Source organism: Cytobacillus sp. FSL R7-0680, assembly GCF_038009245.1.
GTDB classification, from domain to species: Bacteria; Bacillota; Bacilli; order Bacillales; family Cytobacillaceae; genus Cytobacillus; species Cytobacillus kochii.
Genome location: NZ_JBBPAO010000001.1, coordinates 632,129 through 689,799 on the forward strand (window position 1 = coordinate 632,129; position 57,671 = coordinate 689,799).

At 35.1% G+C, this 57,671-nt stretch carries 63 protein-coding genes and 1 pseudogene (1 of these 64 cut by a window edge); 40 read left to right on the top strand and 24 right to left on the bottom strand.

The window, feature by feature from the left end:
* Positions 1–141, bottom strand: partial view of an ATP-dependent Clp protease ATP-binding subunit gene (locus MKY26_RS03275; protein WP_341092105.1) — the start only. The gene continues 2,001 nt to the left of window position 1, outside the view; 141 of the gene's 2,142 nt are visible here — the first part of the coding sequence; its start codon is at positions 139–141; its stop codon lies beyond the left edge, outside the window.
* A 185-nt stretch (positions 142–326) separates the two neighbouring features.
* Here MKY26_RS03275 and MKY26_RS03280 point away from each other — a divergent pair, with 185 nt between their 5' ends.
* On the top strand, positions 327–1,370 hold the full coding sequence (locus tag MKY26_RS03280) for a YkvI family membrane protein (RefSeq protein WP_233435265.1): 1,044 nt from the start codon (positions 327–329) through the stop codon (positions 1,368–1,370).
* A 17-nt stretch (positions 1,371–1,387) separates the two neighbouring features.
* Here MKY26_RS03280 and MKY26_RS03285 read toward each other — a convergent pair whose 3' ends face one another.
* The 3 genes from MKY26_RS03285 to MKY26_RS03295 form a co-directional block, all read right to left on the bottom strand.
* The gene (locus MKY26_RS03285; protein ID WP_341092108.1) at positions 1,388–2,044 is read right to left on the bottom strand and encodes a hypothetical protein; all 657 of its coding nucleotides are present in this window, start codon (positions 2,042–2,044) and stop codon (positions 1,388–1,390) included.
* A gap of 149 nt (positions 2,045–2,193) precedes the next feature.
* The gene (locus MKY26_RS03290; RefSeq protein WP_307314702.1) at positions 2,194–2,805 is read right to left on the bottom strand and encodes a CPBP family intramembrane glutamic endopeptidase; all 612 of its coding nucleotides are present in this window, start codon (positions 2,803–2,805) and stop codon (positions 2,194–2,196) included.
* Between the two features lie 342 nt (positions 2,806–3,147).
* Positions 3,148–3,330 (bottom strand): YkvS family protein, encoded by a 183-nt coding sequence (locus MKY26_RS03295; RefSeq protein WP_095369711.1) that lies wholly within the window; start codon positions 3,328–3,330, stop codon positions 3,148–3,150.
* Positions 3,331–3,578: 248 nt separating this feature from the next.
* Between MKY26_RS03295 and MKY26_RS03300 the strand changes: the two genes are divergently transcribed.
* From MKY26_RS03300 to ptsP, 3 genes are all read left to right on the top strand, one after another.
* A complete protein-coding gene (locus MKY26_RS03300) occupies positions 3,579–3,773 on the top strand; it encodes a hypothetical protein (protein ID WP_307314814.1) in 195 nt (64 codons plus the stop codon).
* 111 nt (positions 3,774–3,884) lie between these two features.
* Complete coding sequence (locus MKY26_RS03305; protein WP_095369710.1) at positions 3,885–4,151, top strand: phosphocarrier protein HPr; 267 nt, start codon at positions 3,885–3,887, stop codon at positions 4,149–4,151.
* A complete protein-coding gene (gene ptsP / locus MKY26_RS03310; protein ID WP_370873303.1) occupies positions 4,151–5,869 on the top strand; it encodes a phosphoenolpyruvate--protein phosphotransferase in 1,719 nt (572 codons plus the stop codon). The genes MKY26_RS03305 and ptsP overlap by 1 nt, the downstream gene beginning before the upstream one ends.
* 271 nt (positions 5,870–6,140) lie before the next feature.
* Here the strand turns inward: ptsP and MKY26_RS03315 are convergent, their stop codons facing one another.
* Both MKY26_RS03315 and MKY26_RS03320 read right to left on the bottom strand, forming a co-directional pair.
* The gene (locus MKY26_RS03315) at positions 6,141–6,365 is read right to left on the bottom strand and encodes a sulfurtransferase TusA family protein (protein WP_341050661.1); all 225 of its coding nucleotides are present in this window, start codon (positions 6,363–6,365) and stop codon (positions 6,141–6,143) included.
* 12 nt (positions 6,366–6,377) lie between these two features.
* Positions 6,378–7,445 carry a YeeE/YedE family protein gene (locus tag MKY26_RS03320; RefSeq protein WP_341092111.1) on the bottom strand — a complete coding sequence of 356 codons (1,068 nt, stop codon included), beginning with the start codon at positions 7,443–7,445 and terminating at the stop codon, positions 6,378–6,380.
* A 171-nt stretch (positions 7,446–7,616) separates the two neighbouring features.
* Here MKY26_RS03320 and MKY26_RS03325 point away from each other — a divergent pair, with 171 nt between their 5' ends.
* Positions 7,617–8,066, top strand: coding sequence for a hypothetical protein (locus MKY26_RS03325; protein WP_341092113.1), 450 nt, complete (start codon positions 7,617–7,619; stop codon positions 8,064–8,066).
* 73 nt (positions 8,067–8,139) lie between these two features.
* Positions 8,140–9,015: an NAD(P)-dependent oxidoreductase gene (locus MKY26_RS03330; protein WP_307314695.1), complete on the top strand. Its 876-nt coding sequence runs from the start codon at positions 8,140–8,142 to the stop codon at positions 9,013–9,015.
* Positions 9,016–9,068: 53 nt separating this feature from the next.
* On the opposite strand, the gene MKY26_RS03335 is transcribed toward MKY26_RS03330, so the two are convergent.
* The gene (locus MKY26_RS03335; protein WP_322909196.1) at positions 9,069–10,217 is read right to left on the bottom strand and encodes an aminotransferase A; all 1,149 of its coding nucleotides are present in this window, start codon (positions 10,215–10,217) and stop codon (positions 9,069–9,071) included.
* Between the two features lie 330 nt (positions 10,218–10,547).
* Between MKY26_RS03335 and MKY26_RS03340 the strand changes: the two genes are divergently transcribed.
* The gene (locus tag MKY26_RS03340) at positions 10,548–11,864 is read left to right on the top strand and encodes an MFS transporter (RefSeq protein ID WP_095369703.1); all 1,317 of its coding nucleotides are present in this window, start codon (positions 10,548–10,550) and stop codon (positions 11,862–11,864) included.
* A gap of 84 nt (positions 11,865–11,948) precedes the next feature.
* Positions 11,949–12,842, top strand: a complete 894-nt coding sequence (locus MKY26_RS03345) for a chemotaxis protein CheV (protein ID WP_095369702.1) — start codon at positions 11,949–11,951, stop codon at positions 12,840–12,842.
* A gap of 285 nt (positions 12,843–13,127) precedes the next feature.
* On the opposite strand, the gene MKY26_RS03350 is transcribed toward MKY26_RS03345, so the two are convergent.
* The 3 genes from MKY26_RS03350 to MKY26_RS03360 form a co-directional block, all read right to left on the bottom strand.
* Entirely contained in the window at positions 13,128–13,619 is a 492-nt protein-coding gene (locus tag MKY26_RS03350; protein WP_180316977.1) for a YkyB family protein, read from the bottom strand.
* Between the two features lie 86 nt (positions 13,620–13,705).
* Positions 13,706–14,200 carry a L,D-transpeptidase family protein gene (locus MKY26_RS03355; RefSeq protein WP_307314687.1) on the bottom strand — a complete coding sequence of 165 codons (495 nt, stop codon included), beginning with the start codon at positions 14,198–14,200 and terminating at the stop codon, positions 13,706–13,708.
* A gap of 156 nt (positions 14,201–14,356) precedes the next feature.
* Positions 14,357–15,313, bottom strand: coding sequence for a metallophosphoesterase (locus tag MKY26_RS03360; RefSeq protein ID WP_341092116.1), 957 nt, complete (start codon positions 15,311–15,313; stop codon positions 14,357–14,359).
* Positions 15,314–15,438: 125 nt separating this feature from the next.
* Here MKY26_RS03360 and MKY26_RS03365 point away from each other — a divergent pair, with 125 nt between their 5' ends.
* A complete protein-coding gene (locus tag MKY26_RS03365; RefSeq protein ID WP_341092118.1) occupies positions 15,439–16,701 on the top strand; it encodes an EAL domain-containing protein in 1,263 nt (420 codons plus the stop codon).
* An 86-nt stretch (positions 16,702–16,787) separates the two neighbouring features.
* Complete coding sequence (locus tag MKY26_RS03370) at positions 16,788–17,018, top strand: hypothetical protein (RefSeq protein WP_095369698.1); 231 nt, start codon at positions 16,788–16,790, stop codon at positions 17,016–17,018.
* 53 nt (positions 17,019–17,071) lie between these two features.
* On the opposite strand, the gene MKY26_RS03375 is transcribed toward MKY26_RS03370, so the two are convergent.
* Positions 17,072–17,311: a glutaredoxin family protein gene (locus MKY26_RS03375; RefSeq protein ID WP_095369697.1), complete on the bottom strand. Its 240-nt coding sequence runs from the start codon at positions 17,309–17,311 to the stop codon at positions 17,072–17,074.
* A 208-nt stretch (positions 17,312–17,519) separates the two neighbouring features.
* On the opposite strand from MKY26_RS03375, the gene MKY26_RS03380 reads away from it, so the two are divergent.
* From MKY26_RS03380 to MKY26_RS03415, 8 genes are all read left to right on the top strand, one after another.
* Positions 17,520–17,756 (top strand): YkuJ family protein, encoded by a 237-nt coding sequence (locus MKY26_RS03380; protein ID WP_095369696.1) that lies wholly within the window; start codon positions 17,520–17,522, stop codon positions 17,754–17,756.
* 554 nt (positions 17,757–18,310) lie between these two features.
* Positions 18,311–18,760, top strand: coding sequence for a cyclic-di-AMP-binding protein CbpB (gene cbpB / locus MKY26_RS03385; protein ID WP_095369694.1), 450 nt, complete (start codon positions 18,311–18,313; stop codon positions 18,758–18,760).
* A 106-nt stretch (positions 18,761–18,866) separates the two neighbouring features.
* Positions 18,867–19,751: a LysR family transcriptional regulator gene (locus tag MKY26_RS03390; protein ID WP_095369693.1), complete on the top strand. Its 885-nt coding sequence runs from the start codon at positions 18,867–18,869 to the stop codon at positions 19,749–19,751.
* A gap of 85 nt (positions 19,752–19,836) precedes the next feature.
* Entirely contained in the window at positions 19,837–20,547 is a 711-nt protein-coding gene (gene dapD, locus MKY26_RS03395; protein ID WP_095369692.1) for a 2,3,4,5-tetrahydropyridine-2,6-dicarboxylate N-acetyltransferase, read from the top strand.
* Positions 20,548–20,621: 74 nt separating this feature from the next.
* Positions 20,622–21,752 (top strand): N-acetyldiaminopimelate deacetylase, encoded by a 1,131-nt coding sequence (locus MKY26_RS03400; protein ID WP_095369691.1) that lies wholly within the window; start codon positions 20,622–20,624, stop codon positions 21,750–21,752.
* Between the two features lie 236 nt (positions 21,753–21,988).
* Positions 21,989–22,531: a peroxiredoxin gene (locus MKY26_RS03405; protein ID WP_095369690.1), complete on the top strand. Its 543-nt coding sequence runs from the start codon at positions 21,989–21,991 to the stop codon at positions 22,529–22,531.
* A gap of 114 nt (positions 22,532–22,645) precedes the next feature.
* Positions 22,646–23,101: a TlpA disulfide reductase family protein gene (locus MKY26_RS03410; RefSeq protein ID WP_095369689.1), complete on the top strand. Its 456-nt coding sequence runs from the start codon at positions 22,646–22,648 to the stop codon at positions 23,099–23,101.
* A gap of 147 nt (positions 23,102–23,248) precedes the next feature.
* A complete protein-coding gene (locus tag MKY26_RS03415) occupies positions 23,249–23,908 on the top strand; it encodes a potassium channel family protein (protein WP_095369688.1) in 660 nt (219 codons plus the stop codon).
* A 35-nt stretch (positions 23,909–23,943) separates the two neighbouring features.
* Here the strand turns inward: MKY26_RS03415 and rnjA are convergent, their stop codons facing one another.
* Positions 23,944–25,611, bottom strand: a complete 1,668-nt coding sequence (gene rnjA / locus MKY26_RS03420) for a ribonuclease J1 (RefSeq protein ID WP_307314671.1) — start codon at positions 25,609–25,611, stop codon at positions 23,944–23,946.
* A gap of 3 nt (positions 25,612–25,614) precedes the next feature.
* A complete protein-coding gene (locus tag MKY26_RS03425) occupies positions 25,615–25,827 on the bottom strand; it encodes a DNA-dependent RNA polymerase subunit epsilon (RefSeq protein WP_328199500.1) in 213 nt (70 codons plus the stop codon).
* Positions 25,828–26,558: 731 nt separating this feature from the next.
* Here MKY26_RS03425 and MKY26_RS03430 point away from each other — a divergent pair.
* Positions 26,559–27,326 carry a Cof-type HAD-IIB family hydrolase gene (locus tag MKY26_RS03430; protein WP_341092122.1) on the top strand — a complete coding sequence of 256 codons (768 nt, stop codon included), beginning with the start codon at positions 26,559–26,561 and terminating at the stop codon, positions 27,324–27,326.
* A gap of 66 nt (positions 27,327–27,392) precedes the next feature.
* Here MKY26_RS03430 and def read toward each other — a convergent pair whose 3' ends face one another.
* Together def and MKY26_RS03440 are read right to left on the bottom strand one after the other, a co-directional pair.
* On the bottom strand, positions 27,393–27,950 hold the full coding sequence (gene def, locus MKY26_RS03435; protein WP_095369684.1) for a peptide deformylase: 558 nt from the start codon (positions 27,948–27,950) through the stop codon (positions 27,393–27,395).
* A 213-nt stretch (positions 27,951–28,163) separates the two neighbouring features.
* Entirely contained in the window at positions 28,164–28,283 is a 120-nt protein-coding gene (locus tag MKY26_RS03440; protein WP_095369683.1) for a YjcZ family sporulation protein, read from the bottom strand.
* A 262-nt stretch (positions 28,284–28,545) separates the two neighbouring features.
* On the opposite strand from MKY26_RS03440, the gene MKY26_RS03445 reads away from it, so the two are divergent.
* From MKY26_RS03445 to MKY26_RS03475, 7 genes are all read left to right on the top strand, one after another.
* The gene (locus MKY26_RS03445; protein ID WP_095369682.1) at positions 28,546–29,208 is read left to right on the top strand and encodes a YkyA family protein; all 663 of its coding nucleotides are present in this window, start codon (positions 28,546–28,548) and stop codon (positions 29,206–29,208) included.
* Positions 29,209–29,829: 621 nt separating this feature from the next.
* Entirely contained in the window at positions 29,830–30,945 is a 1,116-nt protein-coding gene (pdhA, locus tag MKY26_RS03450; protein ID WP_095369681.1) for a pyruvate dehydrogenase (acetyl-transferring) E1 component subunit alpha, read from the top strand.
* 3 nt (positions 30,946–30,948) lie between these two features.
* Positions 30,949–31,926: an alpha-ketoacid dehydrogenase subunit beta gene (locus MKY26_RS03455; protein ID WP_095369680.1), complete on the top strand. Its 978-nt coding sequence runs from the start codon at positions 30,949–30,951 to the stop codon at positions 31,924–31,926.
* Positions 31,927–31,991: 65 nt separating this feature from the next.
* Positions 31,992–33,347, top strand: coding sequence for a dihydrolipoamide acetyltransferase family protein (locus MKY26_RS03460; RefSeq protein WP_095369679.1), 1,356 nt, complete (start codon positions 31,992–31,994; stop codon positions 33,345–33,347).
* 3 nt (positions 33,348–33,350) lie between these two features.
* Positions 33,351–34,760, top strand: coding sequence for a dihydrolipoyl dehydrogenase (lpdA, locus tag MKY26_RS03465; protein ID WP_095369678.1), 1,410 nt, complete (start codon positions 33,351–33,353; stop codon positions 34,758–34,760).
* Positions 34,761–35,102: 342 nt separating this feature from the next.
* Positions 35,103–35,354, top strand: a complete 252-nt coding sequence (locus tag MKY26_RS03470; RefSeq protein ID WP_095373481.1) for a hypothetical protein — start codon at positions 35,103–35,105, stop codon at positions 35,352–35,354.
* Between the two features lie 37 nt (positions 35,355–35,391).
* The gene (locus MKY26_RS03475; protein WP_095369677.1) at positions 35,392–36,237 is read left to right on the top strand and encodes a polysaccharide deacetylase family protein; all 846 of its coding nucleotides are present in this window, start codon (positions 35,392–35,394) and stop codon (positions 36,235–36,237) included.
* Here MKY26_RS03475 and MKY26_RS03480 read toward each other — a convergent pair.
* Both MKY26_RS03480 and MKY26_RS03485 read right to left on the bottom strand, forming a co-directional pair.
* Complete coding sequence (locus MKY26_RS03480) at positions 36,234–36,584, bottom strand: hypothetical protein (protein ID WP_095369676.1); 351 nt, start codon at positions 36,582–36,584, stop codon at positions 36,234–36,236. The two genes, MKY26_RS03475 and MKY26_RS03480, sit on opposite strands and share 4 nt — an antisense overlap.
* A gap of 34 nt (positions 36,585–36,618) precedes the next feature.
* Positions 36,619–37,059: a DUF1885 family protein gene (locus tag MKY26_RS03485; protein WP_341092125.1), complete on the bottom strand. Its 441-nt coding sequence runs from the start codon at positions 37,057–37,059 to the stop codon at positions 36,619–36,621.
* A gap of 143 nt (positions 37,060–37,202) precedes the next feature.
* Here MKY26_RS03485 and MKY26_RS03490 point away from each other — a divergent pair, with 143 nt between their 5' ends.
* Positions 37,203–37,475 carry an SAV0927 family protein gene (locus MKY26_RS03490; RefSeq protein WP_095369675.1) on the top strand — a complete coding sequence of 91 codons (273 nt, stop codon included), beginning with the start codon at positions 37,203–37,205 and terminating at the stop codon, positions 37,473–37,475.
* A 195-nt stretch (positions 37,476–37,670) separates the two neighbouring features.
* Complete coding sequence (locus MKY26_RS03495; protein ID WP_095369674.1) at positions 37,671–37,796, top strand: GapA-binding peptide SR1P; 126 nt, start codon at positions 37,671–37,673, stop codon at positions 37,794–37,796.
* Between the two features lie 180 nt (positions 37,797–37,976).
* Here MKY26_RS03495 and MKY26_RS03500 read toward each other — a convergent pair whose 3' ends face one another.
* Entirely contained in the window at positions 37,977–39,446 is a 1,470-nt protein-coding gene (locus MKY26_RS03500; protein WP_095369673.1) for an aminotransferase class I/II-fold pyridoxal phosphate-dependent enzyme, read from the bottom strand.
* Between the two features lie 337 nt (positions 39,447–39,783).
* Here MKY26_RS03500 and MKY26_RS03505 point away from each other — a divergent pair, with 337 nt between their 5' ends.
* On the top strand, positions 39,784–40,053 hold the full coding sequence (locus MKY26_RS03505) for a UPF0223 family protein (RefSeq protein ID WP_095369672.1): 270 nt from the start codon (positions 39,784–39,786) through the stop codon (positions 40,051–40,053).
* Between the two features lie 84 nt (positions 40,054–40,137).
* On the opposite strand, the gene MKY26_RS03510 is transcribed toward MKY26_RS03505, so the two are convergent.
* Positions 40,138–40,755 (bottom strand): YktB family protein, encoded by a 618-nt coding sequence (locus tag MKY26_RS03510; protein ID WP_341055215.1) that lies wholly within the window; start codon positions 40,753–40,755, stop codon positions 40,138–40,140.
* Positions 40,756–40,985: 230 nt separating this feature from the next.
* Between MKY26_RS03510 and MKY26_RS03515 the strand changes: the two genes are divergently transcribed.
* Together MKY26_RS03515 and MKY26_RS03520 are read left to right on the top strand one after the other, a co-directional pair.
* The gene (locus MKY26_RS03515) at positions 40,986–41,180 is read left to right on the top strand and encodes a hypothetical protein (protein ID WP_095369670.1); all 195 of its coding nucleotides are present in this window, start codon (positions 40,986–40,988) and stop codon (positions 41,178–41,180) included.
* Between the two features lie 148 nt (positions 41,181–41,328).
* A complete protein-coding gene (locus MKY26_RS03520; RefSeq protein WP_341055216.1) occupies positions 41,329–42,129 on the top strand; it encodes an inositol monophosphatase family protein in 801 nt (266 codons plus the stop codon).
* A 76-nt stretch (positions 42,130–42,205) separates the two neighbouring features.
* On the opposite strand, the gene MKY26_RS03525 is transcribed toward MKY26_RS03520, so the two are convergent.
* Entirely contained in the window at positions 42,206–42,391 is a 186-nt protein-coding gene (locus tag MKY26_RS03525; protein ID WP_095369668.1) for a YlaF family protein, read from the bottom strand.
* Positions 42,392–42,608: 217 nt separating this feature from the next.
* On the opposite strand from MKY26_RS03525, the gene typA reads away from it, so the two are divergent.
* The 4 genes and pseudogenes from typA (at position 42,609) to MKY26_RS03545 (ending at position 46,240) form a co-directional block, all read left to right on the top strand.
* Complete coding sequence (gene typA / locus MKY26_RS03530) at positions 42,609–44,444, top strand: translational GTPase TypA (RefSeq protein ID WP_095369667.1); 1,836 nt, start codon at positions 42,609–42,611, stop codon at positions 44,442–44,444.
* A gap of 78 nt (positions 44,445–44,522) precedes the next feature.
* Positions 44,523–44,837, top strand: a complete 315-nt coding sequence (locus MKY26_RS03535) for a YlaH-like family protein (RefSeq protein WP_095369666.1) — start codon at positions 44,523–44,525, stop codon at positions 44,835–44,837.
* A gap of 28 nt (positions 44,838–44,865) precedes the next feature.
* The gene (locus MKY26_RS03540) at positions 44,866–45,147 is read left to right on the top strand and encodes a hypothetical protein (RefSeq protein WP_307314810.1); all 282 of its coding nucleotides are present in this window, start codon (positions 44,866–44,868) and stop codon (positions 45,145–45,147) included.
* 539 nt (positions 45,148–45,686) lie between these two features.
* A pseudogene (locus MKY26_RS03545) lies at positions 45,687–46,240 on the top strand (nucleotidyltransferase family protein).
* A gap of 42 nt (positions 46,241–46,282) precedes the next feature.
* On the opposite strand, the gene MKY26_RS03550 reads toward MKY26_RS03545, so the two are convergent.
* Together MKY26_RS03550 and MKY26_RS03555 are read right to left on the bottom strand one after the other, a co-directional pair.
* A complete protein-coding gene (locus MKY26_RS03550; protein ID WP_095369663.1) occupies positions 46,283–46,483 on the bottom strand; it encodes a YlaI family protein in 201 nt (66 codons plus the stop codon).
* Between the two features lie 82 nt (positions 46,484–46,565).
* On the bottom strand, positions 46,566–47,168 hold the full coding sequence (locus MKY26_RS03555; RefSeq protein WP_095369662.1) for a YhcN/YlaJ family sporulation lipoprotein: 603 nt from the start codon (positions 47,166–47,168) through the stop codon (positions 46,566–46,568).
* A gap of 181 nt (positions 47,169–47,349) precedes the next feature.
* Between MKY26_RS03555 and MKY26_RS03560 the strand changes: the two genes are divergently transcribed.
* A complete protein-coding gene (locus MKY26_RS03560) occupies positions 47,350–48,696 on the top strand; it encodes a PhoH family protein (RefSeq protein ID WP_380043141.1) in 1,347 nt (448 codons plus the stop codon).
* A gap of 70 nt (positions 48,697–48,766) precedes the next feature.
* Here MKY26_RS03560 and MKY26_RS03565 read toward each other — a convergent pair whose 3' ends face one another.
* Entirely contained in the window at positions 48,767–49,264 is a 498-nt protein-coding gene (locus MKY26_RS03565) for a hypothetical protein (RefSeq protein WP_095369660.1), read from the bottom strand.
* Between the two features lie 145 nt (positions 49,265–49,409).
* Here MKY26_RS03565 and glsA point away from each other — a divergent pair, with 145 nt between their 5' ends.
* The 4 genes from glsA (at position 49,410) to pyc (ending at position 55,779) form a co-directional block, all read left to right on the top strand.
* Entirely contained in the window at positions 49,410–50,348 is a 939-nt protein-coding gene (gene glsA / locus MKY26_RS03570) for a glutaminase A (protein ID WP_095369659.1), read from the top strand.
* A gap of 94 nt (positions 50,349–50,442) precedes the next feature.
* A complete protein-coding gene (locus tag MKY26_RS03575; protein WP_095369658.1) occupies positions 50,443–50,724 on the top strand; it encodes a YlaN family protein in 282 nt (93 codons plus the stop codon).
* A gap of 377 nt (positions 50,725–51,101) precedes the next feature.
* Positions 51,102–52,316 carry an FtsW/RodA/SpoVE family cell cycle protein gene (locus MKY26_RS03580; RefSeq protein WP_095369657.1) on the top strand — a complete coding sequence of 405 codons (1,215 nt, stop codon included), beginning with the start codon at positions 51,102–51,104 and terminating at the stop codon, positions 52,314–52,316.
* Positions 52,317–52,335: 19 nt separating this feature from the next.
* A complete protein-coding gene (gene pyc / locus MKY26_RS03585; protein ID WP_095369656.1) occupies positions 52,336–55,779 on the top strand; it encodes a pyruvate carboxylase in 3,444 nt (1,147 codons plus the stop codon).
* 63 nt (positions 55,780–55,842) lie between these two features.
* Here the strand turns inward: pyc and MKY26_RS03590 are convergent, their stop codons facing one another.
* A complete protein-coding gene (locus MKY26_RS03590) occupies positions 55,843–56,802 on the bottom strand; it encodes a COX15/CtaA family protein (protein WP_322909200.1) in 960 nt (319 codons plus the stop codon).
* Between the last annotated feature and the right edge of the window lie 869 nt (positions 56,803–57,671).

Below are 57,671 nucleotides of genomic sequence, written 5' to 3' on the forward strand. Positions count from 1 at the left end.
CATCGTCGGACCAAAGGCAGGAAGAGATTGTTTTTCATTCTCGTAACAGCTTTGACAAAGACGAATGGTTGTCTCCTTACCATTAATCGCATATCTCATATTGACATTCGCTTCATTTTGTTTGCATGCTTGACATTTCATTAAAGTTTCCTCCTTTTGACTTTGACTAACTTTGACCTTATGAATACAGTATACTTTGACCTTATTTGACTTTCAAGTATTTTGATTATCTTTTTTATTAAAATTAGAAAAAAGGTATTCCGTAAGAAAAAGCTCGTCTTTGTTTGTCCTTCTTTACATATATTGTGGAGAAGGAGGAGATCGACTTGACGAAAATTAATTGGGGAGCTTCCTTTCAAATCGCAGCAGTTTATGTAGGGACTGTTGTTGGCGCAGGGTTTGCAACTGGGAGGGAAATCGTCGAATTCTTTTCGAGATTTGGTTTTATTGGTTTAATTGGGATTTTAATGAGTGGATATATATTTGTGTTTTTAGGATCAAAACTAATGATCATTGCTGCAAAAATAAATGCAAGATCTTTTCAAGAGTTAAATACACATTTGTTTGGAAAGCATTTTGGTTTAATTATCAATGGATTAATGCTCATCATGTTATTAGGTGTCTGTGCTGTTATGCTTTCAGGTGCAGGTGCTGTGTTTGAAGAACAACTAGGGTTATCTAAATCAATTGGTGTGGTATTTACAATTGCTTTATCAATTATAACAATGCTTGTAGGTATAAAAGGATTATTTGCCGTAAACGTTGTTGTCGTTCCTATGATGATCAGTTTTAGTTTCATCTTATTGTTTTTCTCTATTCAACAGCCTTTCTTTTTAGAAAATATTTTATATATTCCTTTTGCTGAGGATGGTTGGAAATCAGTTGTATCTCCATTTACGTATGCCGCATTTAATTTAATGTTAGCGCAAGCTGTGTTAGTTCCAGTTGCTTCGGATATTAAAGATATACATACGATTAAATGGGGAGGATATTTTGGTGGGATTGCACTAACAATGATTTTAGTTTCTAGTCATTTGTCATTGGTGAATATTCCTAATTTAGAAAGTTATGAAATCCCTATGGCAGCTATTATGAAGTCACTTGCGTCTTCAATATATTGGATATTCGTATTTGTTATTTATGGTGAAATATTTACTTCAGTAATTGGAAACGTTTTTGGAGTGGAAAGGCAAATTCGGCAATATTTTAATATTCCTACGGTTGTAACAGTGATTGGGATTTTTACCATCTGCTATTTCGGTTCATTCATTGAATATGGAGAACTGCTTTCCTATTTATATCCTTTATTTGGTTATATTAGTTTAACATTTATCATCTTATTATGGATGAAAAAAGAGACTGACAGCTAGGACAGTCTCTTTTTTTATTAATTTGTATGAATCGTTTTTGCCATTTCTATAAAAGCATCTTTATAGTTAGTATCTTCATTCTTATTAAATAAAGTCAGCTTTACTTGGGCTGAATCATTGTGGATAATAAATGCCGTTACTGTATCGGTTTCAGATGAAGCTTCCATCATAACAGCATCTTTGAAAAAGTCATCTTGAGGAAGAGAAGGATGCTCTACTTCTTCGTTAACAGATTGAAGTTGGATCATTGTATTCTTCTCAAGTTGTTTCATGTCTACTTCTTCAGGAAGTACCTCAATTCGCATAAACACCTCAGATTGATCATTTAAATGAAGGATATCTTTATTTGGTTCCTCTGCAGTTAAGGTGAAATCAGGTAAAACATGTAAAGAAAACGCTTGATTGTCACTTTCTTTAAGAAAAGCAGTTTCTTCTTTTGTTTCACCGTCTATTTCATATGATAAATTTTCCTCCATCACGCGAATTTCATTTTCACTTTTTTGGCTATCTTCTTTGTTTTCATTTTGATTTTGATCTTCATCTTCATCTACTTCTTCATTTGGTGGATTACTATTATTATTTTCACCATTGCCATTGTCTGTTTCTGATGTTCCGCATGCTGCTAATAGAAAGATAGCTAAGGGAACAGTTAACAATTTTAAAAAGTTCTTCAAAACAAATTTCCTCCCTAAGTTACGTGATCAAAGCATTAGACGAGAAATGCTGCGTACTTGTTACAATTTTCCTCTAATAATTTTGGATGGAGCTAATAGCTAAGAAATAGTAAATATATGCTTACGACTATTTTACAAAATCTTTCTGGTTATACTAGAGGAAAGAATACAAAAAGGAGCAAGGAAAATATAATATGTGAAGTGATAAGTAAAACAATGCTTCTTTTCCAAAGGTAAATGGTTCCCCAATATAATCCTGCTATTAATGCTGCCAGTACCAGAGCCCATGAGCCTGAATAAAACTGTACAGAAGCAAAAAGAATAGAAGAGATGCCAACAGCAAGAAAACCATTGGTATAGTTCATTACCCTCTTTTGTACAAATCCACGCCAGAAAATTTCTTCACCTGGAGCGAAAAGAACTATTAATAACAAATACTGCCATATATTCTTAGCTCCATAATAACTATAGAGCTTTGCAACAGGTTCTGTGATCGAGAGGCCAATAAAACTTAATCCTGTATAACCTAACCAAAAAATGCCATATAGAAAAACCCCTGATAAAGTACCCCATAATAAGTTTTGGGTAAAGGTTTCTTGATGATCTAGTTCTATACTTATAATGGCAAAACTAATAAGAAATAACATGGTGGCACTAAAGATATACCAGAAGATTGATTTGTCCTCAAATGTGAAATACATTAGTACATGTGCAAGGACGATCCCGACAATTAAGCGAATGTCAGGTGAATTCTTACGCATTTCATATAACCCCTTTCATGCAAGCCAATCATTATTCTATCAAAAAAGCAGTAAAAAAAATATGATTATCTCATTTGAGGATTATATTTATGACGAATATATGTCAAAGAGAAAGAAAAGGTTGAGTATATAGGTAGAACTGGAGTAGAGAGATGGTATGGGTGATAACTATATATTCTGTCTGAAGGAACTAGATGTTAGCATCGCAACTTTCATTGATGTAGGAGTAGCAGAAACAAAAAAATCCAAACAAATCTGAATTCTTATGAAGGAATTCACTTTGTTCGGACTTTTCTTTTTAATGAAATGTCGATTATTTTATAGTTATTTCTCGGATTTATATTAATTTTCTTGGACAATTTTATAGTTTTTATGATTTACTACTGTCCTGTGTTCTAATTCTAAATCTCTGTAGTTTTCCATATAGCTCAAGTCAACGATGACGGAGTTCTCATTTACTTTTTCGACAATGCCTCTTAAGCCATCTCTAAATTCAATAATGTTTCCAACTTCAGCTTTTTTCACATAAATTGCCCCTTTTCTTTCCAAATTTTTTGTTAATAACCATTTTGCACTAAAACTGTTTATTCGTAAAGGAATTTACACTAATAATACGAAAAATACAAACCCTTTTGTGTGAAGCGTCTACATTTTCCACCTTTGCTGTCATCCATAGTTCTTACGTTGATTTATAGATATAACCTAAATCTATTTGATTCTCTTTAAAAGAGCGCATTTTTTTTATAAAATAGAAGGAAGCAGAGGTGAATAATATGGATGCATCATCAATAGATGAAATCATAAACAAATTAAAGAACAAAGAGATTGAAGAGTACTATGTGAAAAAAGAAGATTTTTTAACTTTTCGCTCCGTCATTGTAAAAAGGGAAGATTTTAAATACATTAGAGGAATTGCACAAAGAGGTGGGGATGTTATTTATCAATATTTAACTGAACCTAGAAGTTAAAAAAGGTTTGTTTTTTATACATGTGATATAGTAAAAGAATCCTAAAAAATATGTTATTCTAATGGATATCTATATTACATATAAGAGTGATGAAAAAGGAGATCGATGAAAATGATAGAGAAAAAATTTATTGTAACTTCACCAACAGGAATTCATGCTAGACCAGCCACACAATTGGTGCAAACAGCGAGCAGATTTACTTCAGATATTCAATTAGAGTATAAAGAGAGAAAAGTAAATCTAAAATCGATTATGGGTGTAATGGCATTAGCAGCTGGCAAAGGTGCGGAAATTACTATTATCGTTGATGGTAACGATGAAGAGGCAGCTATTGAACAACTTGCTACAATGCTTAAAGAAGAAGGTCTTGCGGAATAATGGCTTTCTTACAAGGGATACCTGCATCAGAAGGAATCGCTATTGCAAAAGCTTTTCGCTTTGAGCCAATTGATGTGAAGATCGAGTGTAAAAAGGTCGAAAACAGTACGATAGAAGTTAACCTTTTTTATGAAGCACTCGAAAAAACCGTTGATGAACTAAAGCAAATTAAAGAGCATGCGAGTACCGAGGCAGGAATTGAAAATGCTACAATTTTTGATGCACATCTTCTTGTTTTGAGGGATCCGGAATTAATTGAACCAGTGATAGATCGGATAATGAAGAAACAGTATAATGCAGAATTTGCTGTGAAAGAAATAACCGATCACTATATTCATTTATTATTACAAACTGAGAACGAGTATTTAAAAGAAAGAGCAGCAGACATTAAAGATGTTGCCAATCGATTGCAGGCACATCTTTTAGGGATACCTGTTTTTGACCCAGCCATGGTGACGGAAAATGTAATTATTGTATCCGAGGATTTAACACCATCAGACGCAGCACTTTTGAATCCTAGCAAAGTGAAAGGGGCAGTGACAAATGTGGGAGGTAAAACCTCTCACGCTGCCTTCATTGCCCAATCACTTAATATTCCCTCTGTTGTGGGTACAAAAACGGCCTTAGGTGATATCGAGAATGGTGATGTACTTGTCGTTGATGGGTATACTGGTATCGTTCATATTAACCCGACGCCTGAATTGATTGAAGAATATGAAAAGAAACAGGAACAGACTTTAAGAGATTTGTCCGAACTATCTTGGTTAGCAAAAGAAAGAACGATTTCACTCGATGAGCAATATTTCTCTATTGTTGGAAATATCGGTAGTATGGAGGAAGCAAAAGGGGTTATCGAGCATGGGGGAGAAGGAATCGGCTTATTTAGAACCGAGTTTCTTTTTATGGAAAAAAAGCAATTACCGACTGAGGAAGAACAATTTCACGTTTATAAATCGGTTCTAGAGTCTATGGATGGCAAACCGGTAGTTGTTCGTACTATTGATATCGGTGGCGATAAAGAACTGCCATATCTAAAATTATCAAAAGAAATGAACCCTTTTTTAGGCCTACGAGGAATACGCTTCTGTTTAGGTGAACAATCAATTCTACGGACACAGTTACGCGCATTAATAAGGGCAAGTGCGTTTGGAACATTAAAGATTATGTTTCCTATGGTTGCTGTAATTGAAGAGTTTAGACAAGGCAAGCTTATGTTCAAAGAAGAATGTGAGAAACTGATAGAAGAAGGGGTAGAGATTGGTCATATAGAACTTGGTATGATGGTCGAAATTCCAGCTACGGCACTAATGATTGAGGCATTTGCAAAAGAAGTTGACTTTATCAGTATTGGTACAAATGATCTCATTCAGTATACATTGGCTGCCGATCGATCTAATGAGCAGGTTTCGTATTTATATCAACCTTACCACCCTGCTATTTTACGACTCATCAAAAATGTCATTGATGCTGCCCATAAAGAAGGGAAATCCGTCAGTATTTGCGGTGATATGGCGGGCAATGAGGTCGCAATACCATTATTAGTGGGAATGGGCTTAGATGAGTTCTCTGTTCACTCAGCAGCCATTATTAAGACCAGAGCGCATATACGTAAGTTAAATAAGGCAGAGATTGAGAAAAAAATAGATATTCTCCTTAATTTGCCGAATGCTGTTGAAATTGAATCGGCACTAGAAAATTTTTTCTATAAAAAGTTATAAAAAATGGTTTAGGTTCTGACTGATGCGGGTAATTCTTAAATATGCACTTAAGAAAACCTTAAGTCAGCTAAATCATTCTCATTTTCCCCTTATTAGCTAGCCGATTGGCTAGCTTTTCTTTTGTTCTAAATATGGTGTATTAGGGTAATTATGTGAGGATATTTTTTATCTCGTTCAATAAGAGTATATGGTAGATAAAAAAACCGAACAAAGGTATTGTTCGGTTCAATAATTTTGCTAAAAACTTATTAGTTACAACGATTTTATTGATTTATTTCTTTTGAATTGTGATTGTCCAAGCTGCATCTCCAAGTTGTTCATAGTTGGTTACTTGGTGACCAGCTTCTGCAGCCCAGCGTGGAAGACTTTCAGTTGCTTGTGTACAATCAAATTGAATAATTAGTTCATCTCCTGATTGGATCAATTCAATTGCAGACTTTGCTTCCACTAATGGAAATGGACAAACTTGACCCATTACTTCTAATGTTTTTTGCATGTTTGTTTCCCCCTATACAGCTTGTTGTGATGTCGTACTTTGAGAAGCACGTCTTTTCTGTGGTCTAACATAGACAAAGTAGGCAGCGGTCCAAGTACCAAAAATAATAAATAAGAGACCGATCCATCCTTGCCATGTCATCATTGAAGTCATTACTAGTCCATTGCCTATTGAACAGCCACCGGCAAGGCTAGCTCCAAACCCCATCAATAATCCACCAATAAAACTATTTATACCTGTTTTTTTATCAGGCATTCTAAAACGAAATTCTTTGCTGCCTTTGGCTGCGATAAATGATCCTATGAAGATTCCTAATACAAGAAACACTCCCCAGTTAATAAATGCAGCATCACCAATCACTAAATATTGTAGAATGTTAGCAGATGGTGTTGTAATGCCTAAACCAAACATTCTACCTGTAGCAGCGCTTAGTGGCCATGCAAGGAGAGCGATTAGCCCAACAAGAATTGCAGTGACAAATGGATGCCATCTTTTTTCAAACAATAAATGGCTAAGTCCAGTACGTTTAGGTTTTAAAGATGGTATCGCAATTTTGGGCTTTCTAAGCTCTCGATAAACAAGACCGCCAGTTATAAGTAATAAAGCGATAATGAAAATCCAGTTGCTTATACCAAATGTAGCAGCAATTGAGTTTTCCGGTAAAGTAATTGAACTTATTTCTGTATTTAAAGGTGCGAGTACGCCTGTTTTCATAACCGCAGCCATTACCATATAAGCGAACAGAGCAATCCAGCTACCTAGTAAACCTTCTCCCGCTCGATACCATGTACCAGTCGCACAACCACCGGCTAATACGATGCCGATACCAAATACAAAAGAACCAAAGATAACTCCTAACCAAGCGAAATTACCAGCAGTGAAATCGATGATTCCTAATTGAATAAGAGTAAACACGCCAATACTTTGCACGCAAATAGCAATGAGTAAGGCATAAAACATTCGATTATCTTTTGCGATGAACATATCACGGAAGCCCCCTGTTAAACAGAAGCGCCCACGTTGCATAACAAAGCCTAATAACGCACCGCAAATCAATCCAGTTATTAACATTTGTATCATATTTATCCCCTCTAATTCCGAGTAAACTTATAAGCCTTTACGAATTATGATGATAAAGGATAGACAGAAATATTGTCAAGGGTTTTTTAAATAAATGAAAATAGATGTATGAATAATTGTTGTTAAGTTTGACAATAACTGGATTAATCGTATCTGGAAGGGGAGTAGAAAATGTTGAGTCGTCGAATATTTATCGTATGCTTTCTCTTTTTTCTTAGTGGATGTACGAGTAATGATCAGCAATCAATTATTAATCATCACGCAGATGCTTTATTGACGAAAACAAATGAATTACAATTTAGATTTCAGTTAAATGATAAAGTGTTATTAGAAGAAGAAGCTTATGTCATTAAAGTCAATATTCATAATAAAGAACTAGCCTTAGCTTTAGGGGCAGATGAAATCTTTTATGGTAATGAAAAAGGGCAAGCGGTAGAAGTGATTGAACCTGAAGGGAATAAAGATTTCTTCATCTATATGGAACCCATACCACTACAAAAAGATTTACATGTTTTTGACATTGAAAATATGATTGAGAATCAAGCAGTTTCTATCGAAATAATCAATAATGAGCATAGTGTGGCGAAGGGTTATTTAACTCATTTTTCTTCACAACTTTGATAAACCGTTATCTTTCAAATAGTAAATATAAATGATAGAATAATCAATATATTTATTTTGAAGGAGAGAGAGAATGAATAAAGAAGAGACGAAGATTGGTTTTATTGGTACAGGAGTGATGGGGAAGAGTATGGCTCTCCATTTGATTAAAGCAGGCTATACAGTCCTGGTCTATTCACGTACAAAAGAAAAAGCAGCTCAATTAATATCTCAAGGGGCTAGTTGGATTCATTCACCTAAAGAATTAGCCAAGCAAGCAAACATTGTTATTACTATGGTTGGCTATCCTGATGATGTGAAATCAATCTATCTAGGTGAAGAAGGATTAATTGAAAATGCAAATCCACATACTTATTTAATCGATATGACAACGTCAACGCCTACTCTTGCGAAAGAAATTGCTGAAAGGGCAAAACAAAAAGAGATTTATGCAATTGATGCGCCTGTTTCAGGTGGAGATATAGGTGCTAAAAGTGGAAAATTGTCTATTATGGTGGGTGGTGAAGCTACTGCCTATCAGGCAATTTTACCAATTCTAAAATATATGGGCGAAAACATTGTCTATCAAGGAGTTGCTGGAGCTGGACAACATACAAAAATGGCCAATCAAATAGCAATAGCCTCGAATATGATCGGTGTTTGTGAGGCGATTATTTATGCAGAAAAAGCAGGATTAAATAGTGAGAACGTATTAAAAAGTATCACTAGTGGGGCAGCTGGGAGCTGGTCACTTTCTAATCTTGTCCCACGAATGATTTCTGGTGATTTCTCTCCAGGTTTTTATATAAAACACTTTATTAAAGATATGACAATTGCCTTAGATGAAGCGGAAAAAATGGGAATGGAAACACCTGGCCTAAGGTTAGCGCGAGAAATGTATGAAAAATTAGCTGCTGAAGGAGAAGGGGATAGTGGAACACAGGCATTATATAAATATTGGGAAAGATAGTTTTTTATAAAAAGAAAAGCTTTGTCGGCAGGAAGTGGGCCGACAAAGCTTTTTTATTGTTTTTCAAGAAAAGAAGCTAATCGATTTAAACCCTCTTCCAATGTAGTCATTGAATAGGCAAAAGATAATCTAAAATAACCTTCCCCGTAAGAGGAGAAAGCACTGCCAGGCACGACAGCGACACCTGATTGCTTCACTAATTGTAAACAAAAATCGAATGAGGATATTTGTTTCGATGGAATTTTTACAAAAAAGTAAAACGCTCCGTTCGGTTTAACCACCTCAAGATTCATCGCTTTTAGGCGCTGAAAAACATAATCCCGTCTTTTCTTATATTCTTCCTTCATGGGGAGAGCATCATCTATCCCTTTTGTTAATGCTTGTAGCGCAGCCATTTGCGAGATAGATGAGGCGCAAGTCACATTATATTGATGAACTTTTAAGATATGCTTAGCTATTTTCTCTGGAGCAAATAATAACCCGATTCGCCATCCAGTCATGGCATGTGATTTTGATAAGCCGTTAATGACAATGGTTTGCTCTTTTAATATTGAGCCAATGGAGAAATGTTGCGAATCAAAGCTTAACTCACTATAAATTTCATCTGCAACAATAAAAATATCTTTTCCTCTTATTAGATGCGCAATCTCTTCGATTTCACCTTTAGATAAACTGACACCAGTTGGATTTGATGGGTAAGGTAAAATAATTGCTCTTGTGTTTTCATTGATAAGAGGAAGTATGACGCTTGCTGTCATTTTGAATTGATTTTTTGTTATATCTGCATAGACGGGTGTTGCCCCGCAGAGGCGAATAATAGGCTCATAGCCGGGATAAACCGGGCCAGGAAGAATAACCTCACAATTTTCATCTAATATTGTTCTTAAAGTAATATCTATTGCTTCACTAGCTCCTGAAGTAACAATCACTTCAGTTGATTCATCATAATCTAACTGATATTTTTCTTTAACAAAATTAGTTGCTGCTGCTCTTAATTTCAAATCGCCCGCATTATGTGTATACGATGTATAATCTTCATCAATCGCTAATTTAGCTGCTTCTTTTACATGTGTGGGTGTGGAAAAATCAGGTTGTCCGATAGTCAAAGAAATCATATCTTTTGTATCTGAGACCATATTAAAGAATTTTCTAATACCCGAAATTTCAATGGATTTAACTTTTGGATTAACTAAATGTTCCAATGGATTCACCTCAAATTAAAAATAATGAGAACGGTTCAAACATATTTATATGTAGTGTAGTTATACAAACCATTTGCGAAAAAAGATTTATTTTAATTGATTTTGTTGTCTTTCTACATTGATTCTTTTCCGAATACATGGTTTTATCTCTTTATTGTACAAAAGTTTTCCTATAGGATAAACCTTTTTCTTATGTAGCTTTATTTACAATTTCTTAACTGCTAATAAATAAGGTTTTAGAAAAAAGAGATAAAATAAATTCTAAAAAATGGTATGATGAAAGAAAAAATTACCTAATTTTAATTTGCAAATGTAGAGGGGAGAATGAGAGTGGAAATAGAAAGAGGATTAAAAAAGAAAAAAGGAAATCAATCGTGGAAGGCATATTTAACCTTACCCATTATTTCATGGGCATTATATGATTTTGCCAATACGATTTTTTCCTCCAATATTAATACCATTTTTTGGCCATTTTATATGCAGGAAATTATCGGGAATAATGAAGTACAAGAACAATTAGCGAATACTTTTATTGCTTACGCGAATTCAATAGCCAGTTTTTTATTGGTGATTTTTAGCCCATTGTTTGGTGTCCTCATTGACAGAACAGGGAGAAAGAAAAAATATATCGTTATCTTTACCTTGTTATCTGTAAGCTTTACCATTTTAATGGGCATATTTGCAGAGGTAAATTTGACAAGTACCATCATGGGTGTTCCTTTGTATTTAGCCCTCGTAATAGTCTCATTTATTATAGCGAAGTTTTTCTTTCATTCAAGTCTTGTTTTCTATGACACGATGATAGCTGATTTAGGGAAAAAAGAAGATGTTCCTCTTATATCTGGATTTGGTGTTGCTATAGGATATTTAGGTACATTACTAGGGTTAACTGTATATTTATATGTAGGAAACAGTGATTTCCATCATGCTTTTATTCCAACTGCCATTTTATTTTTATTATTTTCATTACCTTTATTCTTTTTTATAAAAGATAATCCGAAAAAAGTACAGGTCGAAAACAAAGCTTCTTTCTTGTCAGGATATAAGGAGATTTATAAAACTTTTAAAGAAATAAAATCACATCGGGTAATTTTTACATTTATGATTGCTTACTTTTTCTTAAATGATGCCTTAGCAACAACAATCGCAATGATGGCACCTTATGCGAGCACCATTGTTGGCTTTTCTGCAGGAGAATTTATCCTACTGTATTTAGTTTCAACTGTATCAAGTATTATTGGCTCTTTTATTTTCGGTTATATTACCAAATCAGTTGGTGCTTATCGGGCCATTAGATATGTGAGTCTGCTCCTATTAGTTGCTTTAATAATCGGTACTTTTGCCGTTAATGCCTGGATGTTCTGGATAGCTGGTAGTATGTTTGGAATCGCTCTAGGATCCATGTGGGTAACATCGAGAACTTATATTGTCGAACTTACACCAGAAGATAAGAGAGGCCAGTTTTTTGGATTATTCGCGTTTTCCGGCAAAGTCTCATCGATTATTGGCCCGTTTATTTTCGGAACGATTACGTATCTGCTTGCTTCTCACGGTAGTATAGCTAGTAGGTTTGGGATGGGCTCCTTAATCGTCTTAACGCTAGTGGGATTATTCTTCTTAAATAGGATTAAGCCTGAAGAGAACTAAAAATCTACTTCTTCTTATCTATACTTATTGTTTTTAGCCGATATAAGCTAAGGGTAAGAAAAAGATTGAGAGGAAGACGTTTATATGATTTCAGAGAGACAATCAGTTGTAGAAAGCGGCATGAATGAACTAGAAATAATTGAATTCAAAGTAAATAATCAACATTATGGAATGAATGTTTATAAGGTGAAAGAAATTGTTGCACCATTGGCGATTACGCCTATTCCACATGCCCATCCATTTATTTTAGGGATTACACAACTAAGAGGTGAAGTTTTGCCCGTTATTAGCTTAAGAAATGCATTGGTTTCCAATCAAGACTCGTATACACAAATTGTTAAAGATGACAGTAGTTTTCTCATTGTAGAGTTTAATAAGCAAAAGGTAATATTTCACGTAGATGAAGTAAGGCAGATTCATCGTCTGTCATGGGATCAAATTGAAAAACCTGATGATATTTATAATAATGATAATAGTTATACACTTGGCGTAGTAAAACAATCAGAAAATATGATTCTAATGCTTGATTTTGAAAAAATCCTGACTGATATCAATCCCAATATTGGTTTCTCCAAAGATGATTTACAAGCGGATATTGCTGGTGATAAAAAGAATGCGAGAATTGTTATTGCTGAAGATTCCCCAATGCTACGCAGTATATTAAAAGAAACATTAAATAAGGCTGGCTTTCAGCAGTTACTTTTCTTTGAAAATGGAGAAGAATGTTATAACCATTTAGCATCTGATAAAAATAAAGTCGATCTTGTTATTACTGATATTGAAATGCCATTAATGAATGGTCATTTTCTGACAAAATATATTAAGCAAGATAGTAAACGGCAATCCACACCTGTAGTTATTTTTTCATCGCTTATTACGGAAGATCTTCTACATCAGGGAAAGAAGGTTGGTGCAGATGCACAAGTAAGTAAGCCTGATATCCAAAACCTTGTAAACGTCATTTTAGAGTTATTGTAAATAAAGTGACAGGTGCACATTATTGCTTGGCATTTTCTCATTTACTTGTTTGTTTAAGCTTAGAATTTAATTAGATTCCATTTTTATCTCTAGTAGAATTGGATTTTCTCCAATATAAAAACCGAACCATTTGCTGTGACCTCACGTAAGTAGACAGGTTAAGATATCTGAATACTTACGGGAGAGTGCCAATTGGTTCGGGTTTTTTTGGTGTATAGCTTTGTTTAGGTAGAATAAACTAGACTTCAATCACTTCATTTTTATTTAAAAAGGTAAGGTACTATTTTAGAAGTAGGATTCCCCTAGTTTTTTAAATACAGGTTTTTCATATTTATTTGATTTACGATTATTTGGATGATGTTGGCCTTCTTTTAAACCGGTATAAGTCATGAGTAGCTTTTTGGCTTGGCTTAAAGAAATAGAGGAGCGTGGATTTCTTACTGACGAGTCCAGGTTTCCTAAATGGGGCAACGCTGTAAAATCCATTTTTGAAGGTGGTAAGTGAAAGGTGTAGGCACCACACTTAATTAATACGTCTGATTGTTGTTGGCTATTTTTTGGGTTTCGTGAATAATGTAGACCAATCTTTTTTGCTTTACCCTCCTTCAGAAGTTTTTGTAGCGAATCATGTTTCACTTTATATAAAAACTTCGGATTTGGAGCCGTTTTGGCGTGACGGTTAACGGTGAAGATTGCTTGTGAGAGGTTTTCTACCGTTGGTTTTAACTGAGGGTGGTGCTCATTGCTTGCAGAGTTCAATTGAAGTACTCCTTTCATATTTTAGAAAAAATTAAATTATTAGTATACATTATACCCCTTTTTAAGGAAATACAAAAGGGTAAGTTCAAATACGCTATAATTTATTAAGTAATAACGACTGAGGTTCCATTGGGAACTAAACTAGCTAATTCAAGCACATCACTATTATGCATTCTAATACATCCTTTCGAAACAGCTTTACCTATTGAACTCGGGTCGTTTGTGCCGTGAATGCCGTATCCCTTCTTAGAGAGTGATAGCCATAATGCCCCAAAAGGACCTCCAGGGTTTGGTTCACGGTTAACGATAACGAATTGACCTACAGGTGTAGTTGTTAACATCTTACCAACTGCAATCGGATATGTTTTCACTAATTGTCTGTTTTTGTATAAGGAAAGCGTTCTTTTTTCTTTGGATACAACAATAGAATAGGGAATATCTGATGAATTAGGGAGTCCAGGAATTATTATTTGTTGCCCGATATAAATAACTGATGGATTAACAATAGCAGGGTTTGCTAATAGTAATTGGTGATAGGGTATACGGTAATTTGCGGCAATCAGCTGCATCGATTCTCCAGGTTGAACAATATGATACATTTCCGATCCATCCTTTCTAGAGAAGGGTACCATATATATATGATAGGAGAAGTTGTAACATACATTTTTTTAAATGAATAGGAATGTGGTGGATTATTTTTAAGGTGAGCTTTCATTTTAATGAATAACTCACCCAATATAATAAAAAAAACGATGTTATTGACTTTTCAAAGTAAAGATTGTTAGTTCGGGCCGACAGAGAAAACGAAAAGGTAGTCTTGTTGTCCCAATTCCTCTATTAACGTATAATTTAAGTGGTTTTTCATCCCCTACATCATAAAAACCTTCATAATAAACTTCTCCAAAGGGTGGCTTTACCAGTGCACCAATGAAGGGGATTTGAATTTGTCCACCGTGACTATGGCCGCTAAATTGAAAGTCTACATGATATTGACTTGCTTCATCAGCTAAGTCAGGGGCATGTGATAGAAATATATGATACCCGTCATTAGGTATGTCCGCAAAAGTAGTTTGGAAATTTGGTTTACCGAGCATCGCATCATCAATGCCTGAAATATATATGCTCTCATTATTAATGGTTACTTTTTTACTCTCGTTAAGTAAAACCTCAAATCCCGACTCTTCCATTATCTCTCTGTAAATATCAGAACCATATCCACCGTGATCATGATTGCCATAGATAGCAAATTTACCAATCGATGCATGAAGTTTTGATAATATGGGACTAATTTGATTGATGTAAGGATACTCATTAGGTTTGTCCATTAAATCTCCAGTGAAGAGAATTAAATCAGGCTGGAATGAGTTAATTTTATTCATTAATTTTTTGAGTTCATTTAAGTCATAATGAAAGCCTAAATGTGTATCACTGAATTGTACAACTTTTAAATTATGAAAAGAGTGGGGTAATTGAGATTTGATGATGTTATGATGATTTACTTGTAAATATTTCGGCTCAATATCACGTGCATAAAAAAAGCCACCAGTACCGATAGCGGCTAGAGCTACGAAAGATCCCATACTTTTTTTTAAAAAACTTCTCCGAGTCATTTTATCTGCCATTACATTATACCAACCAATCTCTTTAATATACTCTCTCATACTATCAAATATATGAACGAAAAAACAGCAAAGACCAATATTTCCAATCATTGATAACAATTTGTAATAATTAACTAGAAAAAATTGTAAGGGTGTATAGGTTAATAGTTTTTACACACATATATATAATTTTAATTTTCGACCTATTGGCAATATGTAGGGGAGAATATGATATAATGGGATATCGTATTAAAAGTTCAGATAAATGGGAGTGCCACTTTATGGAACCATTAGAAATCTTACAAGACAGCAAACATATTATGCCGTATTTTTTTCCGATATTTAGTGCGGATGAGCATAGAATTATCGGTTATGAAGTGATTGGTAAGTTTATAACTGAAAATAATGAGATTGATTTTAAGTCATTTTTAGCTGACGATTCCATACCAGAAGAATATCGTAATAAAGTCGATGATATTTTGCTGGAAAAAGCGTTAGAGCATGCTATTCAAATGAAAGATGATGTAATGATATATATTAATCGAAATGTTGATTTGCTATTAAATCAAGATAGTGAGCATCTACTGAATATTTTAAAACAATATGAGGATCAAGGTATTGCGTTAGATCGAATTGTCATCAGTATGACGAAAAGAACACCTATCGATGATGATTTTGACTATTTGGATCATTTCATTAGTTATTATCGTACATATGGCATTAAAATTGCCATCGATAATTTAGGAGAAGCGAATAATAATTTAGAGCAGATTGGGAAGTTAGCACCAAATATTTTAAGAATTGATTTAAAAGCTTTACGTTCTTCATCAAATAATCATCATTATCAAGAAATTCTTTATTCTCTATCGATGTTAGCCAGAAAGATTGGTGCAACATTATTATTTGAAAATATTGATATGGATTTTCAGTTACAGTTTGCTTGGAGAAATGGTGGGAGATATTACCAAGGAGACTATTTACATAAAGCTGGAAGTGTATTTGTTGATCGAGATATCTTGAAGGAAAAATTAAAAGAAAAATGTCATCAATTTATCACCTATGAAAAGAAAAAATTGCACTCATTACACACGATAACTGAAAAGTTTAACGAAACGATGACAGAATACTTACAGAAAAACCATGTATATGAATCTTATGTGCCATTCCTGACAAAACTAGCAACGAAGTTAGATCATGTTGCCTTTAGGTTATATATTTGTAATGAAGATGGTTTTCAACAAACACCAAATATTTTTAAGAAAAATAAGAATTGGATACAACAAGATGAATACCTGCATAAAAATTGGAGCTGGAGACCATATTTTTTAGAGCATATAATGAGAATGAAAAGTAATAAAAAAGGTTTATTGTCAGATTTGTATACAGATATTGAGACGGGAGAAACAATTAGAACTTTTTCTTTTCCGTTAACAGCAACAGAGTATTTATTCGCAGATCTTTCCTATGATTTTTTATATGAGAGAGACGGGCTATTATAGGTAAAGGCAATATCAACCAGCATAATTCATACTTTAGCGCACATCCTATCTTTACTAGAACGTATTATGTAAAGGAGTGAAATAGGGTGAGCGGCTGGTTAATTGCTTTAATAGTTATTTGTTTAGTTCTCATCGTTTGGTCATTGATATCCACTTCATCTATATTAAAGGAAAAAGCATCAACGAATAAGGAACTGGATGCAGACATCCCCGATGAGGTGAAGAAAAGACCTTATTTATTCAATCCTATCCTTGTCGTCTATGTTGTTTTTTTTGTTGCCTTAGCAGCCATTACAATCTTTTACGTTTTTCGATAATTTCGTCTAAAAAGGCTTCCTCTTTTGACCTGGAAGCCTTTTTTATTCATTGATTATTCTTCTATATCTAATAATTCTTTTAGCTTTTCTAAATTAAATCCGCTAATCACTTCGTTTTCGATAACGACCGTTGGGGTTGAGTAGGAATGATATGTTTGTGTTAGTTCTTTCATTGCTTTAGGGTCTTTTTTAATATCTTTTTGTTCAAAAGAAAATCCGTAGTCTTTTAAAAACATTTTAGTAATTTCACACGGTGGGCATTCTGGTTGTGTATAAATAGTAATTGATTTCACGTACAATCATTCCTCCTGAAAAGTCGAACTTTGAAAAAATCTGGACTTTTTTTATTCTTTTACTTGTGTAATCATACCATATTAATTATCCTGTTAATATTGGCATGTGAAAAAAACGGTTTAGTAACCGCTTTTTTAGAAGTAGGATAAAAACATGCCTAGAGAGAAACCTTAAGTTATAGGGTTGTTTTGGAAAGGAGATAAACAATTGTCACAATTACAAGGCATATTGACTAGATTAAAGAATTTACAAGAGCAGGCAACTGGCTCAGAACCCACACAGAGATTTTTTGAGGTGAATGGTGAAAGAAAATGCCAAGTTACTTATCATCCGAAAAACGAAACATTCGAATTGGAAGTTTACAATGACAAAGAGAAGCCTAAACGTTATCAATTTGATAATGTTGATATGATAACAATTGAAGTGTTCGAGCTCATTCAGTAATCATACCCTTATAAGCGGAGAGACCAACTAAATGGTCTCTTTTTTTTTATTTGATATAAAAATTACGGGTAAGGAAGGCAAAACTTATCACCACACCACCTGCACTTGCTTACGTAGGGATACAAAAAAGCGAACATTCAAGATGATATTCAATCCTCCAAAATACAATGAGGGGCTAATAAATGAATGAAGCAACAGATAAATTATATTTAGAGAGTAAAACATGTTATCGAGTTAAATAAGGATTTGTCTTCTTCATTCCCATCGGCTAAATAATTTCATCGTTCTTCGGTCATTCTATAAAAGAGGTGATGTTGATATGGTACCAGAGGTTATTTGTCCAAACTGTGATAGAAGAGCGAAGATGGATAAAACACTTACTGCGCAATCAAACCAAAACTTGATTTTTCATTGTCCTTACTGTCAATATCGTAGTAGAAATATTCATACAAGTAAAGGATAGGTTTATGGGGTAAATATAAGGCAGATATGAGGAAACTATGATAAAATCATAATTGAATACAAATCATTAAAGTTTGAGGAGTTTTCAAATTATGATCAGTCTCCACAGTGAAGAGTTTTTAGAAATTGATATTAAAGACTTGCTCATTCCTTCAGAGCGAGTGGCACATGTTCAAATCGGCAATAATTTAGAGCACACCCTTTTAGTTTTGACGAAAAGTGGTTACACAGCTATTCCTGTCTTAGATCCTCACTATAAGCTCCATGGATTGATTAGCACTCCAATGATTATGGAATCTATTCTTGGGTTACAGAGAATTGAATTCGATCAATTGGAAGAAAAGCGTGTAGAAGAATTTATGAATCATGATGTACCACGCCTAAATATTAATACTTCTCTTAGAAATGCCACAGGACTATTAGTCGATCATCCATTTATTTGTGTTGAAGATGATGAAGGGTACTTTGAAGGTATTCTTACCCGTAGATCCTTATTAGTTCAACTGCAAAAAGCATTGCATAGCAAAAAGAAGAAGGACTAAAGAGCTCCCAAAAGATATTGGGAGCTTCCGTCTGTCAAGATTATTCCCCCACTTGCCCGAATGTGAAGGTGAGTGGTGTGAGTTTTAGAGGTGGTGAACGTCAAAAGTGGCTTCTCTATCGGAATTCCATATGTTAAGTGTACTTGCACAAGAAATGAATATGCGTAAAGCAGCTGAACGTTTGTTTGTATCACAACCAGCTCTTTCTCAAAGGTTACAAAATATCGAGAAAGAATGGGGAAGTAGATTATTCGTACGATCTCAAAAGGGATTGTCCTTAACACCAGCAGGTGAAATGGTCATCAAGTTTGTAAATGAGGTCGTGATAGCTGAGGAAAAGGTAAAAGAATCGATTCAGTCTTTAAATACTGAAGTATACGGGACATTGAAAATTGCTGTAGCTTCCATTGTCGGGCAAAATTGGTTACCTCAAGTATTAAAGAAATTTGTTAATACCTATCCTCAAGCGAAAATATCCTTGATTACAGGCTGGAGTAGTGAAATTTTAAGGTCACTTTATGATGACGATGTACATATTGGGATTATTCGCGGTACACCAGATTGGAAAGGTGTTAAGATACCTTTATTTAAAGATAGTCTGTATCTTGTTGATACAGAGATTAAGGATACAAATCAAATATTAGAAACCGATCGGCCCTTTATTCAATTCAAAAGTGATTCAAATTATTATCAAGAGATACAAGACTGGTGGCTAAGGAAATTTAAGACACCACCGAAAAGGACGATTGTAGTCGATCAAATTGAGACCTGTAAACAAATGACCTTAAACGGGATAGGTTATGCGATATTACCTGCCATTACATTAACGGGGATGGAGAAAAATATATTTATTAGTCCCCTAGAGGATGAAAACGAACAACCTATTAGTCGTGATACATGGTTACTTGGATATGAATCAGCTTTTGAGCTGAAGCAAGTACAAGCATTTGTCGAATTAATTAAGCAACATATAGCTGAAGAACAAAAATGATAATATCACTTGTTTTCAATGCGTTAGTTTGTTAAATTAATTCTAGTTAGTTTATACATATATGAACATCAAAGGAGGAATTACAATGAAAATGATGGATGCAAATGAAATCATTTCTTTTATTCAAAATAGTACAAAATCTACACCTGTAAAAGTCTATATTAAAGGTGATTTAGAGAATATCGATTTTGGTAGCTCAAGTCAATCTTTTCTGAATGGTCAAAGCGGTGTTGTTTTTGGTGAATGGGCTGAAATTGAACAAGCAATTAAAAATAATGAAGCGAAAATTGAAGATTATGTAATCGAAAATGATCGCCGTAATTCTGCTATTCCATTATTAGATATGAAAAACATTAAAGCACGTATTGAACCAGGTGCAATCATTCGTGATCAAGTTGAAATTGGCGACAATGTGGTCATTATGATGGGTGCTTCTATTAATATCGGTGCTGCTATCGGAGAAGGAACAATGATCGATATGAATGTTGTTCTTGGTGGACGAGCAACTGTCGGTAAAAACTGCCACATTGGTGCAGGTTCCGTATTAGCAGGTGTGATTGAACCCCCTTCTGCAAAACCAGTTATTGTTGAGGATGACGTAGTAATTGGGGCAAATGCAGTTATTTTAGAAGGCGTAACAGTTGGTAAAGGTGCTGTTGTTGCAGCGGGTGCAATTGTCATTGATGATGTAGCACCTAATACAGTTGTAGCTGGTACACCAGCAAAGGTCATCAAACAAATTGATGAAAAAACAAAATCAAAAACAGAAATTAAGCAAGAACTTCGTCAACTTTAATCATAAGGTAAAATGAATATAGAAAAAGCGTGGAAGTTTATTTCCACGCTTTTGTATATGGAGGAGAATGGTAGTTGATTGATAATCTATTTGTGAGAATACGCCGAGACTTGCATAAAATACCGGAACTAGGATTTCAAGAAGTGAAAACACAGAAATATTTATTAGAATATATTGCCTCATTGGATCAAACGCGAATGGAAGTAAAAACGTGGAGAACTGGTATTATCTTAAGGATTAAGGGCTTGAATCCGTCCAAAACGATTGGTTACAGGGCAGATATAGATGGTCTGCCAATTGATGAAGAAACAGACTATCCTTTCCAATCTACGCATAAAGGAAATATGCATGCCTGTGGTCACGACTTTCATATGGCAATCGCACTTGGTGTAATAACTAATATCGTCAATCATCCAATTAATGATGATATGGTATTTATTTTTCAACCTGCTGAAGAAGGACCAGGTGGAGCCAAGCCGTTATTAGAATCAGCAGAATTTCAACAATGGAAACCTGACATGATTTTCGCTTTGCATATTGCACCAGAATACCCTGTTGGTACAATCGCTGTGAAAGAAGGACTGTTGTTTGCTAATACGTCAGAATTGTTTATCGATTTAAAAGGCAAAGGTGGCCATGCAGCGTATCCTCATCAAACAATAGATATGGTCGTAGCAGCATGCTCTTTAGTTAATCAACTCCAGACCATTGTTTCAAGAAACATTGACCCTCTTGATAGTGCTGTTGTAACAGTAGGAAAAATCACTGGTGGTACAGTACAAAATATTATTGCTGAAAATGCAAGAATAGAGGGAACGATCAGAACGCTCTCACCAACATCGATGAACAGAGTAAAACAAAGAATTGAGGCGCTTGTACAAGGAGTAGAAGTGGGCTATGAATGTCAAACAACAATCGATTATGGAAGTAATTATTATCAAGTATACAATGATGAAGTGTTAACAGCCGATCTCATGCAATTCACAGAAGGCCATAATGAAGCAAACCTATTTATTTGTAAAGAAGCGATGACTGGTGAGGACTTTGGTTATATGCTACGTGAAATTCCCGGTTTTATGTTTTGGCTAGGAGTTAATTCTCCTTTTGGTTTACACCATGCACGTCTTAAGCCGGATGAGGGAGCAATTAATTTAGCGATTAACTATATCGTTGATTACTTGAATTATAAAGGGAATAGGGCGTAATCATTTCACATCAATCGAGCGCCCGCTCAATTATTTTCATCGCCTAGCTCTTTTTGATAATATAATAATATAGATAATAAATTGAATAATTTAGAATAAATCCTAATTTAAATTCATTTTAATTTACCTTGACTATTATCAATAAGAAATGTATAATTATTATCGATGAACAAGTTGCAAATGAGAATATACATATCAATTCTTGTTTAGTACATAATTACTGGAGGGAATTAATCATGGCAGAACGTATGGTAGGAAAACAAGCACCAAGATTTGAAATGGACGCTGTATTGGCTAATAAGGAATTTGGTAAAGTAAGTCTTGAAGAAAATATGAAGAATGATAAATGGACAGTTCTTTTCTTCTATCCAATGGATTTCACTTTTGTTTGCCCAACTGAAATTACTGCAATGTCAGATCGCTATGATGAATTCGAAGATCTTGATGCAGAAGTAATTGGTGTATCAACAGATACTATTCACACTCATTTAGCATGGATTAATACTGATCGTAAAGAAAATGGACTTGGTGATCTTAACTATCCATTAGCTGCGGATACAAACCATGTTGTATCACGTGACTATGGTGTCTTAATTGAAGAAGAAGGTGTAGCACTTCGTGGGCTATATATCATTAACCCTGAAGGAGAGTTAATGTATTCAGTAGTAAACCATAACAATATTGGCCGTGATGTTGATGAAACCCTACGTGTGCTTCAAGCACTTCAAACGGGTGGCCTTTGCCCAGCTAACTGGAAACCAGGTCAAAAAACTCTATAATTCATTTAGAGTCTTATAAACCCATTGTTGGGTTACATAAGAAAAGAGGCCTAACATTCGTTTGTTAGGTCTCTTTTCTTCAGAGTTATATATTCATGAAGGGAGATTGACTATATGAAATTACGTGCGCCAATGCCTGAATTAACGGGAGCAACAGAATGGTTAAATGGACAAGTGACAAAAGAGGAGCTTATTGGTGAAAAGCCAACACTTATTCATTTTTGGTCTATCAGTTGTCATCTATGTAAAGAAGCCATGCCTCAAGTGAATCAATTTAGAGATGAATATAATGGAAAGTTAAATGTGATTGCTGTTCATATGCCAAGGTCTGAAGATGATCTAGATTTAGAAGAAATTAAGAAAGTGGCTGCAGAACACGATATCACACAACCAATTTATGTTGATAGTGAACATAAATTGAATGATGCCTTTGAAAATCAATATGTCCCTGCTTATTATGTATTTGATAAAGAGGGTGTTCTTCGTCACTTCCAAGCGGGTGGTAGCGGAATGAAAATGTTAACAAAGCGCGTTAATCGTGTGTTGGATGAAATGGAGAAAGCTGAATAAAGGGTAGCTTAAAAGCTGAGATTCATGAATCTCAGCTTTTTTTATTGAAATCGAAAAGATAAAATGAATCACTACATTTATGGCTTTTCCATTCATAAATGTGGTAGAATAATGTTCGTTAATAGGTGATAATTCGGAGGTTTACTTATGAGAAAAAACTTTGTTGTCATTGGTCTAGGTAGATTTGGTGGTAGTATTTGTAAAGAGCTAACGGAACAAGGGATGGAAGTAATGGCCATTGATTCGAATGAGGCAAGAGTGAATGAGTTTTCAATTATTGCCTCTCACGCAGTAGTTGGTGATACAACAGATGATGCTGTTATTAAAAGTTTGGGTTTACGTAACTTTGATCACGTAATTGTAGCCATAGGAGACGATATTCAAGCAAGTATACTGACAACATTAATGTTAAAAGAAAATGGCGTTAAAAAAGTAACTGTTAAAGCTCAAAATGATTATCATGGCAAAGTATTAAGTAAAATAGGGGCAGACGTCATTGTGCACCCTGAAAGAGATATGGGGATTAGGATTGCTCATAAGTTAGCCTCCAATAGTATACTTGATTATTTAGAGTTATCTGATGAGCATAGCATCGTTGAAATTGAAGCAAATGAAAGAATTGGCGGCCATTCGATTATTGATTTGGATATAAGAGCGAAGTATGGTGTGAATATAGTAGCAATCAAACGCAGGTCAAGTATTATTGTCTCGCCACAAGCTACGGAAATTATACAATATAAAGATGTACTTATTGTTATTGGGGCAGATAATGATATTAATCGTTTAGAAAAAAAGATGTTAAGCTAAAAAAAAGCATTCGAGGTAAACTCGAATGCTTTTTATCATACTTCCATAATGATAGGTAGTATCATTGGACGGCGTTTTGTTTTTTCATATAAGAACGGAGCAAGTGTATCTGTAATTTCATTTTTAATCTCAGACCATTGTGTTGTTTTTCTTTCCATCACTTTATTTAAATGTTTAGCGATTAAGGATTGTGCATCATTGATAAGGTCTCCAGACTCTCTCATGTATACAAATCCTCTAGAAATTAAGTCTGGGCCAGCAGAAATCTTAAACTCTTTCATGTTAATACTAACAACAACCACAACTAGTCCTTCTTCTGATAGAATGCGGCGGTCACGTAGAACAATATTTCCTATATCGCCAATACCATTACCATCGATATACACATTACCTGATGGGATTTTCCCTGCAACTTGAGCAGTCTGATCACTGAGGGCTAGCACATCACCATTGTCCATGATGAAAATATCTTCTTCATTCACACCACAATCTATAGCTAGGCCAGCGTGCATTTTTTGCATGCGATATTCACCGTGTATCGGCATGAAGAACTTTGGTTTAATTAACCTTAACATAAGCTTTTGCTCTTCTTGTCCACCATGTCCTGATGTGTGAATATTATTTAATTTACCATAAATCACTTCGGCACCAGCGCGTGAGAGACGATCAATTGTTCTACTTACACTAATCGTATTACCAGGTATTGGTGAAGAAGAAAAGACAACAGTATCACCAGGGTGAATCTGTATTTGGCGATGTGTACCATTTGCGATTCTTGAAAGTGCTGCCATCGGTTCGCCTTGACTTCCCGTACAAAGGATAGTGACTTGGTTAGCAGGTAGACGATTAATTTGCTGTGCATCAATAAATGTATCTTTTGGTGCAGTAATATAACCAAGCTCTTGACCAATATTAATTGCAGCTTCCATACTTCTTCCGAACACTGCGACCTTTCTTCCGTTCCTTACAGCTGCTTCTGTTACTTGCTGAAGACGATGAATGTTCGAAGCAAAGGTAGCAAAGATAATTCTACCCTCTACTTTACGGAAAATATCTTGAATGCTATCTCCGACTTTTCTTTCAGACATCGTAAATTCAGGAATTTCACTATTTGTACTATCTGAAAGTAAGCAAAGGACACCTTCTTTACCAATCTCAGCGATTTTAGTTAAATTAGCAGGTTCGCCAACTGGCGTAAAATCAAATTTAAAGTCTCCAGTATGAACGACTTGACCTGGAGGAGTTTTTACAACAATCCCATAAGAATCAGGGATACTATGCGTTGTTCTAAAGAATGTCACAGAAGTTTTTCTAAATTTAATGATATCATCTTCCTGAATCTCATATAACTTCGTCTGTCTTAGTAAACCATGTTCTTCAAGCTTATTTTTTAATAAGCCTAGTGCTAGTTTTCCACCATAAATGGGGATATTTATCGTTTTTAATAAATACGGAATCCCGCCGATATGGTCTTCGTGTCCGTGCGTAATAAACAAACCTTTAATCTTATCTTCATTCTTTTGTAAATAAGTGTAATCAGGAATAACATAGTCAATCCCTAATAATTCATCTTCCGGAAATTTAATTCCCGCATCAATTAGGATAATCTCATCTTGGAATTGTACTGCATACGTATTTTTTCCGATCTCTCCAAGACCACCAAGAGCGAATACAGCAGTCTGGTCATTTTTAACAAATTTCATAAATTATTCAATCTCCAATACTTTAAAATCTTGATGGCCTTGCTCATAAGCTAAGTAGTCACCTTCAACTGCTGTAACAAACTCAATATTGATTGGACGCGTTTTTAGTTTAGTTCGGACGTCCCTTTCATTTTTACCTTCTACATACACGGTTTTTGTGTGCTCACGTACAGGCACTTCTTTCGCGGACTCTTGATAGTAAACTTTAAATAACATAGGGTATCTCTCCTTATTCCGTAGTCTTTATCTATATTTTTAAAAAGTAACATGAGATATAGGATAAGAGATCGTCACATGTAAGTATATTAAGGAAAAAAGACTGCTCATACATTGACTAATTATTTATTTTTAGTATGGTTACCTACCAAGGTAACAAAGACCTTTTTTAAGGAATCAATGTTTAGCATTACTTACTCGACTTTACATCGTATGTTTAAATAATTTATAGACTAAGCCAAATAGTTGTCTTATATACTTAACATCGTTGGATTTCTTAACACAATCTTATGTATTTACTTAGTTAAAGCGTTAATTGTATAATAAAATTAAATCAGTCTAGAGGCTTTCATCATCATGCCCATTCTTATTTATGTCTAAAACAGTGACTTTTTATTTTACGAATTGCTATTTCATTTCTGAAGTCATGTATGTAATTAAGTGTATTGATTATAAATTTACAATAATGAAGGAGCCCTTCGCAAGTTTGAAGGGCTCAAAATCCGTTTTCACTACTATTTGTCATACTTTAAACACTCTTCGATTCAATTCCCTTAATCCTATTGTATACGATATGTCTGTAAAGTAAAGCCTTCGGTTAGAGTTTTAGTAAAAAATGTTATTGACTGTAGTTGTTTGACATATTAAACAAGAAGGTTATAAGGTTTTAGTGGTGGAAATCGTAATAAACCGAAATCATTTATCATGTAGGTAGAAAAAGGAGTTATAAAATGAAAATTGTATTTTTTGATATAGACGGGACTTTGCTCAATAAAGAAAATGTTATACCTGATTCAACGAAAAAAGCGGTCAAGCAGTTACAGGAAAATGGCATTTATGTAGCGATTGCTACAGGAAGAGCTCCATTTATGTTTAAGCATATTAGAGAGCAATTAGATATTGAGTCTTTTGTTAGTTTTAACGGTCAATATGTTGTGTTTGAAGGAAACGTCATCTATAAAAACCCATTAAATAAGGTCCAGTTAAGACAATTAGAGAAACATACACATAAAAATGGTCATCCGATGGTTTATTTAAATGAAGAGACAATGAAGTCATCTGTTTCTCATCACCCATATATTCAAGAAAGTATGAATAGCCTAGATTTTCCACACCCTGAAGAAGATGCTATTTTCTATGAAAAGAAAGAGATTTATCAGGCACTTGTTTTCTGTAAACATGAGGATGAAAGCCTATATTTAGATGGTTATGACGAGTTTGGCTTTGTAAGATGGCATCGTGTATCTACTGACGTTGTCCCAACTGGAGGTACAAAAGCAGAAGGGATAAAAGAGATGATTAAGAGACTAAACATCAGTATGGAAGATGTATACGCTTTTGGTGATGGTTTAAATGATATTGAAATGCTTGAGGCCAGTGGTGTCGGTGTTGCTATGGGAAACGCTTTTCCAGAAGTTAAAAAAGTCGCAAATATGGTGACAGAACATGTAGATGAAGATGGGATATGGAAGGGTTTAAGAAGGCTGGAATTAATATAACGAAAGACCTGGGTAAAGATTAAAATGGAGGGGAGTAATCATACTCTCCTCCATAACTCAAGTACTTTACATTCTTTCTATCGCAATAGCATTTTCAATTGGTTTGAAAGGGTCTTCTTGATTTATATGGTCATAGAACATCACACCGTTTAAATGATCAATTTCATGTTGAAAACAAATAGCAGGTAAGCCTTTTAATCTTATTTTAACTTCCTCATTGTCAATGTTATACCCTTTAACTGTAACTCGTGCATACCTTGGAACAAACCCTTCAATCGCCTCATCCACTGAAAGACAGCCTTCACCAGCTGTTAAATATGCCTTCTCAACTGAATGGCTAATAATTTTGGGGTTGAAGAGTGCGTAACTGATTAAGTTGTTTTTTTCATCCGAACAATGAACGGCAATCATTCTTTTTGATACATTTATCTGTGGAGCTGCTAACCCTATTCCTGGCCTTAATCCATATTGCTCCGCAATGACAGGGTTTTGACTATTTTGTACATACATCATCAAATCGTTTAATAGTTTCTTGTCCTCTAAAGAAGCTGGTAAAATAACATCTTCGGCTACTTTCCTTAACACAGGATGACCATCCCGGACAATATCATTCATCGTTAACAAAATCTCAACACTCCTTGAAAAGGTAAATATCATGTTTTTGTATTTTTTAAGATTTATTGAAAAGTTTTAGTGAAATAAGGATGTCTTATGTTCCCTATCTTTTCAATTGAAAAGGTAATGAAATAAGTTTACCAAACAAAATTGAAAAAGTTAATCTAATCATTGACTTATTCTGTATGTAAAGGTGTAGATAGTATCTACACCCTCCTAATACTAGTTCCAAAGAGCTGCCCCTACGATAATCAATAAAATAAAGAGAACGATAATTAAAGCAAATCCGCTTCCACCACAACCGTTTCCACAACCAGCATTACCGTATCCATATCCATACATATGTTTATACCTCCAGCATTTTTCATTTTCATCCTTAGCGGACGATTAGTATAGGCTATGACCATGAGAAGCAAATTGTATGGGCCAGCGCCTAAAGCATAGTTCAAAATAACAAGAATATATATAGTACTAGTTAATAATTGTAAAATGTTTAAAGTATCGATATAGTAGAAGTGATAAACGACAAATATTTTTATAATTAGACAAGTTTATGCAAAGAGAGATACATAATGGTCTAGACAAATTTATGTGGAGGGATAGGATGTATAAGAAAGTAAAACTCATTGGACTAACAATGGTCGCAAGTATCATATTCCTAGGTGGTTGTAGTCAAAGTCCAAAAGAAGAGATGCTCAATACGTTAGAGGAAGTTGCGCAAGCTGAACAAGAATTCAAAAATCAACAGGAGCCCCTTGTAGAAATTGAGAAAAAAGAAAAAGAAATTTATGATCAAATCATTGCTTTAAGTATGAAAGAATTCGATCAAATTAAAGAACTATCAAATGAGGCGATTGAACTTGTTAATGAACGACAAGAATTAATGAAAAACGAAGAAGGTAGCATTAAAGCTTCGCAAAAAGAGTTCGAAAAAACGGAGAAGCAAATAAATAAAATAGAAGATGAAGATTTAAAAAAGTCAGCTGATGAATTATACGATGTTATGATGCAGCGTTATGATGTACACAGTGAATTATATAATCATTATATGAATTCAACTGAAATGGACATCGAATTGTATGAGCTATTTAAAAAAGAAGATGTTACATTAGAACAGCTTGAAACCCAAATTGAGAAAATTAATCAATCATATGAGAAGATTGTAGAAAATAATGAAACATTTAATGAGAAAACGAAAGAATATAATGATAAGAAGCTTGCGTTTTATAAAGATGCTGGTATAGAAATGGAAGAGAAAAAAGAATAGTATACGTTAAAAGAGTATATGTAACGAGCAAATTCAATAATATGGATTTGCTCGTTGTTTGTTTATATAATTATTTTCCTTGAAAAAGTGATCTTTTGATTAATAAAACTTTAAAAGTTACAATCTGTTTTTGTGAGGGAGATCAATATGTGCTCAAAGATTTTGGTAGAGTTTATTCAGACTAGTATACTGGAAAGTTTCGAAAAAGCGGATTATAAAATAATGAAAATAGTCTAATTATATCTCTTTTTATGAATATTACCTTTATTATAACAGATGGATAAAACCTCTCTTTTATATAGTACAGATTAAGACAGTTAAAGTTTTAAATTTTCATTTATTATTATTTGAAATGATTTAAAACCAAAAAAATAAAGGTTTTCACAATTGACGAATGAAAAACCTTATATTAAAATAAATGCAAACGAAGAAAAGTGTGTCATTCATTTTTGTGATACAACTAGTACAGTTTGAAGAAAAGAAGTTATAATAATAAAGACGTTTTTTTTGTTGGTATTTGTGGAAAACTATACTATGTGTTGTCATCAGACAAATATAAACGTGATATTCTCCATTTGATAATCAATTAAGCGTTTTTAAAATAAGAAAGGGTGACTTTTTATGGCTTCAAAAACGAAAAAGGCTAGTTTAGATGTAAAGAAGCAACTTGAAAAAGTAGAAGATCAATTTGAAACACTGCAAATTTTAGATGAAGAAGGTAAAGTTGTTAATGAATCAGCAATGCCAGATCTAAAAGATGAGCAATTACAAGAACTAATGAAACGGATGGTGTACACACGTATTCTTGACCAACGTTCCATTTCTTTAAATAGACAAGGTAGACTGGGCTTTTATGCACCAACTGCTGGACAAGAAGCATCTCAACTGGCTTCACAATTTGCTTTAGAGAAAGAAGATTTTATTTTACCTGGATATAGAGATGTCCCTCAAATCATTTGGCATGGCCTTCCGCTTGCTCAAGCATTCTTATGGTCTAGAGGTCATTTTGAAGGTGGAAACATCCCAGAGGACGTCCATGTGATTGCACCACAAATTATTATTGGTGCACAATACATTCAAACTGCAGGAGTAGCATTAGGAATTAAGAAACGTGGCGAAAAGAAAGTAGCGATTACTTATACTGGTGATGGTGGAGCTTCACAAGGTGATTTCTATGAAGGAATTAACTTTGCTGGTGCCTTCAAAGCACCTGCTATTTTCATTGTTCAAAACAATCGCTTTGCCATTTCAACACCTGTAGAGAAGCAATCTGCTGCTAAAACAATTGCACAAAAAGCGGTTGCTGCAGGAATTCCTGGTATTCAAGTTGATGGTATGGATGCTCTAGCTGTTTATGCTGCTGTTAGTGAAGCACGTGAGCGCGCTATTAATGGAGAAGGACCAACATTAATTGAGACATTAACTTATCGTTACGGTCCTCACACAATGGCTGGCGATGACCCGACGCGTTACAGAACAAGTGATCTTGATAATGAATGGGAAAAGAAAGATCCACTTGTTCGCTTCCGTAAATTCCTAGAAGGCAAGAAGTTATGGAATGAAGATATGGAAAACGAGGTCATTGAAAAAGCAAAAGAAGATATAAAAGTGGCTATTAAAGAAGCTGATAGCACACCAAAACAAAAAGTAACTGACTTAATTAATATTATGTATGAAGAAATGCCTTATCACCTTAAAGAACAATATGAAATTTATAAAGAGAAGGAGTCGAAGTAAGCCATGGCGCAAATGACAATGATCCAAGCAATCACTGATGCACTTCGTACAGAACTTAAGAATGACCCGAATGTATTAGTATTTGGAGAAGACGTAGGCGTAAACGGTGGAGTGTTCCGTGCTACTGAAGGTCTTCAAAAAGAATTCGGCGAAGAGCGTGTGTTTGATACACCATTAGCGGAATCTGGAATTGGCGGTCTTGCAGTCGGACTTGGTTTACAAGGCTATCGCCCAGTTCCTGAAATTCAATTCTTTGGATTTGTTTATGAAGTAATGGATAGTATTTCCGGACAGCTTGCTCGTATGCGCTATCGTTCTGGAGGAAGGTATAATGCCCCTGTTACTATTCGTTCACCATTTGGAGGCGGTGTACACACACCAGAAATGCATGCTGATAGTTTAGAAGGATTGATGGCTCAACAACCTGGTTTAAAGGTCGTTATTCCTTCTTCTCCATATGATGCAAAAGGTCTTTTAATTTCTGCGATTCGAGATAATGATCCTGTCATCTTCTTGGAGCATATGAAATTATATCGTTCATTCCGCCAAGAAGTACCTGAAGAAGAATATACAATTCCACTAGGTAAAGCTGAAGTGAAACGTGAAGGTAATGACATTTCAATTATTACTTATGGTGCAATGGTTCATGAAGCTTTAAAGGCGGCTGACGAATTAGAAAAAGAAGGACATTCAGCAGAAGTGATTGACCTTCGAACAGTTAGCCCAATTGATATTGAAACAATTATTTCTTCAGTTGAGAAAACAAACAGAGCAATTGTTGTGCAAGAAGCACAAAAACAAGCTGGTGTTGCAGCAAATGTTGTGGCTGAAATTAACGACCGTGCGATTCTTAGCTTAGAGGCACCTGTATTACGTGTAGCAGCACCTGATACTGTGTTTGCTTTTCCACAAGCGGAAACAGTATGGTTGCCGAACTATAAAGACATTATTCAAACTGCAAAAAAAGTAATTGAATTTTAAATAAAATAGGGAACGTGACCCCTAATTTCTTTAATAACTATGATACAATAGGATGGTGAATTTAATTGGCATTTCAATTTAGATTGCCTGATATCGGTGAAGGTATCCATGAAGGCGAAATCGTCAAATGGTTTGTAAAAGCTGGTGATGAAGTTCAAGAAGATGATGTTCTTTGTGAAGTTCAAAATGATAAAGCGGTAGTTGAAATACCTTCTCCTGTAAAAGGGAAAGTAGAAGAGATTCACGTAGAAGAAGGTAGCGTAGCCACTGTTGGACAAGTACTTATTAGCTTCGATGCACCTGGTTATGAAGACTTAAAGTTTAAAGGTGACCATGAAGAAGAAGAGTCTGAGGAAAAGAAAGAAACAGAATCTCAAGTTCAAGGAACTGCTGAAGAAGGAGAAAGTGTAGAAAAAGAGAAAACAGCTCCTAAAGATGAAGACAAAAAAGAAGGAAAAGTCATCTCTGAAACAAACACTGATTCTAATCAGCGTGTTATTGCTATGCCTTCAGTACGTAAATACGCAAGAGAAAAAGGTGTAGATATTCAACAAGTAAGCGGTAGCGGAAAAAATGGACGTGTGGTAAAAGAGGATATTAATCTATTCTTAGAAGGTGGAAATGAGCAACAAGCTGACACTGAGCCTCAACAACAAGACGCTTCGGTTGAAAGTAAGGAAGAGGAGAAATCCCAAACTCAGTCTATTCCTGAAGGAAGCTATCCTGAAACACGTGAAAAAATGAGTGGTATTCGAAAAGCGATTGCTAAAGCAATGGTTAAGACGAAGCAAACGGCTCCACATGTGACATTAATGGACGAAATCGATGTAACAAAATTAGTTGCTCATCGTAAGAAGTTCAAAGAAGTTGCCGCAGAAAAAGGAATTAAATTAACCTTCTTACCTTATGTAGTAAAAGCATTAACAAGTGCATTACGTGAATATCCAGTCCTTAACACTTCTCTAGATGAAGAAGCGGGAGAAATCGTTCACAAGCATTATTACAATATTGGTATCGCTGCTGATACTGATAGAGGGTTACTTGTACCAGTGGTTAAAGATGCTGACCGTAAATCCATATTCACTACGTCAAATGAGATAAATGAATTAGCTACAAAAGCAAGAGATGGAAAACTTTCAGGAAGCGAAATGAAAGGTGCTTCTTGTACGATAACAAATATCGGCTCTGCTGGTGGTCAATGGTTTACACCACTTATTAACCAACCAGAAGTAGCTATTTTAGGTATCGGTCGAATTGCTGAAAAAGCAATCGTCAAAGATGGAGAAATTATCGCAGCACCAGTTCTAGCATTATCATTGAGCTTTGATCACCGCATCATCGATGGCGCTACTGCTCAAAATGCACTAAATCACATCAAGCGTTTACTAAATGACCCAGAATTATTGCTAATGGAGGCGTAAGAAATGGTAGTAGGAGATTTCCCAATTGAAACAGATACTATAGTAATTGGTTCAGGTCCAGGAGGATATGTGGCAGCCATTCGTGCCGCACAAACAGGACAAAAAGTAACAATCGTAGAAAGAGGTGAAGTAGGGGGCGTATGCTTAAACGTTGGATGTATTCCATCTAAAGCATTGATCTCTGCTGGTCACCGTTATGAAACGGCTAAAGAATCAGAATCAATTGGTATTACAGCTGAAAACGTAAAAGTTGATTTCTCTAAAGTCCAAGAATTTAAAGCTGGCGTAGTTAAAAAGTTAGTAGGCGGTGTTCAAGGCTTACTTAAAGGGAACAAAATTGACATTGTTAAAGGTGAAGCGTATTTTGTCGATGCCAACACGTTACGTGTAATGGATGACAATTCCGCACAAACATACACTTTCAAAAATGCGATTATTGCAACTGGTTCAAGACCAATTGAACTACCAGCATTTAAATATTCTAAACGTGTATTAAATTCTACAGGGGCGCTAGCGCTTGAGGAAATTCCAGAAAAAATCGCTGTTATTGGCGGCGGTGTAATTGGTGTCGAGCTTGGTGGTGCATACGCAAGCTTTGGTTCTCAAGTAACTATTCTAGAAGGTGCAGATGATATTCTTCTAGGTTTTGAGAAACAAATGACAACACTTGTGAAAAAGAACTTAAAGAAAAAAGGTGCAGAAATTATTACTAAAGCATCTGCAAAGTCAGTTGAAGAAACTGAAAATGGTGTAAAAGTAACTTATGAAGTAAAAGGTAAAGAAGAAGTTTTAGAAGCTGATTACTTATTTGTTATGGTTGGTCGTCGTCCTAACACAGATGAACTTGGCCTTGAGCAAGTAGGTGTGAAAATGACTGATAAAGGCGTCATTGAAGTTGACAAACAATGTCGTACAAATGTAAATAGCATTTTTGCTATTGGTGATGTTGTGGCTGGACCTCAACTAGCACATAAAGCTTCGTATGAAGGTAAAATTGCTGCTGAGGCAATTGCTGGTGAACCGTCTGAAATTGACTATCTTGGCATTCCTGCTGTTGTATTCTCAGAACCTGAACTTGCAACTGTAGGCTATTCAGAAGCCCAAGCAAAAGAGGAAGGTCTTGAGTATACAGCTGCTAAGTTCCCATTTGCTGCAAATGGTCGTGCATTGGCTCTTGATAGCACAGATGGTTATGTGAAGTTAATTACGCGTAAAGAAGATGGATTAGTAATCGGTGCGCAAATCGCTGGTGCAAATGCATCTGATATGATTGCTGAGCTCGGTTTAGCAATTGAAGCGGGAATGACTGCAGAAGATCTTGCGATGACTATTCATGCTCATCCAACTTTAGGTGAGATTACAATGGAAGCAGCTGAGGTTGCTCTAGGTACACCTATTCATATTGTAAAATAATTATTTTACAAATAGCTGTTTATATGATGAACTGCACCACAAATGTTTGCTACATTTGCTGGTGCAGTTTTTTTGCATAAAAGTGGCTGTTTAAGATAAAATTCCCGGAATGCAAAAAAAATTCAGATTATTGATAAGAGTGACTTATGTTATTTTTCATAATGTAGGATAACCCAGATCTCACAACGACTAAAATTCTACATGAAATTAGCACTTTTTTCACTTAATTGGAAATAATACGGAAGTTTTTGGTATATGTTGTATGGTACAATGGAAATATCGTTCTGTTCGCATGCATACAATGATAGAAATAAAAGTGCAAATTTTCAGGACGGTGAGGGTATGAGGCTATATACGGTCGTTATTTTACAGTTAATCATATGGAGTGGTTATACATTTGTTGAATGGTTATCAAGATATGACAAATTAAGTATGAAGGTCATCATCCTGCTTATATTTGTTTATTTTGCTATGGTATTGGGTAATCATTTATTACATTCAAAAATGAGAACAGTATTAGCTACTTCTATCAGTATTAGCGTATATTTATTTTTCTATTTCATTATGTTCTACATAGATGATCTAATAAGATAACTTTTAACAAAAGAATTACTTGAGAGGAATGAATGTGATGAAGAACAGTTTTTTCGTTTTATTACTTAGTCTTGTTTTAGTTGTTACAGCATGTGGTAATGAAGAAAAAGAAACAACGAATGAGCCAAAAGGCGATGAAGCGATAGAAGAAACAGAGCATGAGGAAGAAACGGCACAAGAAGAAGAAAAGGATGAAGAAGTAACTGAAGAGAAAGAAGATTTGGCAGAAGTTGATGTCCAACCATCATATATCGTTAATGAAAAAACATGGAAGGTTGAGCCGATAAAAGATGCTAATGATAAAGTTGTATTGTTAACGATTGATGATGCACCGGACAAGTATGCATTGGAAATGGCAAAAACATTAAGGGAAAAAAATGTGCCTGCTATTTTTTTTGTCAATGGTCATTTCCTGCAAAGTGAAGAAGGTAAAAAGACATTGAAAGAAATAGCTGATTTAGGTTTCCCGATTGGTAACCATACATATCACCATGAGAACTTAACTGAGATTTCAGAAGATAAGCAAAGAGAGGAAATCATTTCTTTAAATGATTTAGTCGAGGAGATCATTGGAAGTAGACCACAGTTTTTCAGAGCTCCGTTTGGGGCGAATACAGACACTAGCTTGAGAATTGCTAAAGAAGAGAAAATGATACCAATGAATTGGACTTTTGGGTATGATTGGGAAGTAGATTACCAGTCAAAAGATGCATTAGAAAAGATCATGGTAGAGAACCCTTATTTGAGTAATGGAGCTATTCTATTAACACATGATCGTTCATGGACCAATGAAGCATTGGAAGGAATTATTAATGGCATACAAGAGAAGGGCTATGAGTTTCTAGATCCAAACAAAATACAAAAAGAAAAAGAGGCAGCTTAAGGCTGATCCTCTTTTTCTTTTCTTGTTGCCCGCCCATTAATAAATCGTGAAGTAATGGAGTAGATCGAGAAGAATAATAGAAAGTAGCTTAAAATATTTAAAAGAAATGGAACCCATTGGATACTCGTCTCAGCGTCAAGGGGTGAGGTGAATTCTATTACTTTCGGGTAGGATGATGTATCGTCTGAAACGGTTACGCTCTGTTTGGCATATGGAAATGGCCCCCCAAACAAAAATGATTGTTCTAATGGTTCTGGTACATCTTCGAGATATTTACTAAAAATAAAAGGCGAGATGAATGTGAAAATAAGTGCAATGATTAAAGTAATTATGACTGGTTTTCGCATGAAGATTATAACCCCTCTAGCTGAAGTATTTTTTTCATTGTAGTTTTCTTTTGTAGTAGTACATGACTCGTCCATTGAATAGATGAAGCTCGGCTTGTAGTTTTTTAGCGAGAAATTTGCAATATTCATTTGCTTTTCCTTTATCGCCGAACGTCGCTACTTCAGGCAATGTAAAGCAAATATTTGTTTGAATCCTCGGTGTATCATCTTTATCCATTATTTTTTCTTTTTGAATAGAAATAAGGATGGCACGATATCTTTCATTTTCAGAATAGAGAGTAATTTGTTCCTCTTGTTTCTCATTAGAATCAATGATCTCATATGGGAAAGCAGCTTGACTATAGGCCCAATCCACCTGATTTCCAGTTTTCGCAGTGATGTCTTTATAATATTGGAAATAACCTCTTAGTTCAGTTGTTGTAATTGTGTCAATCTTGGATGCAGGCACTAGCTTAATCGATGCATATGCATTCATTTAAAAAAGCCTCCATTCAAAAATCCTTAGGGTATACACTATATCTATTCTATCACCAGTGAAATATATGTGACAATGAAAATGTTGCATAGAGATCAAAGATAAATTATAATAATATTCAAATTATTTAAAGGAGGGTGGATATGAAGTTTTTAAATCAAATGTATGATGATTTAGAGGATGTACATGCCAGATTTGTTGGCTTTTCTTCTTCTATTACTCGCTACGATTTTGCCATTTTTGCGGTCCCTTTCTTTACAAAACCCCTTGTGGTTTGCTTGCAGACGAGTTGTTCTACTCTCCTCGATATAAAAGATCTTGATGATCGCCATTACCTCCAAAAAGCTTTTCAAATTGAAAGTAATGAACAAACAGCTGAACTTATTCAATTTTTTAAGCTTGAATTAAATAAGTAAGGTTATAGATAAATCAAGGTTAATAAGGTACAAGAAATCAGTTAATGTGCTGATTTCTTTTTCTTTTGTGAGATTTAGTATGTCTTATTTTATCGTTATTAGTTAAAAAAAGGGCTTGATAAGTTAAATAGTATGTATTATTATAATATATATGATGAAAACGATTACAATGAATGATGAAAGGATGGATGAAGAATGGGTACCATCGTTTGTCAAATATGTGACGAAACTATTGAAGTTTTTGAAGATGAAAAGGTGACAGTTTTATACGGTCAATGTGGATGTAAAAACGAGCATAGCAAGATGCACATTGAAGAATAGATGATATATTAAACTATTAATCTTTATAATAAACAGAGTGCAAATGCCATAGATTAAATCTATGGCATTTTTTATTGGGTTCTTATCATAATAATTTTCCATAAAAAATGCGAATCAAATATGTCATTTGATTCGCGATAGAAATGTGAAACTAAGCCAATTATCATTTTATCTCGAGTTTTATTTTATCGCTTTATGTTCTTTAATTACTCGAATATATTTAAAATCATAATCTTCTGGTCCCTGGACTGGCAGTCCGGCTTCCATATTTGTTTTGATATAGTTAAGGTTTTCCTTTGTAATAATCTCCCCAGGAGTAAAGATAGGAATACCTGGTGGGTATACCATAATGAATTCAGCAATAATTCTACCTTCTGATTCATCAAAAGGAACAAGTTCACTATCAGCATAAAATGCATCTCTAGGAGATAGTGCTAATAATGGAATATTGGGTAATAACACTTGCGGGTTTACTTTCGCTGCTTTCCCGTGTCTTTCTTTAGATAGCTCTTTCAAGGCATGAATAAGCTTATCTGCATCAGTTCTATCATCACCAGCTGTGATGATACAGAGAATATTATATAGGTCAGATAATTCAACTTCGATATTGTAATGCTCTCTTAACCATACTTCTACATCAAACCCACTTATACCTAAATCTTTCACAGATATGATTAATTTTGTAGGGTCGTAATTAAAGGTTGCATTTGTACCAAGAATTTCTCTTCCTACACAATAAATATGTTCAATTTCGTTTAATTCTTTCCTCATATATTGAGCAAGCTCAATAGTTTCCTCGATAATTGCTCTTCCTTCAGTGGCTAAACGTTTTCTAGCAACATCTAATGAGGCAAGAAGTAAATAAGAGGTAGAGGTAGTTGTTAGCATGCTAAGTATGGACTGTACCCTTTTTGCTGACACTCTCGTACCCTTTAAGTTAAGAATGGAGCTTTGTGTCATAGAACCACCTAGCTTATGGACGCTCGTAGCAGCTAAATCTGCACCAGCTTGCATGGCAGACAATGGAAGCTCATCATGAAAATGAATATGAACACCATGTGCTTCATCTACTAATACAGGAATATCGTACGAATGGGCCAAATCAACAACTTCCTTTAAGTCACAGGCAATACCAAAATAAGTAGGGTTAATAACAAGTAACCCTTTGGCATCTGGATGTTGTTCTAACGCTTTCTCAACAGCATCAGTTGTAATACCGTGTGAGATACCTAACTCTTTATCAACGACAGGGTGGATAAAGATAGGGGTTGCGCCAGCAAAGATAATGGCAGACATGACAGATTTGTGCACATTTCTTGGTACGATAATTTTTTCTCCAGGACCACAAACAGCCATAACCATCGTCATAATAGCACCACTCGTACCTTGTACGGAAAAGAACGTATGGTCAGCACCAAAGGCTTCAGCTGCTAAGTCTTGTGCTTCTTTTATGATGCCTGATGGGCGATGCAGGTCATCTAGTGGACCTATATTTATCAAGTCAATAGAAAGTGCATTTTCTCCAATGAAATTTCTGAAATCAGGATCCATCCCTCTTCCTTTTTTATGTCCAGGAATATGAAATTGAATCGGTTCGCGTTTTGCGTGGGAGAGAAGTCCATTAAATAATGGTGTTTCTGTTTGAGACAATTAAATTCACACCTCTTTAAACAATCAATTTTGCAAACAAACAAGTGAATTATAGCATTTATCCTTCCTCCTGCATAGAAAGATAAACAAAAATTTTTATTGCGCTAACTTTGCACTCCATTCGTTAGGATAGATAGTTAACACTCCATCATCTTTATAGGATTCAATTATCCGTATGAAATGATTCATTTGAGTGGATTCTTCCCATACTAAGATATATGCATATCCACTAAATAATCTTGTCTATGTTTTTTTAGATTCTAAAATTTAGCATATGCTTGCTCTTCTTCGTTAACTCCCGTACAATCAGCATGTAATCTAAGTGAGAGGTGTTTATATGGAGTATCAATATCCAATGGAAAGCGATTGGTCAACAGAAGAAATTATAGATGCGATTGCTTTTTTTCAAGCAGTCGAAAAAGCTTACGAAAAAGGTATTCAACGTGAAGATTTCATGGCTGCTTATCGTCGTTTTAAAGAAATCGTACCGGGCAAAGCACAAGAGAGAAACCTTTGTAATGATTTTGAAGAAATAAGTGGGTATTCTTCTTATCGCACGGTTCAAATGGCAAAAAAAGCAGATGAGAGTAGTAAAATTAAAATGTAATAAGAAAAAGCAGTAAGAGACGGTTTGAACCAGTCTTCACTGCTTTTTTCTTTTTATAAAATGATTAAACTTTACAGAGGTTTATTACAATTTATAGAGGGGTATAACTTTTTTAAAAACACTCTCTGTGTAAGTAATAAATTCAGAAGCAGAAAGTTTAATTGCTTCTTCTTTTGTCATATTTATACCACAGAGTAACTCTGCTTTTTTGACATTCTGTAGTCGAACAAACATGTTTTCTAGCTCATCCTTTGTAAGGTCGCTATGTTTGATCACTTCTGGTTTCGTGTGATCTAATGACCAAACGAAGTCTTGTGGGATATCATCATAGATTTTATCTATTTTGGTTTGCAATTTTTCAGCAATTTCAGCTTTATTCGGTGCTTCATAAATAATGGCAAACCAGACAAATACATGCGTTTCCCACAGACCAATCTGAAAGTGAGGAAGCATCTTATAGCCTCTTGTATTATTGGCGAAAGCGACCCAAGTATCATTTGGTGGATTTTTTGTCCTTCTCGCATGCTTAGCCACATGAGGAATCATTTCATCACCTGTTTCTGCAGAGAGAAAAGGGGAAAATGTTTCTCCAAGTGCTTCAAGTTTGGGTCTTACTGTTGCAATTAAGGCTTCCATTCTTTCTTCTAAACCATCAATTGTAAAAACATCGAAATCTTCTTTCTTAAATCCATTAAATGTCATATGTAAACACTCCTTAAACCGTTTTACTATGTCGCATATTGTAGCATAAAACCGGGAGAGAGAACCAATTTTGTACACCAAAATAATAATCAATTGGGTAAAATCATCTTCTTCATAGGTAAACGTACAATTTTGTTGCACTGTGAAAAGAAGCTTCATATGATAAAAGTAAAAATAATCAGAAAACTTTTCTTGTGAAATTACTAAAACGAAAAGGGGTGCACTGTCTAATGAAGCAGCTAATTAATTCAATCAAAATGGCTACATTTGAAAAAGAAAGAACGGCAGTATTGCGATTAGAGATGGATTATGAGTTAGCAACACTTTTTGAAGCTTTAGAACTGAAAGATGAAGAGGAAGTAAAATCTACAAAGAAAAAGCTTGAAAAAATCAGACAGGAACTTCTCAAGCTTAATGCATTTTAAGTTGTGATGAATAAAGATGTTAAAGCGAACTTAACAGCAAGCAGTTAAGTTCGCTTATTGCTTTTTAAAGCTGTTCACTTGAAGTATTGCTATTTTTTCGATAAGCTAATGGTATTTTATACCGCTTAATAAAGAGTGGAGGATGAAAATGACTAATTGGAATGAAATACATAGATTAGCCACCACATGGGTGAAGGAAGCTGGAGAGAGAATCAAAGCATCATTTAGTGAAGAATTAACAATTGCAACAAAATCTCATCGCAATGACCTTGTCACGGATATGGACAAAGGAACCGAGCAATTTCTTATTGGTAAAATACATGACCATTTTCCATCACATCGCATCTTAAGCGAAGAAGGTTTTGGTGATGATTTTGCGGATGTAGGTGGGATTATTTGGGTGATTGATCCCATTGATGGCACCATGAATTTTATTCACCAACAAAGAAATTTTGCCATTTCCATTGGTGTATTTCATGAGGGAGTCGGTAAAGTCGGGATGATTTATGATGTGGTACATGATGAAATGTATCATACGATTAGTGGTGAAGGTGCATACATGAATGACACGAAGCTGAAGCCATTGACTAATGGTGAAGTAAAAGATGCAATAATTGGCATCAATGCCACTTGGGTAACGAGTAACAAGCGTATTGACGCTAGTTACCTTGCTCCATTAGTAAAGGATGCGAGAGGAACAAGATCGTATGGTTCTGCTGCGCTTGAAATGGCCTATGTTGCTTCTGGTCGCCTAGATGCTTATATAAGTTTGCGACTTGCTCCATGGGATTACGGTGGCGGTATGATTTTAATCAATGAAGTAGGAGGAAAAACGACTAATTTAAAAGGGGAAGCCTTGATGATTACACCTCAAACTTCAGTATTTGTTGCAAGGCCGGGTGTACATGAAGAAATTCTTCAGCAGTATTTAAACAGTGGAAATTGGTAATAAAAAAATGGTGCCAAGCTTGTCCAATTCAGGATAGTCGGCACCATTTTTCTTACTTGAGGTTGTGATTTAGCCTTTATAATTCTCCGTTTTCTCGCATTTTTTTCTTCAGCGTAAAGCCGTATCCCATAACAGCAACGATACCTACGATACATAGAAGAAAACCAAGAATACTTCTTTCTCCGATAGCAATACCAATTCCGCCTATACATATAGCCGCAGCAATCGCACAAGCTAATAATGGCCATTTAATATTTTTCATTTTAATCCTAACCTCCAATTTTGTACATTGGATACCATAATCGTCCACAGAACTTATTTTACACAAAAAGAAGTTAGTTTTCTACAATATATGTGATATAATGTATCAGTTATAGTATGAAGGCAGTGATTTTTAGTCAAAAATGAAAAGAAAATAAACTGATTATATATCTTCACATAGTAAGAAGGTTTACACAATCAGCTAGGAGGAAACATAGTTGAAACATAGAGATGATATACGTAATATTGCGATTATCGCCCACGTTGACCATGGTAAAACAACTTTGGTTGACCAATTATTAAAGCAGTCTGGAACATTCCGTACAAATGAGCATGTAGAAGAACGTGCAATGGATTCCAACGATATCGAGAGAGAGCGTGGAATTACAATCCTTGCTAAGAATACAGCTATCAAATATCAAGATACGCGTATTAATATACTTGACACACCAGGGCACGCTGACTTTGGTGGGGAAGTAGAACGTATTATGAAAATGGTTGATGGGGTATTGCTTGTAGTCGATGCTTATGAAGGTTGTATGCCACAAACACGATTTGTATTGAAAAAAGCATTAGAGCAAAACTTAACACCAATCGTCGTTGTCAATAAAATCGATAGAGACTTTGCTCGTCCTGAAGAAGTCATTGATGAAGTTATTGATCTATTTATTGAATTAGATGCAACGGAAGAGCAATTAGAATTCCCTGTTGTTTACGCTTCTGCTATTAATGGAACAGCTAGTCTAGATCCACAAAAACAAGATGAAGATATGAAATGCTTATATGAAGAAATCGTCAATAATATCCCAACACCAATTGATAATAGTGAAGAACCTTTACAATTCCAAGTAGCACTATTAGATTACAATGATTATGTTGGACGAATTGGGATTGGTCGTGTATTCCGCGGAACGATGAAAGTAGGCGAACAAGTTGCGTTAATGAAGCTTGATGGGTCTGTTAAACAATTCCGTGTAACAAAAATGTTTGGTTTCTTTGGCTTGAAACGCCTTGAAATTCAAGAAGCAAAAGCAGGAGATTTAATTGCTGTCTCTGGAATGGAAGATATCAATGTCGGGGAGACAGTTTGCCCAGTAGATCACCAAGACGCTCTTCCTGTATTACGAATCGATGAACCAACATTACAAATGACCTTCCAAGTGAACAATAGTCCATTTGCTGGTAAAGAAGGAAAGTATATTACTGCAAGAAAGATCGAAGAACGTTTGCATGCGCAATTACAAACAGATGTCAGCTTAAGAGTTGAAGAAACGGATTCTCCTGATGCATGGACTGTATCTGGTCGAGGAGAGCTTCACTTATCTATTTTAATTGAAAATATGCGTCGTGAAGGCTTCGAACTTCAAGTATCTAAGCCAGTTGTTATTATAAAAGAAATTGATGGCGTTAAGTCTGAACCAATTGAACGCGTTCAAATTGATGTTCCTGAAGAGTATACTGGTGCCATTATGGAATCTATTGGTGCGCGTAAAGGTGAAATGCTAGATATGGTTAATAACGGGAACGGTCAAGTGAAATTAATTTTCCATGTCCCAGCTCGTGGATTAATTGGTTATACAACTGAATTCTTAACACAAACTCGTGGTTACGGAATCATTAACCATACTTTTGACAGCTATCAACCAATGATGCAAGGTCAAGTAGGTGGAAGAAGACAAGGGGTTCTAGTTTCCATGGAGAGTGGAAAAGCATCTACTTATGGTATCATGCAGGTAGAAGACCGTGGTACAATATTTGTAGAGCCAGGCACAGAGATTTACGAAGGTATGATTGTTGGTGAACATACACGTGAAAATGATCTAGCTGTTAATATTACAAAAGTCAAGCATGCAACGAATGTTCGTAGTGCAACGAAAGATCAAACGTCAACAATTAAAAAGCCTAGAATTATGACGCTTGAAGAAGCACTAGAATATTTAAATGATGATGAGCTTTGTGAAGTTACACCTGAATCGATTCGTCTTCGTAAAAAAATTCTAGATAAAAACGAACGAGAAAAAGCAGCTAAAAAGAAAAAATACGCTGAAGCTTAAGCAAACATAGTCACTCGAAAAAGAGGAGGTAATTCATATTGCCTCCTTCCTTAATACATACTAAGGAGGATTTGGAGCATGATTGAAGATCGCCTTTCCTTTTTTGCAGCACTATATAAAGTTCATGAGAATTCAGATCTTGGGATGTGGTTGTTGTATCTCACCATTGTTGCGCTCTGTATTATTGTCTTTAAATTAGGATTTGCTAAAAAGCTCCCTTTACTAAAATCAATAATTATATATGCGTTCTTATTTATGGGATGTACAATGCTAACTTTCTTAGGGGTATTTTTACCAATTGCAGAAGGACTTGTCGTTGCTGCTGTCATATTAATTATATATAAAATCCGTCTTCATCAAGAAAAGAAACAACAAAGAGCCAGCGCGGAATAATGAAGAGTGGGGGAGATTTTAATTGAACGTGCATGATACCATTTATAATTGGCTTACCATTAAAGTTGTGACTGATGCCAGACCAGAGGATGAAGCAGCAACCGAAACAGAAGAAATGTTTTTACAAATGTTGAAAAATGATCATGGAATTAACGAAATCCAATATGAAAAAGCTGATCTATTCTATCATGTCTCTTATAGGGATAATGAAGATAGTAAATCCACAAAATATCCGATTGAATTAATAGAAGTGATGTTAAAACAAATATTAGCAGAACCTGAAAAATACAAAAACTTCCCCACGATATAAAAAAACGTCACCCGATTGTGACGTTTTTTTATATTGTAGTAGTACAAAGGAAAATAGTGCGCCTTTAAAGATTTGACGATGGGGCGAAGATTCAATCGCCTCAGAACTGAGAAAGAATAGGAGTGATAGGCTAGAATCTTGATTAGACGTGAGGAAAAAGGGTACATTATTATTTGTTCAAAACGGCTCTACCGGATTGAAGAGTATTTCGTTCATGAACATATTTTGAAGATAATTTCTTAAACCACCTTGGACAATGATAGTGCATTTTGTACAATTAATATCTTATGTACAGCTCTCTACTTTATCGATAAAATAAAGGTACTAAACAGTGCGCCTGCAAAAGTTAGTGAATGAAAGCTTTATTTTATATCGAAAAGGTAATTGTCGAGTTTGTCCCTTTTGTTTGGAATTGATAGTATGCTTCAGAAATTTTTCCATTGATTGAGCTAGACAATTTCATGGAACTTGTTATGGTTTGGCGTTTAGTGGTGAGTGGGTTATTGAAGGGATTGGAGAAAGCTTAGGGGAGGAAATAGATGATTCGAAATGAAGGCGATATTTTACAGTTAATTAGAGATGATAAAGAAATGATGGCCATATTAAAAGCCGCTAAACAACTTCATTTACCTGATTGGTGGATTTGTGCTGGTTTTGTTCGATCAAAAGTATGGGATACCCTCCATCATTTTCAAGAAAAGACGCCATTGCCTGATGTTGATGTAATCTATTATGATGATCAGCAATTGAGTGAAACCATTGAAAAATACTATGAAGAAAAATTACATAAAATACTACCGCATATTCCTTGGTCAGTTAAGAATGAAGCTAGAATGCATTCTGTTAATGGCCTGCTGCCTTATCAATCCTCAGAGGACGCTATTGCGAAATTTCCGGAGACGGCCACCGCTATTGGCGTAAAGTTAGATAACGAAAATCAATTAGTCATAACGGCACCATGGGCATAGAAGACCTTATTCATTTTCGTATTAAGCCAACTCCTTTTTTTGCAGCTTCGAGGAAGAGAATGCAATTATATCAAAGCAGGATTATTTCAAAAGGTTGGAAAAAAAGATGGCATTTTGTTAACTAATATGAAATCCCTCCGTTTCATCTCTAACGGAGGGATTTTAAATTACCATTCTTCTTCTTCTTGCTTACTTCTATACAATTTAAAGTTGCCTGTAGCTGCTCTTTCATTCGTCTTCGTAGTTATTCTGTCATTGCATTCAACACACATATATGTGTGAATAGGTCGGTTTCTTAACCGTTTTGCTTCATAAGATTCATTATCAATTGATTCAATTTTATCACAAATAACGCATTGTACTTTCATTTATATACATCCTTTTCTAATAAACAAGCATTTTCCTTATTATAAACTAGCTGTTTTTGAAATGAAAGGATGCTGTTGTGAATTACTTATGATAATTCGATTGTTCTTCTTGATGTTTATTTAATTTTTTTGATTCTGTTTCATTAAGCTGTTCTTTTGATTCTTCCGTTTCCTCTGATTTATTCGGTTCAATGATATCACCAGGTACTTCTGGCATCATTCGACCAGAAATATCAGCTAACTCATTTAAAATCCCTTTTATCGGATGGCCATTTTCCACATCCTCTTTTACTTCCTTAAGTCGGGCATATAAATCAGGATCGGCAATAATTACAGCGTTCGCACCGTAGGGGTCATGCTTTAAGCTTTCAGCAACTGCATATTTTATTGAGCCAACCTCAGACCGCTCAACATCTTCATCAATATCAATACCTACGATGCAATAGTCACCTAATACGACAGCAGTTGCATCGTTCACACGACGATTATCAGAAGCTAATGTGGCTAAGTGCTTAGAAGTCTCTTGTCCAGTCAATACTTCTTGTTCAGATATGGTACTATTTTTTACATTAACTGTATGAGGTGTACCTTTCTCATTTTGTGAAGATTGTGCGTTATTTTGTGCACCACACCCCGTTAAGTTGAGTACGATAAATAATGATAGTAGAACGTGAAAGTACTTCATTATACTACCTCCATCAAGATTAAACTTTAATAAAAGTAAATGTTTACAACTAGTGTGCGAAAGTTCTTCTATCTTTATGCGATAAATCATATATTTTAGCAAAGTTAGATTTGTCCATGTTGATATTTGAAAATGTTGAAACTAACAAGCAATGAACTATTTATGCACTAATGTATTTCTAATGGCGGGAGGCATCGGGTTGAGTAAAATATACGTGTTAGATACAAATGTCTTATTGCAGGATCCAAATTCCATTTATTCTTTTGAGGATAATGAAGTCGTTATTCCAGCTGTTGTGTTAGAAGAGGTAGATTCGAAAAAAAGGTATATGGATGAAATTGGGAGGAATGCAAGGCAAGTATCAAGAATGATTGACAGTATGAGGCAGTCCGGGAAATTGCATGAGCAAATCCTTCTTGAAAATGGAGGAAGCTTACGCATAGAACTAAACCATCGTTCTTTTCATCAGCTCCAAGAAATTTTTGTTGAAAAAACGAATGATAATCGGATTTTGGCTGTCGCTAAGAACCTCTCATTAGAAGAAGAGACAAAAGAAGGTGGTAGACCAGTTATTCTTGTGAGTAAAGATGCGCTTGTAAGAGTAAAGGCAGATGCTATTGGTTTACTAAGCGAAGATTTTTTAAGCGATCGTGTGATTGAAAATGAACATATATATACAGGTTTTCTTGAAGTATATCTCCATTTAGATATGGTGAATGAATTTTACAGTCAAGGAGAATTATCACTAAATAAAGTAGGGAACCATTCATTCTATCCTAATCAATTTGTCATTCTAAAAGATGCGCTTGGTTCATCAGCTTCTGCACTTGGCATTGTTGATCAAACGAAAGGGAAGTTGAAAAAACTTATTTTTGATTATGATCATATTTGGGGAATTAAACCAAGAAATGTACAACAAACGATGGCATTAGAACTGCTTTTACGCAGGGACTTGCCTCTTGTGACTTTAATTGGTAAAGCAGGAACTGGAAAGACGTTACTTGCGCTAGCTGCAGGCCTAATGCAGACTGAGGATTTAGGAGATTTCAAAAAGTTACTTGTTGCTAGACCAATTGTCCCGGTTGGTAAAGATTTAGGGTTCTTGCCAGGAGAAAAAGAAGAGAAATTACGGCCATGGATGCAACCGATTCATGATAATCTTGAATACTTATTTAATGTTAAGAAGCCGGGGGAATTAGATGCCATTTTGGCAGGAATGGGTTCAATTGAGGTTGAGGCTCTTTCTTATATAAGAGGGAGAAGTATACCTGACCAGTTTATTATTATTGACGAGGCACAAAATTTAACAAAGCATGAAGTAAAAACGATTTTAACAAGAGTTGGCGAGGGTAGTAAGATTGTCTTAATGGGGGATCCTGAACAAATTGACCATCCATATTTAGATGCCTATAATAATGGTCTTACTTACGTTGTCGAAAAGTTTAAAGATCAGAAGATTGCCGGCCATTCCAAATTGATTAAAGGGGAAAGGTCAGGGCTAGCTCAACTCGCTGCTGATATCTTATAAGGAAACTCTTAAATAACTCTATATAAAAAAGACTGAACGAGCATAGTTGCTCTCGATTCAGTCCTTTTTTTTATATAATATGGAAATCTTGTACGTTTTTAATTGGCTGAAGGCGATTGCTTCCATCTTTATAATAAATATGCACTGGACCATCTTCTTTCAAAGGTTTACCCTTTAAAGAAAAGGCGAGAATGAGGCTTTCTGCCTCTGTCATAGGGATACTGACTGTTTCATTCTCACAATGTACTTCTATTGTCCTCGATCCACTATTTGGCTCAGCATTTGTTAGAAAAGGCAAGAAGGGAATCCCAAAAGTACCGGTTAAGACACGAACTTTTTCAAATTTCTTCTCCGTTTTAAGTGTTGGTGGGTAAACTGCACCTTCCATTATTTCACGATCCCAATGTTTAGAGGCTGCTTTCGTATATTCCTCCTTTTCATTCGGTAATTCTTCTTGATTCTCAAAATATGTATCAAGGTCAATTTTTCGATCATCAAAAATCCATACACTTGGATCGAGTGTAATTGTATATTTGACGTTGCCTGTAATATGGATGATATCCTTCATTTGTCATACCCCCTGCTTGTGTCACTAATATCTAATGTTCCTTATAAAGTATAACGCTTTTAACTGCAAATGTCATTTCAACTCGAATGGAATGTTACTAAATGTATTAAACTATAAGGAAATATTGAAGGAGAGTAGGGGTGTTATGGGTTGTCAGACTGATCAAGAATTGTTAGGAATAATTGAACGAGTAAAACCGCTTGTTGCTAAAGGTAAAGTAGCAGATTATATCCCGGCTTTGAAGGCTGCTGATCAGTCAAATGTTTCAGCAGCTGTCTTTCATATTACTCGAGGCAGTGATGTTTGTGTTTCAGCTGGAGATATTGAACAAAAGTTCACATTACAAAGTATTTCAAAAGTGCTTGTTCTAGCACTAGCATTAATTGATCAAGGATACACAAATGTGTTTCAAAAAGTAGGTATGGAACCAACTGGGGATCCTTATAATTCAATGATTAAGCTTGAGACGAGCTCACACTCTAAACCTCTGAACCCAATGATCAATGCAGGAGCATTGGCGGTTACAAGCATGGTAAATGGTAATTCTCCCGATGAGAAATGGCGCCGTATTCTCCACTTTGTCCAATGCTTATTAGGTGGTAAAGCCATCGGTTACAATAAAGAGGTAGCAGATTCGGAATATAAGACAACGGACTTAAATCGTTCATTATGTTATTTTATGAAACAACATGGAGTGATTGATGGAGATGTAGATGAGTTAATTGATATTTATACGAAACAATGCGCGATTGAAATGAATTGTTTAGATTTGTCAAGAATTGCAGCTGTATTTGCCAATAATGGTCGTGATCCGCAAACAGGAAACATATTAATTGAGGAGGAAGTTGCAAGAATATGCAAAACATTCATGGTAACTTGTGGTATGTATAATGCTTCAGGTGAGTTTGCAATTAAAGTGGGAATTCCTGCGAAAAGTGGTGTATCGGGTGGTATAATGGCAGTTGTGCCAGGGAAGTTAGGTATAGGCATTTTCTCTCCTGCCCTAGATGAGAGAGGGAATAGTATTGCCGGTGCAGAAATTTTGAAGATTATGGCAGAGGAATATCATTTTAGTATTTTTTAATCAGCGGATATCCCCTGATTATCCTTGCTTTTTTTTTCACTTAAGTTTAAAATTTATAGATAGGATAATCGCTCGGAAACGGGGGGATTGAAAGTTGGCTTCTGAAATGGTTATTGATCATAAAGAAAGAGCTAATGCTCTATTACAAGCAGATGCTGAAAAAATATTAAAATTAATCAAAGTCCAAATGGATAATTTGACTATGCCTCAATGTCCATTATACGAAGAAGTACTTGATACGCAGATGTTTGGCTTATCTCGTGAAATTGATTTTGCTGTGAGACTTGGATTAATTGCTGATAAAGATGGAAAAGAAATTCTTGATAAACTTGAGAGAGAATTATCCATTCTACATGAAGCATCGGTAAAAAAATAAAACATATTAAAAACTCAAGCTAAGGATATTAGCTTGAGTTTTTTTATTTATTAGAACTTGGTTAAGGGGAGAGAAGAGAAGAGTAGAGAAAAAACAAGAAGAAATAATATGTTATGCTGCTTTAAAATTAATAGCCAATATTATGCTAATCTATACAATTGATTCTATGAATTAAGCATATATAGTAGACAAATAAATAATTATGATGTATAAATATATTAATTAGTATGTCACATTAAATGAAATAATACAGAACAATGATGTAATCATTTAACGGGTTACGTTTTAATTACATTCCTTTTTATCTTTATTTTGGCAGGAAAATCAATGCTATAGTAGAATAAATATACTACTTAAGAGAATAAAGGAAGAGGCATATGTTTAAAAAAATTCTAAAATCTTATGATTATTCATTGATCGTTGTATTAGGTCTACTATGTATTTTTGGACTGGTTATGGTCTATAGTTCAAGCATGGTGACTGCTGTCCAACATAATGGAGTTGCTAGTGACTACTTTTATGATAAACAAAGAACACATTTAATTCTCGGTACGATTGCGTTTATTGTTGCTGCTCTATTCCCATATAAAGCATATAAAAGTAACAAGTTTCTCATTCCAATCGTCTTCTTTTCATTTTTTGGATTGTTACTTGTATCGATTATCGGGAACGCGGTTAATAACGCACAAAGCTGGATTGATTTAGGTACCCGTTCTATTCAACCATCGGAGTTTGTAAAGGTTATTGTTATTGTTTATTTGTCTGCCGTTTATGCAAAGAAACAATCGTATATTAATGAATTTAATAAGGGCGTTGTACCACCGCTTGTTTATTTGATTCTCGTTTGTGGCCTGATTGCGATGGAACCAGATTATGGAACGGCAGGAATTATCTTTTTAATTGGTCTAGCGATTATTTTATCTTCTGGTATGAATATGAAAAACCTATTAAAGTTAGCTGGTATTGGTGCTATTTTTTTAGTTCCAATGATGCTTATTTTAAGAGATAAAATCTTTACAGATACTAGGCTAGCAAGATTCGATTTCCTCCATCCGTTTGAAGCTGAAGGGGGATATCAATTGTCCAACGCATTTATCGCCCTTGGTAATGGTGGATTAAGTGGTTTAGGATTAGGACAAAGTATTCAAAAAATGGGCTACTTACCAGAAGCTCATACAGATTTTATTATGGCTGTTATCGTTGAAGAACTGGGTGTTTTTGGTGTGATGTTTGTGCTTTTTGCTTTAGGTTTTATCGTACTGAAAGGCATATTTGTCGCACTCAAGTGTAAAGATGCATTTGGAAGTTTATTGGCTATAGGTGTTTCTAGTATGATTGGCATTCAAGCATTTATTAACCTTGGCGGTATATCAGGAGTCATTCCTTTAACTGGGGTACCTTTACCATTTATAAGCTATGGTGGATCATCTTTATTAGTACTTATGGTTTCAATGGGCATTTTAGTGAATGTATCAATGTTTGTAAACTATGAAAAGAAATATAAAGATAAAGAAGAACAAGATGTAACGACTGACAAACCAGTAAATACAACAGCAAGTATGGGTGGTCGTTTTACATATAATAGACGATAAAAATATACGGGGTGTTATTATGGGTCAAAAGATTAGTAAGGTATTAGTCGCCAATCGAGGAGAAATTGCCATTCGCGTTTTTCGTGCCTGTACGGAATTAAATATCCGTACAGTTGCGATCTATTCAAAGGAAGACTCAGGGTCGTATCATAGATACAAAGCAGATGAAGCATACCTTGTTGGTGAAGGTAAGAAGCCGATTGATGCTTACCTCGATATCGAGGGTATCCTTAAAATCGCAAAAGATAGCGGAGTTGATGCGATTCATCCTGGTTATGGCTTTTTATCAGAAAATATTCAGTTTGCTAGAAGATGCGAAGAAGAAGGTATTAAGTTTATTGGGCCTGAATCTAAACATTTGAATATGTTTGGAGATAAAGTAAAGGCGCGGTCACAAGCTCAAAGTGCGAATATTCCAGTTATTCCTGGTTCTGATGGTCCGGTGCAAGCTGTTGAGGAAGTAGAACAATTCGGAAGAGATTACGGCTACCCAATTATTATTAAAGCCTCACTTGGTGGTGGCGGTCGTGGAATGAGGATAGTTAACAGTCCAGAGGAAGTGAGAGAAGCATATAATCGCGCGAAATCTGAAGCAAAAGCGGCATTCGGAAATGATGAAGTGTATGTCGAGAAATTCGTACAAAATCCGAAACATATAGAAGTGCAAATTATTGGGGACCAACATGGCAATATTATTCACCTGTTTGAACGGGATTGTTCTGTACAAAGACGTCATCAAAAAGTTGTCGAAGTCGCACCATGTGTATCGTTAGATGAGGAATTAAGAGGACGTATTTGTGAGGCAGCCGTACAATTAATGAAGAACGTCGATTATATTAATGCAGGAACAGTTGAGTTCCTTGTTTCAGGAGAAGAGTTTTATTTCATTGAAGTAAATCCTCGTGTCCAAGTTGAACATACAATCACTGAAATGATAACTGGTATTGATATCGTTCAAACACAAATTTTAGTTGCTGAAGGATATGAATTACACAGTCAAAAAATTGGTATACCTGATCAAGCAGATATCAAAACAATGGGATATGCGATTCAATCTCGTGTAACGACAGAAGATCCTTTGAACAATTTTATGCCTGATACAGGAAGACTAATGGCTTATCGTAGTGGTGGAGGGTTTGGTGTTCGTCAAGATGCAGGTAATGCTTACCAAGGTGCAGTAATCACACCCCATTATGATTCTTTATTGGTGAAACTTTCAACTCATGCAATTACCTTTGAACAAGCTGCATCAAAAATGGTTAGAAATTTACAAGAATTTAGAATCAGAGGGATAAAAACCAATATTCCGTTTTTAGAGAATGTTGTTAAACATAAAAACTTTTTGACAGGTGAATATGATACATCATTTATTGATCGTACTCCGGAACTGTTTATTTTCCCAAAAAGAAAAGACCGGGGAACAAAAATGCTTTCATACATCGGTAATGTAACTGTTAATGGTTTCCCTGGAATCGAAAAGCAGAAGAAGCCAGCATTTGATCAACCAAGAATGCCTAAAATTATTTTACCTAATGAGTATCAGTCTGGTACAAAGCAAGTACTTGAAGAACGTGGTGCAGAAGGGCTTGTGTCATGGATTAAGGAACAAAAGAATGTTCTATTAACAGATACGACGTTTAGAGATGCTCATCAATCCTTACTAGCGACAAGAGTCCGAACGAAGGATTTACAAAATATTGCTGAACCGACGGCCAAACTACTTCCGCAAATGTTTTCTTCAGAGATGTGGGGCGGTGCGACTTTTGATGTGGCTTATCGCTTTTTGAAAGAAGATCCTTGGGAAAGATTATTAACATTACGTCAGAAGATGCCAAATATTCTCTTACAAATGTTGTTAAGAGCATCTAATGCCGTTGGTTATAAAAACTATGCGGACAATGTTATTCAAGAGTTTGTAGAAAAGTCAGCACATGCAGGTATCGATGTCTTCCGAATTTTCGATAGTTTAAACTGGGTAAAAGGTATGGAGGTAGCAATAGATGCTGTTAGACAGACAGGCAAAATCGCTGAGGCAGCCATTTGTTATACAGGTGATATTTCTGATAAAACAAGAAAGAAATATGATCTAGCGTATTATAAAGAGTTGGCAAAAGAACTCGAGAATCAAGGTGCCCATATTTTAGGGATTAAGGATATGGCTGGATTATTGAAGCCGCAATCAGCTTTTGAGCTCATCTCAGAATTGAAAGAAACTGTAGATATTCCTATTCATTTGCATACGCATGATACTAGTGGCAATGGAATTTTCACTTATGCAAAAGCAATCGAGGCGGGCGTTGATATTGTTGATGTTGCCTTAAGTACAATGGCTGGATTAACATCACAACCTAGTGCAAATACATTATATTATGCGTTAGAAGGGTCAGAAAGACAACCTGAGATGAGTGTGGATGCATTAGAACAGCTTTCTTATTATTGGGAAGATGTACGTAAATATTATCAAGAATTTGAAAGTGGTATGAAAGCACCTCATACGGAAATTTATCAACATGAAATGCCTGGAGGGCAATATAGTAACCTACAACAACAGGCAAAAGCAGTTGGTCTAGGAGAGAAATGGGATGATGTAAAAGGGATGTATTCCCGCGTCAATCAAATGTTTGGTGATATTGTCAAAGTTACACCATCATCAAAAGTTGTAGGAGATATGGCTCTATACATGGTACAAAATCAATTAGATGAAGAAGCGGTCATTCAAAAAGGTGCTTCACTAGACTTCCCTGATTCTGTTGTCGAGCTGTTTGAAGGTTATTTAGGGCAACCGTATCAAGGATTCCCTAAAGATCTACAAAAGGCGATATTGAAAAATAGAGAAGCCATCACTGTTAGACCTGGTGAGCTGCTAGAACATGTTGATTTTGATGAAATAAAAGCGATTTTATATAAAGATTTAGGTAGAGAAGTGACAAGCTTTGATGCAATTGCCTATGCACTTTACCCTAAGGTGTTCATGGACTACCACAAAACATATACGCAATTTGGTGATGTTTCTGTTCTTGATACACCTACATTCTTATACGGTATGAACTTAGGTGAAGAAATTGAAGTGGAAATTGAAAAAGGAAAAACGCTTATTGTTAAATTAGTGTCAATTGGTCAAGCGCGGGCAGATGGAACGAGAGTGATTTATTTCGAACTAAATGGACAACCTCGTGAAGTGGTGATAAAAGATGAAAGTATTAAATCTTCCGTTGCAACGAAAGTAAAGGCAGATCCTCACAATGAAACACATATTGCTGCGACAATGCCTGGAACAGTTATTAAGGCAGTAGTAAACAAAGGTGACGTCGTTAATCAAGGTGACCACTTGATGATTACTGAGGCGATGAAAATGGAAACAACTGTACAAGCTCCATTTACTGGTACGGTAAAAGAAATTTATGCAGCTGATGGTGAATCGATTGCTACTGGTGATCTTTTAATTGAATTAGCGCGATCATAATAAAAAAACTTTTCCTCTTAAATAGAGGAAAAGTTTTTTTGCTTACTTTAATCAAAAGAAAATTTATGATAATGGAACGTTTTTGTCTTTTTTATTGTCCGTTTTCTTTGATTGAGTCAATTCATTTGCTTTGCTTCGTGTTGTGAGAAGGATAAAGTAGCTTAACACCCCAAACAAGCAAGAAATAAAAAATGCATGGGCGAGCGCAATGTATAAGTTTAATTGGGTAATTACAACTAGTGCACCAGCGATGACTTGCAAACTGACTAAAATAAACGAGATAATCCAGCCGATATAAATAACTGGCTGATGCTTATAATGTTTCAGTGCCAGTATCATGATATAGGTAATCCAAATAAATATGATACCAGCTGCTGCACGATGTCCCATCTGAATCCATTCATACATATTTAGGGGAAGACCGATGGCGTCATTCCTACAGAATGGCCAATCGATACAAACGAGACTAGCATTTACATGTCGTACGAGCGCACCTGTATAAACAACGATATAACTGTAGAGTGTAACCCCGATAATGTGGCGCTTCATTCGTTGATCGAGAACAAGTTTTTCTGCTTGGAACTTCTTATCCACTTCGAAAATTAACAAAGTAAGTAATAGAACAGCGGCAAATGATATTAATGAAATACCGAAATGGAGTGCCATCACAAAATCAGATTGTCCCCACATGACTGCAGCTGCACCGATGAGTGCTTGCAATACTAGAAAGATGACAGATGAAATGGCTAGAAATTTAGTTTCTCTTACATGACCAATCTTTTTCCATGACCAAATGGCTAAAATTAGAACCATAAATCCGACAGAACCTGAAACAAGTCTATGCGCGAGCTCAATAATTAATTCGGGTGAAATATTGCTTGGGATAAATTCACCGTGACATAATGGCCATGATGCCCCGCAGCCGTCTCCCGAATCTGTCTTTGTAACTAATGCCCCGCCTAATAGAATGAGTAGCATGCCTATTGTTGTTAGGACAGCGAACCATTTTAATGATCGTTGCAAATCTTTCACCTTCTTCTGAATGTATAGGTATGTATGAGCGCTATGGCTATAAGAATATAGGTTTACGCGGCGCGTGATTATACTTATAAATACCATTTAAATGCTGATATTAGTCATATTGTATAACCAAAAAATTGTGTTCATTATGTTTATTTACTTCATTTTATTCGGATAAGTTATGATTGAAGTAAATGTGAAAAAAATACGTCTATGTATACTCACTTTTTTGATACTACAGGATTCATCAAAATATTACAATACTTATAAAAATTCTTCCGTATTCATCCTTATTTCCCTTGAAAACATAAGTTTTGTCTGCTAGAAATATAGTTGTCATGTAAATATTTCTAAAAAGCATAAGTTGTGTTATTACCTTAATTTATCATTTAATGAAAAAATTATTAACTTAATTATCTCAGAAAAGTGATGAATATATAATGGAAAACAAACTTCTGACACAAATTAGTCATAATTAATTCTAGAAAATTTCACAAAATAACTAAAAAATGTGATTTAATATACAGTGAATGCATCACACTTGTTTTGTGTGGAATTGTAAATGATTTGGAATTAATTATTTTTACTGCTTTGGTGAATTTAATGACAAATATGGTAATGTAAACTAATTTGCTTTATAGTGGAGTTAGTGCTTAACTTTTAATCTGTCATTAAATGCTTTCCAGTATCACATACTAAAAGGGAAATAGGATGAAAACGTAAAATTAGCTTGAAATCTGTCTGAGATTTTTTTAATAATCTGGATATTATGTTTACTCATAAATACATAGCAAACACAATGAGATTACTTACATATTTAAAAAAGTGAACATAATAGTAAGGAAGACAAGCTTTTTAAGAAAGTTGTTTTC

What these genes read in the sequence shown, in the direction of transcription:
- MKY26_RS03290 (WP_307314702.1), bottom strand. Translation starts at nt 2,805, where the DNA reads ATGCGTAAGAATTCACCTGACATTCGCTTAATTGTCGGGATCGTCCTT.
- MKY26_RS03300 (WP_307314814.1), top strand. Translation starts at nt 3,579, where the DNA reads ATGGATGCATCATCAATAGATGAAATCATAAACAAATTAAAGAACAAA.
- MKY26_RS03305 (WP_095369710.1), top strand. Translation starts at nt 3,885, where the DNA reads ATGATAGAGAAAAAATTTATTGTAACTTCACCAACAGGAATTCATGCT.
- ptsP (WP_370873303.1), top strand. Translation starts at nt 4,151, where the DNA reads ATGGCTTTCTTACAAGGGATACCTGCATCAGAAGGAATCGCTATTGCA.
- MKY26_RS03315 (WP_341050661.1), bottom strand. Translation starts at nt 6,365, where the DNA reads ATGCAAAAAACATTAGAAGTAATGGGTCAAGTTTGTCCATTTCCATTA.
- MKY26_RS03320 (WP_341092111.1), bottom strand. Translation starts at nt 7,445, where the DNA reads ATGATACAAATGTTAATAACTGGATTGATTTGCGGTGCGTTATTAGGC.
- MKY26_RS03325 (WP_341092113.1), top strand. Translation starts at nt 7,617, where the DNA reads ATGTTGAGTCGTCGAATATTTATCGTATGCTTTCTCTTTTTTCTTAGT.
- MKY26_RS03330 (WP_307314695.1), top strand. Translation starts at nt 8,140, where the DNA reads ATGAATAAAGAAGAGACGAAGATTGGTTTTATTGGTACAGGAGTGATG.
- MKY26_RS03345 (WP_095369702.1), top strand. Translation starts at nt 11,949, where the DNA reads ATGATTTCAGAGAGACAATCAGTTGTAGAAAGCGGCATGAATGAACTA.
- MKY26_RS03350 (WP_180316977.1), bottom strand. Translation starts at nt 13,619, where the DNA reads ATGAAAGGAGTACTTCAATTGAACTCTGCAAGCAATGAGCACCACCCT.
- MKY26_RS03355 (WP_307314687.1), bottom strand. Translation starts at nt 14,200, where the DNA reads ATGTATCATATTGTTCAACCTGGAGAATCGATGCAGCTGATTGCCGCA.
- MKY26_RS03360 (WP_341092116.1), bottom strand. Translation starts at nt 15,313, where the DNA reads ATGATTGGAAATATTGGTCTTTGCTGTTTTTTCGTTCATATATTTGAT.
- MKY26_RS03365 (WP_341092118.1), top strand. Translation starts at nt 15,439, where the DNA reads ATGGGATATCGTATTAAAAGTTCAGATAAATGGGAGTGCCACTTTATG.
- cbpB (WP_095369694.1), top strand. Translation starts at nt 18,311, where the DNA reads ATGATCAGTCTCCACAGTGAAGAGTTTTTAGAAATTGATATTAAAGAC.
- dapD (WP_095369692.1), top strand. Translation starts at nt 19,837, where the DNA reads ATGAAAATGATGGATGCAAATGAAATCATTTCTTTTATTCAAAATAGT.
- MKY26_RS03405 (WP_095369690.1), top strand. Translation starts at nt 21,989, where the DNA reads ATGGCAGAACGTATGGTAGGAAAACAAGCACCAAGATTTGAAATGGAC.
- MKY26_RS03410 (WP_095369689.1), top strand. Translation starts at nt 22,646, where the DNA reads ATGAAATTACGTGCGCCAATGCCTGAATTAACGGGAGCAACAGAATGG.
- MKY26_RS03415 (WP_095369688.1), top strand. Translation starts at nt 23,249, where the DNA reads ATGAGAAAAAACTTTGTTGTCATTGGTCTAGGTAGATTTGGTGGTAGT.
- rnjA (WP_307314671.1), bottom strand. Translation starts at nt 25,611, where the DNA reads ATGAAATTTGTTAAAAATGACCAGACTGCTGTATTCGCTCTTGGTGGT.
- MKY26_RS03425 (WP_328199500.1), bottom strand. Translation starts at nt 25,827, where the DNA reads ATGTTATTTAAAGTTTACTATCAAGAGTCCGCGAAAGAAGTGCCTGTA.
- MKY26_RS03430 (WP_341092122.1), top strand. Translation starts at nt 26,559, where the DNA reads ATGAAAATTGTATTTTTTGATATAGACGGGACTTTGCTCAATAAAGAA.
- MKY26_RS03440 (WP_095369683.1), bottom strand. Translation starts at nt 28,283, where the DNA reads ATGTATGGATATGGATACGGTAATGCTGGTTGTGGAAACGGTTGTGGT.
- MKY26_RS03445 (WP_095369682.1), top strand. Translation starts at nt 28,546, where the DNA reads ATGTATAAGAAAGTAAAACTCATTGGACTAACAATGGTCGCAAGTATC.
- pdhA (WP_095369681.1), top strand. Translation starts at nt 29,830, where the DNA reads ATGGCTTCAAAAACGAAAAAGGCTAGTTTAGATGTAAAGAAGCAACTT.
- MKY26_RS03455 (WP_095369680.1), top strand. Translation starts at nt 30,949, where the DNA reads ATGGCGCAAATGACAATGATCCAAGCAATCACTGATGCACTTCGTACA.
- lpdA (WP_095369678.1), top strand. Translation starts at nt 33,351, where the DNA reads ATGGTAGTAGGAGATTTCCCAATTGAAACAGATACTATAGTAATTGGT.
- MKY26_RS03470 (WP_095373481.1), top strand. Translation starts at nt 35,103, where the DNA reads ATGAGGCTATATACGGTCGTTATTTTACAGTTAATCATATGGAGTGGT.
- MKY26_RS03475 (WP_095369677.1), top strand. Translation starts at nt 35,392, where the DNA reads ATGAAGAACAGTTTTTTCGTTTTATTACTTAGTCTTGTTTTAGTTGTT.
- MKY26_RS03480 (WP_095369676.1), bottom strand. Translation starts at nt 36,584, where the DNA reads ATGCGAAAACCAGTCATAATTACTTTAATCATTGCACTTATTTTCACA.
- MKY26_RS03485 (WP_341092125.1), bottom strand. Translation starts at nt 37,059, where the DNA reads ATGAATGCATATGCATCGATTAAGCTAGTGCCTGCATCCAAGATTGAC.
- MKY26_RS03490 (WP_095369675.1), top strand. Translation starts at nt 37,203, where the DNA reads ATGAAGTTTTTAAATCAAATGTATGATGATTTAGAGGATGTACATGCC.
- MKY26_RS03495 (WP_095369674.1), top strand. Translation starts at nt 37,671, where the DNA reads ATGGGTACCATCGTTTGTCAAATATGTGACGAAACTATTGAAGTTTTT.
- MKY26_RS03505 (WP_095369672.1), top strand. Translation starts at nt 39,784, where the DNA reads ATGGAGTATCAATATCCAATGGAAAGCGATTGGTCAACAGAAGAAATT.
- MKY26_RS03510 (WP_341055215.1), bottom strand. Translation starts at nt 40,755, where the DNA reads ATGACATTTAATGGATTTAAGAAAGAAGATTTCGATGTTTTTACAATT.
- MKY26_RS03515 (WP_095369670.1), top strand. Translation starts at nt 40,986, where the DNA reads ATGAAGCAGCTAATTAATTCAATCAAAATGGCTACATTTGAAAAAGAA.
- MKY26_RS03520 (WP_341055216.1), top strand. Translation starts at nt 41,329, where the DNA reads ATGACTAATTGGAATGAAATACATAGATTAGCCACCACATGGGTGAAG.
- MKY26_RS03525 (WP_095369668.1), bottom strand. Translation starts at nt 42,391, where the DNA reads ATGAAAAATATTAAATGGCCATTATTAGCTTGTGCGATTGCTGCGGCT.
- MKY26_RS03535 (WP_095369666.1), top strand. Translation starts at nt 44,523, where the DNA reads ATGATTGAAGATCGCCTTTCCTTTTTTGCAGCACTATATAAAGTTCAT.
- MKY26_RS03550 (WP_095369663.1), bottom strand. Translation starts at nt 46,483, where the DNA reads ATGAAAGTACAATGCGTTATTTGTGATAAAATTGAATCAATTGATAAT.
- MKY26_RS03555 (WP_095369662.1), bottom strand. Translation starts at nt 47,168, where the DNA reads ATGAAGTACTTTCACGTTCTACTATCATTATTTATCGTACTCAACTTA.
- MKY26_RS03560 (WP_380043141.1), top strand. Translation starts at nt 47,350, where the DNA reads ATGGCGGGAGGCATCGGGTTGAGTAAAATATACGTGTTAGATACAAAT.
- MKY26_RS03565 (WP_095369660.1), bottom strand. Translation starts at nt 49,264, where the DNA reads ATGAAGGATATCATCCATATTACAGGCAACGTCAAATATACAATTACA.
- glsA (WP_095369659.1), top strand. Translation starts at nt 49,410, where the DNA reads ATGGGTTGTCAGACTGATCAAGAATTGTTAGGAATAATTGAACGAGTA.
- MKY26_RS03580 (WP_095369657.1), top strand. Translation starts at nt 51,102, where the DNA reads ATGTTTAAAAAAATTCTAAAATCTTATGATTATTCATTGATCGTTGTA.
- pyc (WP_095369656.1), top strand. Translation starts at nt 52,336, where the DNA reads ATGGGTCAAAAGATTAGTAAGGTATTAGTCGCCAATCGAGGAGAAATT.